Consider the following 57,671-nt stretch of genomic DNA (forward strand, 5'->3'; position numbering starts at 1 on the left):
ACGGTGTTGTATAACTCTTTGTCTTCCCCGGGACAGATGTCATCACGGGTGATATATACTTGAATACGACCTTCGGAATCTTGTAATTCCATAAAAGAAGCCTTGCCCATGATACGGCGACTCATAATACGTCCCGCAATTTGTACCGGTCTGCGGTCTGCGTCGTCTTTAAACGATGCTTTAATTTCATTTGAATAAGCATTCGTTACATACTCTGCGGCTGGATATGGTTCTACCCCGATACTCCGCAATTGTTCCATGCTATTGCGCCTTATGACTTCCTGTTCGCTCAGATCAATTAGATTCATTATGCTATTTTTTTGTAAAATACGGGACAAAAGTACAAAACTTTATGTTGAAAGTAGCTATAGGTAATACTAAAATTACTTATACGCAGTCATTTCGAATGTATTTTAGATGAATTTAAAGCATATTTCGTATCGCTTCAGGTAAGAAGAAGCGAATATCTTTTCCGTCTTCAAGTGCTTTGCGTATGAATGAAGACGAAATTTCTATTATCGGGGCTTGAACCAACTTAACATTGGGTAACTTTGAAGGTATTTTTACATCATAACCTTTCCTGGGATAGATTAGTAAATGGTATTTTGAAACCAATACTTCCGGATCTTTCCATTTGTCAATACTCAGCCAATTGTCTGCACCGATGATGAGGCTAAAATTGTGATCAGGATAAGCAGCACTTAGTGCATCTAATGTTTGAATGGTATAAGAGGGCTGAGGTAACTGAAATTCAAAATTACTTGCTTTGAATTTCGGATATCCGTCAATCGCTTTTTGGGTTAATTCATATCGAAACTCGTCGTCCATCAAATCGGTCTTTACTTTTAATGGATTATGAGGTGTAACAAGAAACCAGACTTCATCAAGTCCTTCGAATTCACATAAATAATTAGCCAATGCCAGATGTCCGATGTGAATTGGATTAAAAGAGCCGGGATATATTCCTGTTTGTTTCATTATCAGTTGTTAATGCTGAATAAAGATAGGACTTTTATTCAAAAAAGTACTAACTTTTTGAACAAAAAGTCCTATGATTTATATTAAAAAGTCCTATTATTTTTTTGCCTTTTTTCAATAATCTAAAAAGGCTTTGATAACCTGAAGCGTTTCTGTTTTTGCATTTTCAAGATTATCATTAATTATCACTTTATCGAACTTGGAAGCAAAACTCATTTCAAATGAGGCTTTAGTCAGTCTGTTTTCAATTACATCCATACTGTCTGTTCCTCTTCCTACAAGACGGTCGCGCAGAGCTTCAATACTTGGTGGCTGGATAAAAATGGAAAGAGCTTTATCTCCGTAATAATTTTTAATATTACACCCTCCAACCACATCTACATCAAATACTACATTGTTCCCTTCGTTTAAAATCCGCTCGACTTCACTTTTCAGAGTTCCATAAAACTTATCGGTGTAAACTTCTTCGTATTCAAGAAATTCACCTTCGTTTATTTTTGCTCTGAATTGCTCTGGTGTGAGAAAATAATATTCCACACCGTCTTTTTCATTTCCTCTCGGAGACCTGCTGGTTGCCGAAATGGAAAAATGAAGATTTAAATTCTGTGTTAATAGATAATTAATTATGGTTGATTTGCCCGAGCCTGATGGCGCAGAAAATATAACAAGTTTACCAGCCATATATTATAAAACGTTTAATACTTGTTCCTTAATTTGTTCCAGTTCATCTTTCATCTGTACAACAATCTGCTGCATTTCTGCATGGTTACTCTTTGATCCCAGAGTGTTTATTTCGCGGCCAATTTCCTGGGCTATAAATCCAAGTTTCTTTCCTTGTCCATGGCCATTGTTCATGGTGCTTATAAAATACTTCAAATGATTGTCCAGTCTGTTTTTTTCTTCGTTAACATCCAGCTTTTCAATGTAATATATCATTTCTTGCTCAAACCTGTTGTTGTCTATTTCAACTCCGTTTAATTTAGCAATACTCTCACTGATGCGAGTTTTTATTTTTTCAATACGCTCTGCATCGAATTCACCAATACGATCCAGTAAAGAAGCAATGTTTCCTATTTTTTGTTCAAATAATTTCTGAAGCATGGCTCCTTCTTGTAGCCGGAATTCCTTAAGATGCTTGATTGCTTCTTTAATTGTTTTCATCACTAACTCCCATTCGCTTTCATCAACTTCAGCAATGTCTGATTTGATTGCTTCAGGCAAACGTAATAAAGTTGTGAACCAATCAGCCGGAACCGGAATATTTAGTTTCTCAGAAACGTCCTTGATCTGATTATAGTAACTTTCAATTGCAGCAAGATTTATTTGTGTTGGAGTATCTTTACCAATATATTCAATGAAGATAGAGAAGTCCACTTTACCACGTTCCACTTCCTGAAGCAATAAACTTCGTACCGCCATTTCTTTGTCCTTATAAATTCCAGGAATACGAGTGGAAAGATCCAGCTGTTTGCTGTTAAGTGCTTTCACTTCTACAGTTACTTTTTTGGAAGGAAGTTCGGCTGTAACTTTGCCAAACCCAGTCATAGATTGTATCATAGTTCTTAAACTTTGTGCAAAGTTACTTTTTATTTCTAACAATGATTGTTATACTGTATAAAAATGTAATTTTGCACTTTAAAACTAGTAATTATGTCATATATTTTAAATATCGAGACTTCGACTTCCGTTTGTTCAACAGCCTTGTGTCAAGACGGTAATGTTATATTTGCCAACAAATCAACCGAAGGTCCTTCTCATTCTGTTCTTTTAGGAACTTTTGTTGCAGAGGCTTTGGAGTTCATTAAAAATAATGAATTAAAATTAGATGCTGTAGCTGTAAGTAGTGGGCCCGGATCTTATACCGGTTTACGTATTGGTGTATCTATGGGGAAAGGCCTTTGTTTTGGCTATGGAATACCTTTAATAGCGGTTCCCACACTTAAAATAATCGCATCAAAAGCCATTTCATTAAATAATAAAGCGAATGAAACTCTGTATTGTGCGATGTTGGATGCCCGGCGTATGGAGGTATATGCATCCATATTTGATAGGGAATTGACTACTTGTCGTGAGACTGCTGCTGATATTATAACACCAGAAACTTACGAAGAATTTTTGAATAAGGGTCCTGTCTGCTTTTTTGGAAATGGAGCCGAAAAGTGTAAGACTGTAATTACACATCCCAATGCTATGTTTATGGATCAGATTTATCCATTGGCTGAAGATATGGCTTTATTGGCTGAAGATGCTTTTACTAAAGGAGAATTTAAGGATGTTGCCTATTTTGAGCCTTTTTATTTGAAAGATTTTGTTGCCACTGTAGCACGAAATAAGGTTTTTTAATTAATTCCTACATATAAAAAAAGCGGCCCGAAAGCCGCTTTTTTTATATGTAGGAATTAAGATATTAACCTAAGAATCCCAAAAGAATACCTGCAGCAACTGCAGAGCCGATTACACCGGCTACATTTGGTCCCATTGCGTGCATCAACAAATAGTTAGTGGGGTCATACTCCAATCCAACAGTTTGTGAAATACGTGCAGAATCAGGAACTGCCGATACACCAGAATTTCCAATGAGTGGATTAATTTTATTACCTTGTTTAAGAAATAAATTAAAAAATTTCACAAAGAGGATTCCTGCGCAAGTTGCTATAACAAACGACAAAGCCCCTAAACCAAAAATTTTGATAGAGTTTACTGTGAGAAATTGTGTTGCCTGTGTTGAAGCACCAACAGTAATCCCTAATAAAATAGTTATTGTGTCGATAAGTGGTCCTCTTGCGGTTTCTGCCAAACGACGTGTTACACCGCTTTCTTTTAATAAATTTCCGAAGAATAACATGCCAAGTAATGGTAAACCTGAAGGAACAAGAAAGCAGGTTAGTAGTAGACCAACAATAGGGAAAATAATTTTCTCTGTTGATGATACTACTCTTGGTGGTTTCATTCGTATCAATCGCTCTTTTTGAGTAGTTAAAAGTCTCATAAAAGGAGGTTGAATAATAGGAACTAATGCCATATACGAGTATGCTGATACCGCAATTGCACCCATTAAATTAGGGGCTAACTTAGATGAAAGGAAGATCGCAGTAGGACCATCAGCACCACCGATGATTCCAATTGCTCCTGCTTGATTAGGCTCAAAACCCATTTGTAATGCAATTGTATAAGCTCCAAAAATACCGAATTGAGCAGCTGCACCAATGAGCATTAGTTTCGGATTGGAAATTAGCGCAGAGAAATCTGTCATAGCACCAATACCTAGAAAAATTAATGGAGGATACCATCCTTGCATTACACCTTGATAAAGAATGTTTAAGACAGATCCTTCCTCATAGATTCCAACTTGAAGACCAGCATCTTTAAATGGAATATTGCCAATTAAAATTCCAAAACCAATTGGAATTAACAGCATAGGCTCGAATTCATATTTGATTGCCAGGAAAATAAACAACAGTCCAATCAAAATCATAATGAGATGACCGGGTGTTGCATTGTAAATACCTGTATATGAGAGAAACGTTTGGAGATTCTCTCCTAAAAATGATATAAAACTTTCTTGCATAACGTTACCCAATTACAACGATATCCGCGCCTTCCAGAACAGAATCACCTTTGTTTACTTTTACTTCTAAAATTTTACCATCTCTGTCTGCATTGATGTTATTTTCCATTTTCATGGCTTCAAGGACTGCTATCTTTTGTCCACGTTTAACAGTGTCACCCACCTTACAATCCAGACTTAAAATAACACCTGGCAGGGGTGATTTCACTGCTCCGGCAGAACTACTAGTAACGGGACGCGATACTAGTGGGGCCCCATTTGCTGCAGTTGGTGCTTGAGCAGGTCTTTTTAATGTCACCATTTGTTTTTTTGCAGGTTTGTCCATCTGCACTTTGTAAGGAGTCCCATTTACCTCTACTTCAGCAAAATTGTCTTCGACATTGTTAACGGTAACATTGTAAACATTCCCGTTTATTGTATATTTAAACTGTTTCATTGTTTATATTTCTTTTTATTGAAATTATTTTCTTGGAATTTCACGCAGGCCGTAGAGTTTCGAACTCCATGGAGAGTAGTTTCTGGTAACTTTATGTATAGTTAAAACAGTGTTTTCAAGATCATGTACATCTTCTGTTACTTCATATAGTGCCGTCGCAATAGCTGCAAAAACTTCACCAGCCTCTTCTCCTGCTAGATCATCATTTTCAGCATTAATGGCTCCTGTTTTTGCCTTTTTTGCATTTCGTTTAGAAGCAGCGATGGATATTTTTCCCACTTGTTTGAATATGAGATATAATAATAATAATCCCATAAAAGTAACAGCCATTGCACTTACTGTCATTCCAATTCCAAAGGAATCATTTTGTTTGAAATTATCAATTTTCTCATTTGAATCAAGTGTAAGATTGTTTGTGCTGGGAGTTACTTTGGTAAGTTGCGCCCATTCTTTTTCACCATCTATCAAACGACCATAACTTGTGTCTGCAATTTGACCTGCTGGAACTGTAACTTCATCAATTAATGTTTTACCATCTGCATCAACAATGGCAATATAGTTATCCATATATGGATCAAGAACAAAGTTTACGTGAAATGTTCCTCTTCCAGGATTATTGTCAGCAAAAAAGAGAGTGTGTTGTCTTGGACGTATTTTTGTAAGAACATCACCTTTGGGAATCATATATTTTGTAAGATTGTTCTTGTCGTTAGTAATATAACAACCTTTCAAATCTACAGTCCCTGCAGAACTGTTAAACAGCTCAATCCAACCACTATGTTTTCCATAATCGTCAACATAATTATCTTCGTTGACAACTAATATTTCATTTATTCTTATGGATGTGGCACGTTGAGCATTAATTCCTAAAGAGAATAATGTTGCAAACAAAACCAGTATCCCTATTTTCTTTTTTATCATATTCATCTCCTTTTTTATGAATTATAAAGGTAGATTATCATGTTTCTTTGCAGGGTTTGTCAACTTCTTAGTCTGAAGCTGCTGCAAAGCACGGATAATCCGGAAACGGGTGTTACGAGGCTCGATAACATCATCAATATAGCCATATTGAGCTGCATTGTACGGATTTGCAAATGCTTTTTTATATTCCTCTTCTTTTTCAATCTGAGCTTTAGCGGGATCTTCTGCTGATGCAACTTCTTTCGCAAAGATAACTTCAACAGCACCACTTGGTCCCATTACTGCAATTTCAGCAGTTGGCCAAGCATAGTTCATGTCACCACGAAGATGTTTTGAACTCATCACGCAATAGGCTCCACCATACGATTTTCTTAAAGTTACAGTAACCTTAGGAACTGTGGCCTCTCCATAAGCATAAAGAAGTTTAGCTCCGTGAAGAATTACACCATTGTATTCCTGGCCTGTACCTGGTAAGAATCCCGGTACGTCAACCAACGTAACCAAAGGAATATTAAATGCATCACAGAAGCGAACGAAACGGGCTGCTTTACGTGAAGCGTTGCTATCAAGACAACCAGCCATTATTTTAGGTTGATTTGCAATTACACCAACAGACTGACCGTTGAAGCGGGCAAAACCAACAATAATGTTCTGAGCATAGTCCTTATGAACCTCAAGGAATTCGCCATTATCAATGATTGTACCAATCACTTCATACATGTCGTAAGGTTTATTAGGTTCATCAGGAATGATATCATTCAGTGCATCATCCAAACGATCGATAGGGTCGTTGCACTCCATAAGTGGGGCTTCTTCCAAGTTGTTTTGCGGCATATAGCTGATAAGTTGGCGAATCAATTTTAATCCGTCTTCTTCGTTATCAACTGCAAAGTGAGCAACACCAGATTTTGTAGTGTGAACACTAGCTCCACCCAATTGTTCTTGTGTAACATCTTCTCCAGTTACAGACTTAACAACCTTAGGACCTGTGAGGAACATATAGCTGGTACCTCTGGTCATGATATTAAAGTCGGTCAATGCAGGAGAATAAACGGCTCCACCTGCGCATGGACCAAAAATTCCAGAAATCTGAGGAACAACGCCAGAAGCCAAAATATTACGCTGGAAAATTTCTGCATAACCTGCCAAGGCGTTTACACCCTCTTGAATACGAGCACCTCCAGAGTCATTCAATCCAATTACCGGTGCACCCATTTTCATTGCCTGGTCCATCACTTTACAGATTTTCATGGCCAATGATTCAGAAAGTGCTCCTCCAAATACAGTAAAATCCTGTGCATATATATATACAAGACGTCCATCTATTGTTCCATATCCGGTAACAACACCATCTCCCAGAAATTTGGTGGCATCAATACCGAAATTGGTACAACGGTGCTGAACGAACATGTCGAATTCTTCAAAACTACCTTCGTCAAGCAACATGGCAATTCTTTCACGGGCAGTATATTTACCTTTTTTGTGCTGAGATTCAATTCTCTTTTCTCCACCTCCGATACGAGCTTTTTCACGTAATTGAATCAGCTCTTTTACTTTTTCAAGTTGGTTACTCATGTTTTTATATTTTGATATTAGAATAAAGTAATAATTTATTTTTCAGGATGTTCGCAAAGTTCTGTGAGCACACTGCAAGTTGACTTTGGATGAAGAAATGCAATGTTCAGTCCTTCGGCACCACCTCTTGGAGCTTTGTCGATCAATTTAACACCTTTAGCTTCCACTTCGGCCAATGCTTCAGCAACTGAAGGAACGGCAAATGCAATGTGATGAATACCTTCGCCTTTCTTTTCAATAAATTTAGCAACTGCACTTTCTTCGCTTGTTGGTTCGAGTAATTCAATTTTAGTCTGGCCAACCATAAAAAAAGCTGTTTTTACTTTTTGATCTGCAACTTCTTCGATGTTATAGCATTTCAAACCTAAAACTTGTTCGTAATAAGGCAAAGCCTCTTCAATACTTTTTACAGCAATACCTAAATGTTCAATATGCGTAATTTCCATGATATAATAATATATTAAATGATTTTTTTATTGCTGCAAATGTACATTCTTTTTACACAATGGTGAAATATTTCTTTAATTTTATCTAATGAGATATCAATTCTGGCAGCATAGAAAAGAATAATTGGGATTTTCAGAATTCAGCAATTATTCTTAGATTAAGTTGGCGACCTGTGAGATAATTCGGAACGGCGTATTGCTGGTTGTAAATGTCGGTCACCCAATAATATGAACTGACATTTTTTATGTTTAAAATATTAAACACATCCACCCCTATCCATATGTTTTTAAGTTTACTCATAACTCCACGCTGCATAATATTTTCTGTTGTTCCGGCTATTTGATAAGATAATCCCAGGTCTACTCTTTTATAAGGCGACATACGGAAAAAACCATCTTCGTATCCTTTTCTGGGAGCTGTTATGGGTAATCCTCCGGAAAGCACTCCTTTAAGATTTAATTTAACCTTTTTATAACCAGGAAAATAGTCTTGAAAAAATAGGGAAACATTATACCCCTGACTATTTGGCATTGGAACTGTTACCTTGTCTCTGATTGTTTGTTCTGCTTTCATGATTGAAAAGCTCAGCCATGAGTCGGTTCCGGGAACAAATTCGCCAAAAAACTTAACGTCCATCCCTAACGCATAGCCATTGGCGCAGTTTTCACCGTAATATCTTATCTTTACATTGTCTACGGTATAAGGATTAAGTTTATCCATCATTTTGTAGTAAATTTCAGTTGATATTTTGAAGTTTCGTTCGGCTGCGCGGAATGTGTAATCTCCCCCTAATATAAAATGAACTGATTGCTGAGATTTCAGAGCATCATTTAAAACTACAACATTATTGGACTGCTCATCTTGTTTGGTAACACGCATTTCTTTGTAAAAAGGAGACTGATAGTAAATGCCGGAGGCAAAACGGAATGTAAGATCCTGATTGAAGTTAGGAATAAAGCCGATTGAAGCACGCGGGCTGAAAATGAATTCTTTATTGAAACTCCAATAACTTCCCCGGATACCAGCTACCAATGTAAATAATCCATGCTTGGTCCTGAATTTGAAATTGTCTTGCAGGTAACCGGAAGTCCGGCTGCTTTCCAGCTTATTGTTAGAATACAGATTTGTAATAAGACTTACCTCCGATCCTGTGTAAGGTAAAGAATATCCAGCTGAATCACGTTTTTCCCACTCATTAATTCGGTCTTTTATCTTCTCGAGTTGAACATTAACTCCCCACTTCAAGGTGTTGTTTTTTAATTTGCTTTCACCATAATGCCCAATAGTGATGATGTTGGAGTTGAGTCTGTTTCTTGCATGTTCGTGATAGGTTCCAACCTCCAAAGCAGAAGATGCGTCGTCGTCCGTATTGTTCTCTTCACCTAAATCATTCAACCAGTATTCGCCTGAAATATCATACGTTTCTTCTTCTTTGCTTGAAAACGCGGAGGCTTGAAGACCTAACTCCGTTTGCTCGGTCAGCCTTTTTTTTATTACCATTGCACCAAAGAGAGTTTCAAACTTATCCTGTTCACGTCCATCAAAATAAACCTTAAATTTTTTAATCATAGACGTTGTTCCAAAAGAAGTTTCGCGTGTAAAAGGTGTGAATTTGTAATTATTTATTGAGACGTTTCCTAAGAAATTGACATCCAACGTTGGAGTGATCTGATAAGTTATATACGATTGTAAGTCAACAAAAGTAGGATTGAACTCAGCGTCTGTATCCATTGTATTCAATAGCGATTGGTTTGTTTTGTAACGGATACCGGTGATTTGAGTTAATTTGCCGATGCTGCTTCCAACATAAGCGCTTGCACCAAGAAAGCTCAGAGCAGCTGAACCTTCCAGTGATTTAGGCTTTTTGTAATTGATATCCAAAACCGAGCTCATCTTATCTCCGTAACGTGCCTCAAACCCTCCGGCTGAAAAATTGACAGACTCGGTGAGTTCAGGATTGATAAAGCTTAGTCCCTCCTGTTGGCCGGACCGGATCAGCAAGGGTCTGAACACTTCAATTCCATTAACATATACGATGTTTTCATCATAGCTTCCTCCTCTGACCGAATATTGCGAGCTAAGTTCATTGCTTGATGAAACTCCGGCATACGTAACCACCAAAGATTCGATACTTCCCCCGGCAGGGTCGGGGAGGAGCCTTATCCGGTTTGCATCCAACGTTTCCATGGTGGTGGTTTGTTTGCGGATTGCGGTTATTGTTACATCTCCCAAGTTGAGTGATGTACTGTTCATTTGCACATTAAGCCGCATGTCACGGTCGGCTTTGGGTATTATGCGTTCGGCCTTGTTGTATCCCAGACACGAATAAACAAGAGTGAGCGAATCTCCGGCAGCCACATGTAAAGCATAAAAGCCTTTGTCGTTGCTCATTGATCCGTTCAGAGAATTTTTTACACGGATGTTTACAAGTTCAATAGGATTACCATCCGCGTCGCGTACGTACCCGGAAATTTTGATCCGCTCTTGAGCCAGCGTGGTTGCGGAAATGATAATATATAGCAGTGCTGCAATCGCACGTATTTTCATATTCTGTATCTTACTAGTAATACTTAACGAGAAAAAAAGAAGAAGCGTATACCCGGAGTGATAAAAATATTATTAATTTTGTCGAAATTCAAACAATTTATCATCTAAATAGAGAATAATGGAGAGCTTTGCAGAACTGATTAAAAAAAGAAGAAGTATCAGAAAGTTTACAAACCAGCTACTTAGCCCCGAACAAGTTGAATCGTTATTAAAAGCAGCATTAATGGCGCCATCTTCAAAACGAAGTAATGCGTGGCAGTTTGTACTCGTAGAAAATAAAGAGATGTTGCAGAAGCTGGCATCTTGTAAGAAGAACGGCTCTTCTTTTCTTGAAACATCTGCACTTGCCATTGTTGTGTTGGCTAACCCAATGGAAAGTGATGTATGGGTTGAAGATGCATCGGTTGCCTCTATTTATATCCAACTTCAGGCCGAAGATTTGGGCTTAGGCAGTTGTTGGTGCCAGATTAGAAATCGTGAAACAGCCGGAGAGACTGATTCTGCTCAATATGTAAGAGACTTGCTGGATATACCATACCAGATGGAAGTACTTTCTATTATCGGAGTTGGTTATAAAGACCAAGACAGGAAGCCATTTGATGAAACACATTTGCAGTGGGAAAAGATTCACATAGATAAATTTGTTTTTCCATCCGAATCAGAATCCTCTGAGTCATGAAAGTGGTGTTTATCGGATCTGGAAACCTTGCTACCCACCTTTCTCTGGCAATGAAAGGGGCTGGGATTGAAGTCGTCCAGGTTTACAGTCAGACAGAATCCCATGCAAGTTTGCTAGCCAATAAACTTTCATGCAGTTTTACTACCGAACCAGAGTCCATTGTAATCGATGCTGATATTTATATATTTTCAGTCAAAGATTCTGCCTTACTTGATTTGATTCATAAAATTCCCCAAAATAAAGGTCTTTGGCTTCATACTGCGGGAAGTGTTCCGATGGGTGTGTTTGAAGGATATAATGACAGGTATGGGGTATTATATCCTTTGCAGACGTTCAGTAAAAACAGAGATATAGATTTTAGTATTGTGCCGGTGTTTATTGAATCAAATTCTGCCGGCGACGAAGCATATTTGTTATCTTTTGCAGGTAAGCTTACAAGACAGGTAATCTCTCTTTCTTCGGAAAAGAGAAAACATTTGCATCTTGCAGCTGTATGGGCTTGTAATTTTACGAATCACATGTATTTGATGGCATCTAAAATATTGCAGGAACAAAGTTTGTCCGAGGCATTTCTTTTGCCCCTTATTGATGAAACAGCAGCCAAGGTGCATCAGCTTTCTGCCCGCGAGGCGCAAACCGGACCGGCAATCAGATATGATGAAAATATTATTGAAAAACATATAGAGCTTCTTTCCGACCCGAATATGAAAGAGCTTTACCGGTTAATCAGCCGGAATATACATAAAGAATCCAGCAATGAGTAGTATAAATTATGATTTAAGAAAAATCAGAGGGTTTATCTTTGATGTGGATGGAGTTCTTTCTAAAGACGTCATACCTCTGCATCCCAACGGAGATCCGATGCGTACTGTTAATATTAAAGACGGGTATGCCTTACAGCTTGCTGTAAAGAAAGGATATCAGGTCGCAATCATAACCGGAGGGTATACCGATTCTGTGAAAATGCGTTTTGAACGTTTGGGGGTTAAGTATATCTATATGAGGAGCTCCGTTAAGATGAAAGATTATACTGATTTTATGAATCGTACCGGTTTAAAACCTGAAGAGGTCCTGTATGCAGGAGATGATATTCCTGATTATGAAGTAATGAAGCTGGTTGGCTTGCCTGTAGCGCCAGCGGATGCAGCTTCCGAAATAAAGGATATTTCGCTTTACATCTCATCCAAAAACGGTGGAGAGGGAATTGCACGTGATGTGATAGAGCAAACGATGAAAACACAGGGAACATGGCTGACGGGAGAAGCGTTCGGTTGGTAATTCCTGGAAAATATTAAAATATAATTGAAAAACACAGAAACCTATGTTGTCCAATCTAGATAAGTATAGAATAATCTTAGCATCCAATTCTCCCAGAAGAAAAGAATTGTTGGCCGGCTTGGATATCTCTTTCGAAGTTAAAGTAAATGGAGATGTTGATGAATCATATCCCGAAGCATTGTCCCCCGAAGAGATACCTATGTATGTCGCACAGAAAAAGGCAGATGCCTATGCCCCTTTTTTGCAAGAAGACGAATTGCTTATTACCGCAGATACGGTAGTCTGGACTTTTGAAGAGATTCTTGGAAAACCATCTGACCGCGAAGACGCAATTAAGATGCTGATGAAATTATCCAACCGTGTTCATGAAGTAATAACAGGTGTTTGTATTGTTACAAAGAACAAAAGTACTAATTTTTCTGTCTCGTCTGCCGTGAGTTTCGGTTATCTGGAGCTGTCTGATATTGAATATTACGTAGATAAATATAAACCTTATGATAAAGCCGGATCCTATGGAATACAAGAGTGGATCGGATATATCGGAGCAGAAGCGATTAATGGGTCGTTTTTTAATGTAATGGGATTGCCTGTTCAGAGGCTCTACCGCGAACTAAAAGCCTTTTAAGTTCGCGGCAGAACAGCTGATTTATTTAAAGATATCATCAATACCTCCGGATTCTTCGGGGGTATTATTTTCTTGTTCTGAAACAGGTTTACCACATGGATTACTGTATTTCTCCGGAACTTCAAAAACTTCACTTTCCAGATAACCCAAGGATTTGTCGGCATATACTTTCTGCATAAACAGACCATAAATCGGTAAAGCCATGCTGGCTCCCTGTCCTTCGTTCAACCGATCGAAGTGAATGGATCTGTCTTCACCACCAACCCAACATCCGGCAACCAGGCTAGGGGTAAATCCCATATACCAACCGTCGGAATTGTTTTGAGTAGTTCCGGTTTTACCACCCATCTGAGCTGTAATGTTGTATCTGTATCTGATACGGCTGGCAGTACCACCGTCTACAACACTCCGTAGCATATATAACATTTTGTACGAGGCCTCCTCTGTAAGGACTTCACTCATTGTTGGTGTGAAGCTTGCAATTGTATTGCCGAACTGATCCTCAATACGGGTAACGTAGACCGGATCAACCCGAATCCCTTTGTTGGCAAACGTAGTATATCCGGTAACCATTTCGCCTACCGAAACGTCTGGCGTTCCTAAACACACCGATATTACCGGATCTATGTAATTCTTTAATCCAAAGGAATGAAGTAAACGTACAAATGTATATGGAGAAAGCTGCCCCATCAGATAGGCTGTTACCCAGTTGGAGGAATTTTGCAACCCCCACTTAATTGTAACAGTTTCACCAACGCGCTTTGCTCCGGCATTTCTTGGAACCCATAGGTTTCCGTTTTCATCCCGAAGTTGTTGCTGCACATGCAACATTTCATCGCAAGGTGTAAAGCCGTCAATCATGGCAAGAGAATACAGGAACGGTTTCATGGTAGAACCAATCTGACGCCGACCACCATTTACCATATCATATTGGAAATCGTTATAGTCGATGCCGCCTACATATGCTTTGACATGTCCGCTATGCGGGTCCATAGCCATAAAGGCACTGCGAAGGAATGATTTGTGATAACGTATGGAATCCCAGGGAGACATGATCGTATCGACTGGGCCATTCCAGCTAAATACCCGCATTTCTTCAGGCTTTTTAAATTCCGCTTTAATCTCTTCCATGCTTAAACCATTTGCTTTCAATGTACGATACCTATCGGTTTGTTGCATAGCACGTGTAAGAATGGTATCAACCTGTCCCAATCGTAAATCTCTGGAAAAAGGAGCATAATCTCTTTTTGCTTTTTCCTGGAAGAACATGGGTTGTAATGTACCGCCTACATGTTCTCTTACGGCATCTTCTGCATACTTTTGCATGCGGGAATCTATTGTGGTATAGATTCGTAGTCCGTCGTCATATAGGTTATAGTAGTCTCCATTGGCTTTTTTATTCTTATTACACCATCCATAAAGAGGATTGGTTTCCCAAGCTAACGAGTCTTCCGAGAATTTTTGCGACTGCCAGCTGGCATAGTTACTCCTTTTAGGTTTTTTTGCTGTAAGGGTCATGCGAAGATATTCCCTAAAGTAGGCTGCAAGTCCTTCTTTGTGGTCCATTGGTGTAAATTTTACCTTTAGAGGTAACGACGACAGCGAATCTCGTTCCTGTTTGGTAATATAATCGGCTTTATACATTTGATCCAAAACAACATTTCGCCGGCCTTTGGTGCGTTCGTTATGACGAATCGGGTTATAGTACGAAGGATTTTTACACATACCCACAAGCGTGGCAGCTTCTTCAATCTTTAATGCTTTTGGCGTGGTACTAAAATAAACCCTGGCAGCCGATTGGATACCCACTGCATTATATAGGAAATCGAACTTATTCAGATACATATTGATGATCTCCTCTTTTGTATAGAATCGCTCCAGTTGTACGGCGATTACCCACTCAATAGGCTTTTGAAACAAACGTTCAACCACGTTGTCTGCACTAGGTGAAAAAAGTTGTTTTGCCAACTGTTGTGTGATGGTACTTCCACCACCTCCGCTTTTTTGCATCAGGATTCCTCGTTTTACAATGGCACGGAAAAGTCCTGCTACGTCGATTCCGGAGTGGTCTGTAAACCGCTTGTCTTCTGTTGCGATAAGGGCTTTGACCAGTTCGGGCGAGAGGTCTTTGTAGTTTACAAATAAACGGTTGTCCTTACTGTGGGCATAGCTACCCAATGTTTTTCCATCGGTGGAAATTATTTGAGAAGCATATTTGTCAATTGGATTTTCCAATTGTTCAACAGGAGGCATGTAGCCTACCGAACCATTGGCTATGGCAATAAAAAGCAATACTGCTACACAAGCTGCTGCAGCGTAGAATACCCAAAAACCAATAATGATCTTTTTACGAGCGTTTGATGTCATCTTTTTTACCTTCTTTCATTATAAAACCGCAAAGGTAACTATTTCCTGTTATAATTATTGTTAATCCAATAAACATAATCTTTAAACTAAAAAACAATGATAAAAAAAGGCTGCCGACTATATCGTCTCTGATTTTTTCCATACTTTTGTGACATAAGCAGTGATATAGCATATGAAAAGTAAAAGTTTAGTTTCGATCGATCAATGTACCAAGGAGGACATTCTTCGTATTCTGGATAATGCCAGAAAGTTTGAAGATAATCCAAATCGGAATTTGTTGGAAGGCAAAGTAGCGGCAACGCTCTTTTTTGAACCGTCCACCCGCACCCGTTTGAGTTTTGAAACCGCAATCAACCGTTTAGGCGGTAAAGTGATTGGTTTTCAGGATGCTTCAACTACCAGTTCTTCCAAGGGAGAAACCTTAAAGGATACCATCCTTATGGTTAGTAACTATGCAGATCTGATTGTAATGAGGCATCATCTTGAAGGAGCAGCGAAATATGCATCCGAAATTACAGATATTCCAATCATCAATGCCGGAGATGGAGCCAATCAACATCCCTCTCAAACCATGTTGGATTTATATTCCATACAGAAGACTCAAGGCAAACTTACCGATCTTACCATTACCATGGTGGGGGATCTTAAATACGGACGTACGGTACATTCTTTAATCAGCGGGATGTCGCATTTTAATCCTACTTTTCATTTTGTAGCACCAGACGAATTGCGAATGCCCGACGAGTATAAGTTGTTTTGCGACAAGCACAACATAAAGTATTATGAACACACCGCTTTCTCGGAAGAGGTTATCAACGAGACAGATATCTTGTATATGACACGTGTCCAACGCGAACGGTTTACAGACCTCGAAGAGTATCAGAGAGTGAAGAATGTATATATCCTGAAAAGTCAGATGCTGGAGAATAGCAAAGATAATTTGCGTGTTTTGCATCCGCTGCCACGGGTAAATGAAATTGCGTATGATGTAGACGATAGTCCTAAAGCCTATTACATACAGCAGGCACGAAATGGACTTTTTGCCCGTCAGGCCATTATTTGCGAAGTGTTAGGAATTACTATTTAAAAGCAGTACAGTTATGTCAGCAGAAAAGAAAAAAGAGTTGCAGGTTGCCGCTTTGGAGAACGGTACCGCCATTGATCATATTCCCCCCCGTCAGCTATTTAAGGTAGCTGACATGTTAAGTTTGAAGGAACTTGAAAACACAATTACAATCGGGAACAATTTCCATAGTAAAAAGATGGGAAGCAAAGGTATTATCAAAATTGCCGATAAGTTTTTTGAAGAAGATGTGATTAACCGCATCGCCCTGATAGCTCCTAATGTAATTCTGAATATCATCCGCGATTACGAGGTTGTTGAGAAGAAAACTGTTGAACTCCCTGATGAACTGGTTGGGCTGGTTAAATGTAACAATCCCAAATGCATTACGAACAACGAACCGATGCCAACCCGCTTTGATGTGATAGATAAGGAGTCGGGAACCGTAAAATGCCGTTACTGCGAACGAAAAATAAATAAAGAAGATATTATTATTTTATGAAGCAAGACTGGAAGCCGGGTACAATGATCTATCCGGTACCTGCCGTAATGGTGAGTTGTGGCAGCGAACCTTCCGAGTACAATATTATAACTGTCAGCTGGGTCGGTACTATATGTACCAATCCGGCTATGTGTTATATATCCATACGGCCCGGACGGCATTCGTATCCGATTCTAAAAAAGAATATGGAATTTGTAATCAATCTTACTACCCGAGAAATGGCTTATGCAACCGATTGGTGCGGTGTAAGTTCCGGTAAAGATTATAACAAATTTAATGAAATGAATCTTACTCCCGGCAAGTCAAAGTTAGTCAGTGCACCTATAATTGAAGAGTCTCCTCTTTGTATTGAATGCCGGGTGAAAGAGGTATTAGCACTTGGAAGCCACGATATGTTTATTGCCGATGTGGTAAATGTACAGGCAGACGATGCCTACCTCGATCCAGAAACAGGGGCTTTCGATATGCAAAGAGCCGATTTGTTGGCGTATTCTCATGGAAAGTATTATGGATTAGGAGAGCTGATCGGTAAATTCGGCTGGTCGGTTAAAAAGAAAAAATAAATATTGAAATGAAGAAATTAGGTATACTTACAGTATTGTTGATTATTGCATTTACTGGAGGAGCTCAGACACAGAAAAACGAAACAGAAGGTTTTTCGTTTGGAGCGAAACTCGGGTTCAGCTCAACACTTCCTATTATCAACTCGTTGACAATAGAAGGGGTAGAGGCGCAAAATGTGAATCTTCAATACAAAGTAGGTTACCTTGCTGCACTGTTTTGCCGTATAAATATCGACCGTTTTTTTATTATGCCGGGTGTGGAATGGAACCACGCAGACGGAAGTATCAACTATTCGTTGCCTGATGGTATAGATCAAACGTATCTTAAAAGTACATATGCAGTCTCTTCAGAAGGATTCAATGTGGAGACAAATACAATTGAAGTGCCGGTGCTTTTAGGGTTCAATATGGTAAAATCTTATCCTTATTGTCTCAGTTTTCAGGCCGGACCCAAATTAAGGTACAGGGTTACGGAAGATTTTTCACCTGTAGGTAATCCGGAAACTTTTAAGCTGTCGGGCGAAAGCAAACCATATGGTGTTAATGCCGTAACCGGAGTGTCGGTAAGTATTTGGCGGATGTTCTTTGATTTTTATTATGAATTCGGTATCAATCAATCCAAAACAGATTTCTCTTATCAAACCACTCTTTTACCCTACGAAAGTAACTTCAGTTTGAAGAACAGAACCAATAAAATGAGTTTTTCCCTCGGAATATTGTTTTAATTCCCCGTTTTATTGAGGAAATATTCCACAGTGTTACACATGTTTTCCCCAGTTATTTTATAGACACTCTATTTTGTAAATCACTGAATATGAGTTGTTTGATTTAAAACAGGACTCCTGGTCCTGTTTTGGCACGGTATTTTCATATACTTTGTTGTGTAAGAAGTTACACACACAACGATTTTCCTGAAAATAAAGGAGAATGGGTAAAATAGTCAAAACGCTCAAAGGTAGAAAGGTGTGTCCGTGAGGATGCGCCTTTTTAATTTTTAGAAATTGAGCTTTGGCAATTTAAGAACAAAACGGATCAGAGAGACAAATACTTTTCCGTATTTATCCAGCTTAATCTGCCCAACTCCGATTATTTCACTAAACTCATCCAGTGTAACGGGCTTCTTTTCAACCATATCCTGGAGCGATTGATCGCTGAAAATAATGTATGCAGGCATACTTTCCCTTTCGGCCAACTGTTTACGAAGTTGTCTGAGTGAGTCAAGTAAGGATTCTTCTATAGAATCTGAATCGATGGGACGAATCGGACTCGCTTTAAATTTCTTTTTAGTCTCACGTGTTCCTCGTGAACCTTTGTCGGAATAATTATCCGTGTTTTCATCTTCGTTCCAGGTAGCCAGTTGGGCTTTTAGTTCGCCGTAAAGAACCTTGCTTCCCAGTGGAGTAACCTTAAGCGTACGTCCGGCTGCATAATCCACTTCAGCGTAGCCTAACTGCAGCATCTGATAAACATATTCTTTCCACTCTTTGTATGAAAGATCCCGACCTGCACCGTAAGTCTTCAGCTGATCATACCCATGTTGCCTGATCTCCTGGCGGAACGATCCCCGCAAGATGTCAATCAGCATCTGTATGCCAACCCGCTCACCCGTACGTACCACTGCACTTAGGGCTTTCTGTACCAGTATTGTACCGTCGAACCGTTGAGGAGGATTCTTACACACATCACAATTACCACAATCGTGTTCTGCCTCTTCACCAAAGTAACTAAGCAATATCCGCCTACGGCATACATCGGTTTCGCAGTACCGCTTCATACGTTCCAGCTTTTCGGAGGTGATATCGCTTTGTCCGCTTTCTTCCACAAAACGACGGAGCAAGACCAAATCGCCCAAAGAATAAAACAACAAGGTATCGCTGGGTAAACCATCCCGTCCGGCACGCCCTATTTCCTGATAATAGTTTTCAATGCTTCCGGGCATGTTATAGTGTATTACCCAACGAACGTTACTTTTATCGATCCCCATACCAAAGGCAACAGTAGCACAAACCACATCGAACCGGTCGTTTATGTAGTCATCCTGGGCCTTTTCACGTCGGGCAGGTGCTAATCCCGCATGGTAGGCAATAGCCTTTATACCATAGGAGTTTAGCGCTTCCGCCAATTCTTCCGTGTCACTTCGCTTCATGCAATATACAATCCCGCTTTGTTGTTTCCGGGCATTGATAAAATGAACGATGGAGGCAATTTTTTCTTTTTTGGAGAATCCTCTTTTAACGGTAAGCGATAGATTTGGTCTGTCGAACGACGAGATAAAGGTTTGCGGATCATTCAGTTTCAATTGATTGAGTATATCCAGCCGCGTAATCTTATCAGCGGTGGCCGTCAGTGCAACGATAGGAACCTTTGGAAAACGCTCTTTCAGAACGGCCAGTTGGGTGTACTCCGGACGGAAATCATGTCCCCATTGCGAGATACAGTGAGCCTCGTCGATGGCAATCAAAGAAATATCCATACGTGGAAGCAACCAATCCACTTCCCCCATCAATCCCTCGGGTGAAATATACAGAAGCTTCACCTTCCCCTGCATGCAAAGTTGTTTGATGCGTTGTCGTTCGGCATCGGGCATACTGCTGTTAAGTGCAGCAGCAGGTATTCCGTTAGATAACAAGCCTTCCACCTGGTCTTTCATCAAGGCAATCAGAGGAGAGATTACAACAGCCGTACCCGGCAGGTAAATAGCCGGCAACTGAAAGCAGATGGATTTACCTCCACCGGTCGGCATCAGCACCAGTGAATCTTTTTTATCCAGTATTCTTTTGATAATATCCGCCTGTAAGGGGCGAAAGGAAGTATATCCAAAAAACTTTTTTAATAACGCCTCAATCTCCTTCATCGTTTCAGTTTGGTCTCTCAATCATGATTTAGATAGCAAAGATAGTTAATGTCTGGCATATTTGTTGTACCTTTGCACCCAATATTTACATAACGAGCCGCGAGGCTCACCCAATCATTACATGACATTTGAAGATTTAAACTTAATAGAGCCTATTAGAAAGGCCTTACAACAAGAAGGATACACCACCCCGACACCCATACAGGCAGAAGCCATTCCCATAGTAACAGACGGATACGATTTATTGGGGTGTGCACAGACGGGCACAGGTAAAACGGCCGCATTTTCCATTCCCATCATACAGAAACTATACAATCAGCAGCAGAAAGAGCGTAGCAGAGGTATTAAAGCGCTTATTCTTACGCCAACGCGTGAGCTGGCTATTCAGATTGACGAGAGTTTCGAAGCATACGGACGTTATGCCAACCTTCGCCATGCAGTTATTTTTGGAGGAGTGGGACAGAAGCCTCAAACCGATGTGTTGCAACGTGGGGTGGATATACTTATTGCCACACCCGGACGTCTGCTTGACCTGATCAATCAAGGATATGTAAGTCTGAAAAGTCTTGATTTCTTTGTGCTGGATGAAGCCGACCGGATGTTGGACATGGGATTTATACACGATATCAAACGTATTCTGCCCTTGTTGCCCAAAAAGCGTCAGTCGCTGTTCTTTTCGGCAACGATGCCTCCCGAAATTGAAAAACTGGCAAGTACGATTCTTTACAAGCCCGAAAAGGTTGAGGTGACTCCTGTATCTTCTACAGTTGATACGATCGACCAGTACATATACTATGTGGAAAAGAAGGATAAGATTTCTCTTCTTACCTCTTTGCTGGCAAACAAGTCGTTGGAATCGGTACTTGTTTTTGCAAGAACCAAGCACGGAGCCGACAAGATTGCCAAATCACTTGTAAAATCTGAGATCGTTGCAGAGGCTATTCATGGAAATAAAAGTCAGAATGCCCGTCAGCGTGCCCTTTCAAATTTTAAAGATGGATCAACACGGGTTTTGATTGCAACCGATATTGCAGCCCGAGGGATAGACGTAGACAACCTTTCGCACGTAATAAACTACGAATTGCCCAATGTGCCGGAAACTTATGTACACCGGATCGGCCGTACAGGCAGAGCCGGACGAAGTGGTGTTGCCTATTCGTTTTGCGATGCAGAGGAGATGCCATTGTTGAAAGACATTCATAAACTGATCGGAAAACAGATCCCGGCTGCGGGAGGCAATCCATTTGAAACAGCTCAGGTAAAGCAAGCTGTTGCCGAGAAGAACAAGGCAATCAAAGAAGAGTCAAAACGCCGGAATATGTTTGGTAGCAAGCGCGACGGCAGTTACTGGAGAAATAAGAAGAGGGCAGAAGGAAGTAACGCTAACACTGCTCCCAAAAAGAAATAATACATTCTATTTGTATATTAATGAGGCTTTCAAATTTATTGAAAGCCTCTTTTTTTGATTCGTAAATGAGTATTATTTTCCTGTTTTATCGTTTGTATAGTATACCTACTAACAGATTCATACTAACATGAACAGACGTAATTTTATACATGCTTGCGGTATTTCCATCGCTTCATCATGCTTGCTAAATCAGCAATTGCTTGCAACCGAAGCACCTCTGTCATCAAAATGTAAACCTATCATCGGATCGTGGTTTGAATTTAATCACCACAATCCGGCCGAGGGTAAATACTGGGATCCGGCCTTAAGAAGTTTCACATCAGCACAGTGGCGCGAAAAAATCAGAGAGATACGCGAAGCAGGTATGGAATATCTGGTGCTGCTCTCGGTAGCCGATAAAGGGAAAACCTTTTACCCGTCGCAGTTACAACCCCGTCACGATTTTGAATGTCCGGATCCGTTAGAGGCCGTATTGTCGGCTGCCGACGAGTTTGGGGTCAAGTTCTTTGTAAGTAACGACTTTTGGGGAGATTCGGGCGATATGTATAAACTGATGACGAGCAAGGAGGTGGTAAGCATCAGAGAGAAGGGGATGGAAGAGGTTGCCCGGAAATACGGTCACCACCCAAGCTTTTACGGATGGTATTACCCAAATGAGACCGGATTGTCTGAAAACATTGATGAGACCACCATCCACTATGTAAACTCCTGCTCACGTAAAGCCCGGGAGTTGATGCCCCGCTGTGTTAACCTGATAGCCCCCTATGGCACCAAGTTTGTAAAAGCCGATGCAAATTTTGCCCGCCAACTCGAACGCCTGGATATCGATATCATAGCCTACCAAGATGAAGTAGGCGTTTTGAAAACAGATGCAGGATCGGCCGGCCGGTATTTCGAAGCGCTGCAGAAAGTGCATGCCAGCGTTGGCCGGGCCAGATTATGGGCCGATGTAGAAGTGTTTCAATTTGAAGGTCCTGTTTACAAGAGTGCCTTGCTTCCGGCTTCCTTCCAAAGGATACGTACACAGTTGGAAGACGTCTCTCCGTACGTCGAGAATATCCTGATTTATCAATACATCGGAATGATGAATAAACCCGGAACCACCGCTTTTGCAGGTCACCCCACATCGACCGAACTATATACCGGCTATATCGACTGGCTGAATAAAAACAAATAGATTAAAGGGCCGGAGGGGGAGTGGTTTCAATATACTCCGGCTCCTCCTCTTCAATAAACAAGCTGTCTGAATTCAGGAAATCGATGGAATCGTTTTCGGCTGGTCTTACCGACATACATTCATACTGTTTATTAATGGTTTGTGTAGGCTTGGGGAACTTGGCCCGATATTTTTCCAGGTTATTATCAGCCAATACCTTTTCCATAAACAGACCGAATATAGGAAGGGCTGTCTTGCTGCCTTCACCCAATTTGCCGGTACGGAAATGGATACTGCGATGTTCGCCACCTACCCAGGCACCACCTACCAGATTCGGACTCACACCCACAAACCAGGCATCCGAGTGGTTGGACGATGTACCAGTTTTTCCTCCAAACTCTGTATTCTGGCGGAAAATATCGTAGGTCCACAAATTCTGAGAAGTAGCATTGTATTCTGTAAGTCCGGCACGCAGCAACTGAGTCATCAGGAAAGCAGTCTCGTAGCTGATGGCTTGTTTATCCACCTGCTTGTGTTGATACAAAAGATTGCCGTCGTGGTCTTCTATGCGGGTTACCAATACCGGATCGTGTGTTTTGCCATCATTTACAACCGTACAATACGAGTTTACCAACTCCAGCAGTGAAACATCAGACGATCCTAAACCTACGGAAGGAATGTTGTTGAGAGGCGTTTTAATTCCCATGGCATGGGCAGTCTTGATAACCTCTTCCACCCCCACTTCCTGAGTCAGCTTTACGGCGATGGTATTGATAGAGCGAGCAAAAGCCGCTTTTAAGGAAAGATTTTCACCCGTATATTCGCCGTTGGCATTACGCGGAACCCATTTCACCATTTCACCTTTATCCATCACATCCCAGCTAATATAATTATCCGGACGTGTATCACAGGGAGACATACCCTTTTCGATGGCTGTAGTATATACAAAAAGTTTGAAAGTAGAACCTGGCTGACGTTTTGAAAGCACCTTGTCGTATTTCCAGGTTTCAAAGTTAATGTCGCCCACCCAAGCCTTTACGAATCCTGTCTGAGGTTCCATGGCTACAAAGCCTGTGTGCATGAAACGCTCCATGTAACGGATCGAATCCATAGCACTGAAGGTGGTGTCTTTTACTCCTGTCTTGTAATCGAATACTTTGAGGCGACGAGGTTCATTCATATAGTAATTTACCGAATCGGCCTGATTGTTGTATTTCTGAACCAGGTATTTGTACAGTTGGGTCTTTTTAGCAATGTCCTCTACAAAGCCAACAATTTCCTGGTGATTCTCGTCTCTCCAGGGGTTTTCTTTACCCCAGTGGTTGTTAAAGTTCTGCTGAACAACACGCATTTGCTTATCTACCGCCTCTTCGGCATATTTCTGCATACGTGTATCCAGCGTAGTATAAATCTTTAATCCGTCCGAATAAAGATCTATCTCGTTGTCTTTGCACCATTTTTCCAGCGAACGAGCAACCGCTTCCCTGAAATAAAGAGCCTCTCCATCGTAATTGCTTTCAACATTATAATTCAGCTTGACGGGTATCTGTTTGATCGAATCAAGTTGGGCCGCAGTAATGATACCCTGACTCTTCATATTCTCGAGCACCACATTGCGGCGTTTCAGACTGTTTTTTGGATTTACGCGGGGATTGTAAGTAGTTGTAGCCTTAAGCAAACCTACCAGCGTGGCCGATTGTTCGATTGTAAGATCCTTGGGAGAAATTTTAAAGTATGTTTTACAAGCCGTTTTTATCCCATAAGCGTTACTACCAAAATCTACCGTATTAAGGTACATGGTAAGAATTTCTTTCTTGTCGTAAAACATTTCAATCTTTACAGCTGTAATCCATTCTTTGGATTTGGCAATAAGCAACCGCAGTCCGGGTATCTGTCCCAATACCCCTCTCGAATACTGCGAACGAACCTTGAACATGTTTTTTACCAACTGCTGCGTAATGGTACTTGCACCACGTGCACGTCCCTGTGTCATGTCCTTAACCGCTGCAAACAACCCCTGGAAGTCAATCCCGAAGTGTTCGTAAAAGCGCTCATCTTCAGTAGCTATAAGCGTTTTTATCAGGATGGGAGAGATTTCTTCATATTCCACCGGTGTACGGTTTTCGCGGAAATACTTACCGATCGCTTTCCCGTCGGCACTATAAATAACGGAAGCTACGCTCTGATTGGGGTTGCTGATACTTGAAAGACTGGGTGATTTACCGAATAGCCATAAGAAATTAATATCTACCATTACCAGATAGATAAAGAACAACACGATAAACGCTGCGCCCGAAAGTAATATTTTTTTGTACCAGGGAGATTGTTGGAAGATGGTTTTGCCCTTCACATAACCTGCTTTACAGCGGGTTAAAACGAATTGGAAGATGCTTTTACCACGAGAAACCCATTCACTGCTTTTGGAGTTAATCATGTATTTGTAATACTAATGTAAATAAATTCTGACTAATAATTAAAATCCCTGTTGTCAACGACACATCTAATTCGGGTGCAAAATTACGACAATAGTTTGATATTGAATGCGGGAAGTAGAAAATTCTTTTGTCCCTTTTAATAAAAAAACAGAGACCTCCCGCCGGGAAGGTCTCTATTCTTCAATTTTAAACTTAAATACTTGAATTATAGCTTCTTTAATCCTTTTACAGATGCGTTGTCTGTTGCCTCAACAATGCTGATGGCATATCCACCGCCCGGTGCAGCCTTAAGCTGTAAAACTGATTTGCTGGTTACCACTCCTTTGCGGATGGTATAGGCCTGGGGATTGGTTTCGTAGTGTGCATCTTTAGCATCGCTGTAAATAGTGGCTATGTACTTTTTACCAGCATCCAGAAAATCAAGCTTTAACGTTGAGGCATGTCCGTTCTCGTCGCTGGTATTACCCACAAACCAGGAGGATGAACCCTTTGCCTTGCGGGCTACAGTGATGTAATCGCCCGGCTCTGCCTCCAGATACTTGCTTTCGTCCCAGTCGATTGCCACATCCTTAATAAACTGGAAGGCATCCAGATATTGGTTGTAATGTTCGGGCAGATCGGCAGCCATTTGCAGCGGACTATACATGGTTACGTAAAGAGCAAGCTGGCGGGCAAGAGTAGAATGCACGAACGAATTATTGTCCGGATTGATTTTATTTACCTGCGTAACAAAAATACCGGGAGTGTAATCCATCGGACCACCCATTAAACGGGTGAATGGCAGAATAGTTGTATGGTCTGCGTTGTTACCACCAAATGCCTCATATTCGGTACCACGGGCCGATTCGTTTCCAATCAGGTTAGGGTAGGTGCGGCAAAGTCCTGTCGGGCGGACCGCTTCGTGCGCATTTACCATAATTTTATATTCGGCCGCTTTAGTTACTGCATACAGGTAATGGTTAACCAACCACTGACCGTAGTGATATTCACCCCGGGGAATCATATCTCCTACATAACCACTTTTTACTGAATTATATCCGTTGTCTACCATAAATTGGTATGCTTTATCCATATGACGTTCGTAATTCCGTACCGAACCCGATGTTTCGTGGTGCATCATCAGTTTCACCCCTTTGGAAGCTGCATAGCGGTTCAGTTCCTTTACATCAAAATCAGGATAAGGAGTTACAAAATCGAAAACATAATCCTTGGTCTTTCCAAACCAGTCTTCCCAACCTTCGTTCCAACCCTCTACCAATACGGCATCGAATCCGTGAAGGGCAGCAAAATCAATATATTCCTTCACTTTTGTATTATTGGCAGCATGCTTACCATTGGGCTTGGTTTTAGAGTAATCGGTCACACCCAATTTAACAGAAGGTAAATCCGTATAGGCCCAGGTGCTCTTACCCGTAATCATTTCCCACCAAACGCCGATATACTTTACCGGTTTGATCCACGATGTATCTTCGTACTTGGTTGGTTCGTTGAGATTAAGAATCATTTTGGATGCCAGTATCTCACGTGCGTCGTCACTTACGATTACAGTACGCCAGGGCGACTGACAGGGAGTCTGCATATATCCTTTATCTCCGATAGCATCAGGAGTTAACCACGATTCAAAAATAAAATTCTTATCATCCAGATTCAAGTGCATACATGAATAATCAATCAATGCCGCTTCATGAATGTTGATGTACAGGCCCTCTTTGCTTTTCATCATCAGCGAAGTCTGTACTCCGGTGGGAGAAAACGGTGTCTGCGATGAATTTGGAGTGATTGCCTCATCCATCAATCCCCTGATTTCCGATAAATTGGAAGTCATCGTACTATACTCCTGGGTATCATAATCGCCCGGAAGCCAGAATGCCTTATGGTCGCCTGTCATGGCAAACTGCGTTTTTTCCTCCTTGATTGTAAAATAGTTCAGGTTTTCTTGTTGAGGGAACTCATAACGAAAACCAATCCCGTCGTTAAACACCCTGAAGCGGATCAAAATATGTCTGCTTGTTGAAGGTTGGGTGAGGGTGACTGCCAGTTCGTTGTAGTTGTTGCGGATGGTTTTTACTTCACCCCAAACAGGATTCCAGCTTTCATCGAACGATGCCGTTTCTGTTTTTGTAAGTTCAAACCCGTCCGTAAGATTCTTGCCATCTTTAAGTTCAAGACCAAGCTTACTCTCTTTAACGACTGCCTGGTTTTTGTAGTCCAGTCGATAAACAGGTACTCCGTTCTTGAGCTCTACGTTTAGTACCATCGCTCCGTTGGGAGATTTGACGGTCTCAGCACTCAGCAAACCTGCCGAGAACAATAAAACTGTAGCTAATAAAATTTGTTTCATGGTGATAATTTAAAATCTTTATGGTGCAAATGAAACACTAAAACACCAGATACAAACCAGTTGCAGGCCGAATGATAGCAAGTTTGTCATGCAAACGATTTCGGAAACAGGCAAAAACAGGTTATCAGTCGTATATTATCCCCAAATAAAACCGTTTTAAACGAAAACAGTCGAGTAGGCCTGAGCATTTCAGCTCAAGCCTCTCACAGAACCGTGCGTGACAGTCTCCCATCACACGGCTCTTCTTATTCAGTCTGATAAGATTACCATTTCTTGTTAGCTGTTGGAGTTACTCCCCACTGCCAGTGGTAAAAGAGTTTAGACTCTTTCCGGGAGATGTTTCCCAGCCAGTAGTAAGCCCGATAGGGTTTCCCCTTGAAGCGCTTGAACTTGGCTGTAACCCATCTGGCAAGATGTCTGTTTACTTCATCTAACAGGATTTTGAGTCGGGTAGGATAAAATTTACCATAATAAGTAATCCATCCCCGAAGCACCGGATTGATGCTTTTCGCCAGGGTTTCCAGCGATAGAAACAGTTGTTTCCTTGTTTTCCAGCTGCGCATCTTTTCACGGATGCGGTTGCAGGCCTTGTTGCTGATTGCCGGCAGAAAGCCTGTAAAGTTGATGCCATTTCTGCCTTTTGCCTTCCGTGGTCGGAAGGTGTAGCCAAGGAAATCGAAAGAGATTGTATCAAACTCTCCCTTTCTGCGGCTGTCTTTACAGTACACAATCTTTGTTTTGTCATCGTTCAACATCAGTTTACATTGAGCAAACCGTTGTTGAACAGCTACTTTCAGTGCTTCGGCCTGGGATTGGGTGGCGCAGTGACAGATGGTGTCGTCTGCATACCTTTCGAAGGGAATGTGCGGATAATACCTGCTCATCCACTTGTCGAAGGCGTAATGCAGGAACAAATTGGCCAGCACAGGTCCGATTACGGACCCTTGCGGGACCCCTTTGTCCCGGTCGATTTTACTTCCATCCTGCAGTTCGTAGGGAACTTTGAGCCACCGTTCGATGTAAAGCAGCACCCATACACAATCGGTGTGAAGTCTGACTGCTTTAATCAACAGTTCGTGGTCAATAGAATCGAAGAACTTGCTGATGTCCATATCCAATACCCAGTTGTACTTCCAGCACCGCTCGCGTGTTTTGGCGATGGCATCGTGTGCAGAGCGGTTGGGCCTGTAGGCATAAGAATCCTCGTGGAAACAGGGTTCAATCTGTGGCTCCAGCATCATCACTGCTGCCATCTGAGCAATCCTGTCTCCTACCGTAGGTATACCTAACGGACGTTTGTCTCCATTGGGTTTAGGTATTTCTACCAGTTTGACCGATGGAGGGAAGTAGCTTCCCGAACTCATGCGGTTCCAGATTTTGTAGAGATTGTCTTTGAGATTTTTCTCAAACTGCTCAATCGATACGCCGTCAATACCCGCACTTCCATGGTTTGCCTTGACTCGTTTGAAGGCATCCATGATTAAAAATTTAGAAATCTCATGCGACTTTGCGTCTTTCATTTGCATCCTCCTGTTTTAATAGTTGTACATTTACTACGCTTGAATAAGCTGTTCCCTTGGCTCCATTTCCATTACAGAAACTTCGTCGCTACTACGGAACAGTCCGCCCCTGCCTCCGGTCCTCGGTACGCTGGTTCTTGCAGGGCTTCTGCTTGAACTTCTCCCTTCACATCCCGGCGCAGGTTCCTGCGTTCCGTGAAAAAGCCTCTGTACAAGTCATGCTATCTTTGCACCGGATGCCACCCGGACCGTAAACAGGTTCCTTCCGGATTTATCCCGGGTCTGACAGAAAAGACCCGGTTCTGACATCGTCTGAACAGTTTTCGATGCTTCATCAATAATTCCCTTGCGGTCATCTCTTGTACAGTTACCTGACGATTTACATCGCCTTTTGGTGTATCGCTCACCACCTTGTCTCTTAAACAAAGCAGCATACACTGGTTTGCAACCATCTCCTGCAAGACGGTTACGAGGGGCCTGCCCTCATCTCTTTCACAGTTACAAACATTGCCGCCTGCAATGTTTTCACAGCACACTCTGTCATCTGTCATAATCTGATTTTTATGCCTTTTGTAAGTTAATTTAGATTCCGGCATATAAGTTGGAACATAGTATACAACTAATTGTTTCATCGTTATAAACAATTTTCTTCTGTTATATGAATTATTCGTTTGTCATATGTTGAATGCAAGTTATCCATATGTCTACTTTGCGTTTGACATGTGGCAAACGCAAAGTAGACATATGGCAAACGAATAGTTCTTCGTATTGCTTTGGATAAAAGCCTTAAATGAAAATGATACTACTGTATTGACCAGACTTTACTTTAACCGTTATACTGAAATCCTGGACACCTTCCTATAATCCATACTAGAATAGTTTACAGCAGACAGGTTTTGATTTATCTTTCTACTCCCTCAACCAGCTTGTTTTTCTAATCAGACATATTTATAGTTCTTTTTTTTGTAATTGTTGAATTTAACTGATAGATTTGCAGAAATTAAATACTATCTGTAGGTGAAAAATTATAGACTGGCTTTTTTCTTTTTTTTATTTCTCCTTGCTATTGTACATATTGCAGTAGGATTTGTTCAATCCGAACCTCCCACAGAGATAGATTTGAAAGGGAAAATAGGAGTAGCCGGTGCTAAAAGTTTGGATGATCCGATTCCAATTGATGCTTCTACCGATGGTCAATCGATATTTATTAATTTCCTTACCGCATTAGGAGATGTTACTATAAGCATTTACAATGTAAATGGTGATCTGGTTTATCAATCCAACGAACAGATAACTTCGGTACAGCAGTTGCTGGTCAGTATAGCAAATTTGTCTTCCGGGAGCTATACCTTGGTATTCACCAATGCTGGCGGGGGATATGTGTACGGAACATTTACTAATGCGAATCAGTATTTGACATTGATTCATTTGTTTTAAACAATTAGATAAATGAATGCGATGGCTATTTTCCCCATCGTATGTATAAGAAGTCCAGATGTTGATCTGACCTTCATCGCTCTTTGAATATTTGTTTTCTCATTCAACCAGTTGAAGAAAGACTCTATGGGTTGTCTGACTTTAGAAACAGCCGTCGAAAATAAGTCTCTGTGGGCTTTCTCTCTTTGAGTAATTACGGGCTCTTCAGCCTTAATAGCTTTTACGGGAGTTAGCATATCCAGACCTATTTCCCTGTGTTTTTCTCCCCAAAAAGAGAAATCGGAGTAGATTTTATCGGCAAAGATACTTCTATTGGTCAGGCTGTCTGCTGCTTCTGTTTTAAGTACCGTCAAATCGTTCTCTGCCGCAGATGAAAGTATCAACATCTCAGGGAATGGAATAGTTCCTTTCCTTCTGAAAGCTAACGTGTGGAGTTTCAAACCAAAGTAGTACATATTTTTGGTAGAGCAGTAGCCTTTTGTTGCAATTTCTGTAGCCACTTTTCCTGTTTTATTCTTTCCTTTGCAGGTAACAATTGGCATGGAATCGATCAGTGATGTCATATTGTCGCAATCTTCTGGTTTAAAGGATGTAATGAGATGCTTTACGAGTTCATTAATTGCCTCACTTAACAGGTTCAATCGATAATTGAACGTCTGATAAGAAGGTAGACAAGGAAACCAAGAAAGCAAATATTCTTTAGTGAATGTATGTATCTCTTTGATACTGAAGTAGCGTTGATAAGCTCCACAGAACAGGTATACAGTAAGCAGTTCCTGGTCGGTGAAGATAGGAGTTGCATTATTACTGAATCTCTGACAACAAAATTTCAGTGAAGACTCATAGATATCGCAGATATACATATATATTTTTATAAGCTTAAGTTCTTTCTCCTTGGGAATCATAATTAGAAAAATGAGTGGTTTTATTCTTCTAAGATACTGATTTCCAGGGAGATTAAGAAATATTTTAATGTAATAATAAACTGTATAACAACATTTTAACTAAATGAATCAGCAAGTGATTTCAACTACTGATTCGCATTACTAAATAATATTGCAGTTTATCTAATTACTATTAATGCGAATCAGTATTTGACATTGATTCATTTGTTTTAAACAATTAGATAAATGAATGCGATGGCTATTTTCCCCATCGTATGTATAAGAAGTCCAGATGTTGATCTGACCTTCATCGCTCTTTGAATATTTGTTTTCTCATTCAACCAGTTGAAGAAAGACTCTATGGGTTGTCTGACTTTAGAAACAGCCGTCGAAAATAAGTCTCTGTGGGCTTTCTCTCTTTGAGTAATTACGGGCTCTTCAGCCTTAATAGCTTTTACGGGAGTTAGCATATCCAGACCTATTTCCCTGTGTTTTTCTCCCCAAAAAGAGAAATCGGAGTAGATTTTATCGGCAAAGATACTTCTATTGGTCAGGCTGTCTGCTGCTTCTGTTTTAAGTACCGTCAAATCGTTCTCTGCCGCAGATGAAAGTATCAACATCTCAGGGAATGGAATAGTTCCTTTCCTTCTGAAAGCTAACGTGTGGAGTTTCAAACCAAAGTAGTACATATTTTTGGTAGAGCAGTAGCCTTTTGTTGCAATTTCTGTAGCCACTTTTCCTGTTTTATTCTTTCCTTTGCAGGTAACAATTGGCATGGAATCGATCAGTGATGTCATATTGTCGCAATCTTCTGGTTTAAAGGATGTAATGAGATGCTTTACGAGTTCATTAATTGCCTCACTTAACAGGTTCAATCGATAATTGAACGTCTGATAAGAAGGTAGACAAGGAAACCAAGAAAGCAAATATTCTTTAGTGAATGTATGTATCTCTTTGATACTGAAGTAGCGTTGATAAGCTCCACAGAACAGGTATACAGTAAGCAGTTCCTGGTCGGTGAAGATAGGAGTTGCATTATTACTGAATCTCTGACAACAAAATTTCAGTGAAGACTCATAGATATCGCAGATATACATATATATTTTTATAAGCTTAAGTTCTTTCTCCTTGGGAATCATAATTAGAAAAATGAGTGGTTTTATTCTTCTAAGATACTGATTTCCAGGGAGATTAAGAAATATTTTAATGTAATAATAAACTGTATAACAACATTTTAACTAAATGAATCAGCAAGTGATTTCAACTACTGATTCGCATTATTACTTATTTCACTTAATTGAATTAACACTATGCTACCTTTATCTGCCACTTTTCGTCTTCTGGGATTGTCTCTTGTCGTTTTATTGTTTGTGGGGTGTTTTTCTTGTAATAACAAAGCTCGATTGAAACGACAATTTGTATTGGCAGATTCACTTATGTTAATCCGTCCGGATAGTGCATTGAAGATTCTTGAAGGGATGACGGAGAGTGATTTGAATTCTGAAGAAGAGAAGATTGACTACTATTTGCTTTTGGTGGAAGCCAAAGATAAAAATTATATAAAACACAAGTCCGACTCATTGATAAACTATGTTTATAATGCTTATAAGAATCGCGAAGATAATGCTATGAAAGCCAAAGTGTTGTTTTTTAAAGGTCGGGTTTATCATGATATGGAAAAGTTTGAAGACGCCGCATTATACTACAAAAAAGCAGAAACTGTAGCGAAAAAAACGAAGTCATACAGATTACTCGGATTGGTCTATAATGAATTGGGAGGGGTGAGCATGTGGCTGAGTATGTATGATAAGGCATTCGACTATTATGTGGATTCCTATAACATGATGTTGATGGTTAACGATACGGCTACGACTCCCTATGCGATTCGTAATCTGGGCCGTATGAGGCTATTTCAGCATAGATACGATGAATCATTAACATATTATCAACGAGCATTCGATATGGCGCAAATGTATAAGAAACCCCGTATACAGTCTGACGTACTATATGAAATCGCTCTTTTGTACGATCAAATACAAAAGAAGGACAGTGTGTTATATTATATGCGTAAATCTATTACTTATAATCCGGATATTGTTAGTACTGATGAAACTTCGCTTGCGATTGCAGATATTTACCGAAAGGCTGGTAAAACAGATTCTGCTCTTGTATATATCGACAAATGTATTCGTAGTGAGAATATTTTTTCGAAAACGTCTGCTTACAGGTACTTGTCAGAGATAAGCGAGTCTCAACATAATCCCACCAAAGCACTCGAATATTATAAGGTTTACTCAACGCTGAAGGATTCGATTTTGACTCGCTCAAGTGCAGAAGATCTTACAGAAATCATCGCTAAATATGATAATGAAAGACTTCAAAATGAGAAGACCGAGATCCTTTTGGAGAAAACCCGTACCATGAGGAATTTGTATCTGGTGCTGTTGATAAGTGTATTACTGGGAGCCGCAACCTTAACCGCATTTTACATATATAGAAAAAAGAAGGAGCATCAGCTTAAAATTTTAAGGGCGAAGACTTCCGTGTATTTGAAGCAAATTGAAGCAAATCAGATCCAGATCAAGGAAAATGAAAAATGGGTGGCAGAAAAAGAGAAACTGATCAGGGATACCAACTTAAAGCTTGAAGAGAAGGAAGTTCAATTGTATAAACTCAAGCAGAAAGAGGATGAAACTTCCCGTCTTAAAATTGAGAATCAAAAACTTGAACGGATACGTGAGGAACTGAACCGGGAAATTGATTTACTCGCAAAGCGGAAAGAAAAAATAACGGTTATAAATGCCGGTATCGAATCGCAATATAGCCTTATCGACCGTTTGAGATCCTGGAAGCCGGGTGATTCAATTATGTCGGAAACAGAACAAAATCAGCTGCCCGATCTTATGGACAAAGAATGCAATGATTTTGCAACAAAACTGCGTATACGTTATCCTGCTCTCAAATCGCATGATATCCTGATCTGCTGTCTGATAAAACTTCGTATATCCAACGAATATATCGCATCTCTTACTTGTTGCAAATACGAATCGGTACTGACAAAACGATTCAGGATTAAACAACGTATGAATGAAAAGGAGGAGAACCTGGAATCAATTATCAATCACATCTCGTAAATAAAAGTTTTTTGACTATTTTAGACCTTTGTTTGAATGATATAAAATAACATAGCGTATGATTATAAGAAAAACCCGGTTGGAGGAACTGGATATTTTGATGGCTATTTACAACAGAGCCAGGCAATTTATGCAAGAAACCGGAAATGGAAATCAATGGATTAATGGCTATCCTTCGCGTGAAGTGATACTTGCGGATATCGAAAACGGATACAGCTATGTTTGTCTGGATGCGGAAAACGAGATAGTAGCCACCTTTTATTTCAGGATTGGTGAAGATCCTACGTATGCAAGGATAGACGATGGGAAATGGTTGAACGATGAACCATATGGCGTTGTGCATCGATTGGCAGGATCGGGGAAAGTTAAGGATGTTGGATCCTATTGTTTGCAGTGGTGTTTTGAACAGATCCCGAACATCCGGGTAGACACCCATCATGACAATGTGGTGATGCAGCATATATTAAAGAAAAACGGATTTCTCCCTTGCGGCATCATTTACGTTTCAAACGGTACAGCCCGCATTGCTTTTCAAAAGATTGGAAATAAAAAACCCGTATCAGACATTTAAGACTGATACGGGTTTTTTATATTCACCTCAAAATTCGGCTTACAGATGCTTGGCTAAATCTGAAGGAAGATAGAAGGTGTTGTTTTTATCTACATATACCACTACCGAATTAAGTTTGATTGTTTCGGTACCTTTTTTACCTGTTTGAATAAGATTGGTAAAAGGTTTGATGGTAAGTTGTTTTTTCTTGCTTTTTACTACAAGGGTAGGAGTCCCGTTCTTTTCGGTGGAAGGAACTATCTCGTATTTGTAACCTTTAAACACATCCGTGTGTTTTGCAAAGGTTTGGTTGGACATCTCGTCCAATTCACCCTTAATTTCAAATAATGCACACATGTAATGGTTTAAGTCTACATTGGTAAGAACCCCCATCGGAACATCTCCTTCGGGATGATAGGCTGCTAAAAACACCTCTTCGCCGGTATGTCCGCCCGTTGTAAATCCGAAACAGGTTTTTGAAGTAAGAAGCTTGGCTATGAATCCGGATAATGATCCACTGTACAATGATTCCAATTCAGGACCTTTTGCGCGCTCTTCCAACGGTATCGGACTGTTTTTGTATCCTTTGTTGTTGTAAAGCATTTTCAGTTCGTCGTCGTTTAGCTCGAATCCGGCATACGTACGGAAGATATTTTGTACTTCAGAGGCTGGTCTGCTGTTCAGCATCGCTTGAAAACCTTCGGATGTAAGTTTGTATTGAGCAAATTGTCCGAATAACTGATCTTTTGTAAGCTTGCTGTAATTGCTGCATCTTGAAGAACCCAGGCTGATACCGCTGTTGCCATGATCGGGAACAATGATTACGGCCGTCTCTCCGTTGGCTTTTGCAAATTCAAGAGCAGCACCACAGGCACGGTCGAAAGCCAGGTAATCTGAAGCCATTCCCATTGGATCATTGGCATGGGCAGCCCAGTCTATTTTACTTCCTTCTACCATTAAAAAGAATCCCTTTTCGTTTTGAGACAACTTGCTGATAGCGGTACGGGTCATCTCTTCCAGACTCGGGGTGGCTGTTGTATCACGATCTATATCATAAGGCATTTCCTTTTCAGAAAATAAAGACCACATTTTTTCGCCTTTAAACTCGCGCATACCCTTCAGGTTGTCTTTAAAAACACTGTAGCCGTTGTTGCGCAGATACGATTCACTCTCGGCCGGCAATAACGAAGTTCCGCCACCGATAACAACCGTCAGATCGTTGTGTGCCATCTGGGGGGCAATCCATTCATATTTTCCTCTATTGTAACTGTGCGCAGAACAGTCGGCCGGTGTGGCATGCGGAAATTCGCAGGTAAAAACCAGTCCGGTAGATTTGCCATACTTCATTTTAGCAGCTTCAAGCACGGTAACTAATGGCTGATAAGCACGGGTGGAATCGATGGGCAAGATGTCGTTGGCTGCATCCTGAACCGGATGTGTGGATACGTATCCTGCAATACTTGGAATTCCCGTCATGTAGCATGAAGTTGTAGGAGCCGAGTCGCCGATAGGGGCGTTCGACGAGAAGGTGCGTACGGTACCGCACATGTAAGGATCAATTGCCAGATTGGGCATGTCGGGGTTGTTATACCATTGTAACCAACGCGCGATCGACACCGTTGAAAGGGATGTCCCATCCGGAATTAATAATATAATATTCTTGACAGGTTTGACATTTTCAATGTCAGCCGCTTTTAAAGGACCTATCAGAATGGCCAGTAACAGCAAAAAGCTCATCGATTTCTTCATATGATTCTTAATTAGTTTTTTTAATATGGTCTGATTGAGAAAACAAATAAACAACACAATTGTTTCGAATGTGTTATTTACCTGTTTTATATTTATTACAATTGGTTTTTCATTTAAAGCTGAATAATGTTTTCTTCAAACAATGTTAGTTTTTCAACCGCATTATTCGTTACAAGGTAACTATTCTCAACTCCAACGGCACCAGTACCCGGAATAACAAACTTGGGCTCGAGTGCAAAAGTCATGTTTTCTTCCAATAATTCTTTAGAACGGGGGGTAAGTACCGGTAATTCATTGATCTGAAGACCTATGCCATGACCAACAAATTTAGCCTGTTGCTTGGTTCCCATAAAATAATCGGCTAACCCTTCTCTTTCGGCCATTTGGAAAGCCAGATTGTATAAGTCGGCACATGGAGTGCCGGGTCTGGCCATATTTTCTATCTCATGCTGAATGGCAAGAGAAACCTGATGCGCTTTATAAGCCAGTTCCGGAAGTTTGCCGATGGCATATACACGTGTCATATCCGTTAGGTAAGCCGAATAGTTGCCGGCCATATCAACCATAACGGAAGTTCCTTCTTTCAGGATTGTGCCGTTGGCACCCAATGGACAAGACGGATCCATACCTTGTCCTCCCAAAGCAAAATCGAAAGGAGAGGGGGCTTCGGCATTATCGCCGGCAAGAATACTTCCCATGTGTATATCCATATTGGCTCCAAAAGCCCTGAATATACCGATGGATCCCTGGCGACGCATTTTGTTCTCTATCTCGTATTGAAATTCAAGATCGGTGATTCCCGGTCGGTAACAAGAGGGTATTTCTGCATAAGTGGCGGCATGACCTTTAGCTGATATCCGGAACTGACTTATTTCCCAAGGGGTTTTTACCATCCGGACATTGCGCATCAGCGTAGTGGCATTGCCTGTCTCTTTCGGATTAAAAAGTTGTTGCAGACGGATGTAGTCGTTATAACTTAATTCGTCGGCTTCCAGCAGCAGTTTATTAGGTTGATTTATACCTTTTTCGGCAAGTAGGGCCGGAATTTGTTCAGGTTTACGAATGTATTCTACATTGCTTCCTGTAATTCCGTTGGGCCTTTTTACAAAAAAGCAGGGTTCACCCTGACTGGGAAGATAGAAATAACCACTAAAAATCTGACCGGTTGTATAAAAAAGATTTACATCAACAGACAGCAGACAACCGTCTGCATTCACCATCTGCATCGCTTGCTGGATGCGTTGCCATTTTAATTGTAAATCGGCACGTAGCTCTTTTGATACCATTATTTATAATCTCATTACATTTTGGGCATCAAAGGTATTAAATTTAACCTCTAATTCGATTTTAAGGATGTTTTTTTGTGTTTTAATAACGAAAATTAGCAAGGAGACTACATTATGATAGTTGTAACAATAAGTATATAGTCTCCTCGCCTGTATTACGGTTTCATGCCAAGTGCTTTTATGTATCCTTGGTTTTTAATGCAATGTGCAAACTTTATATTTTCAAGTAATTCAAGCATCGCTTTCTTAACAAGCTCCTGATCGGGTCTTGCAGCACGAATTTCGTTGAAGTTGTTGCGGGGTTTTTGCGTGTATTCCACAATCAGATCCCAGTTGGCGGGTTTCTTTATATGTACCATACAACTTGTTTTCTCCATTTTTTTGTAGGGCCAGAAGTGCCATCCCATATTATTCCGTTCCATAAGTCTGCGAAATCCTCCAACCCATTCGTCGGTGTTTTCGCCCGTCTCACCCATATACAACGGAAGATTTACCTTGTTCCGGAAATCAATGAAATCTTGTAAATTAGACTGCAGAGTGTCACACCAGTACCGGTGACAGGTATATAACATATTGCTGTCTATCGCTTTCTCGTCGAACATACTGAAATTGCTGTTCCATTGTGCTCCACCCAACAGAATAATGTGGTTGGGATCTACACTCCGGATGGCTTCTACACCTCTTTTATAGACCGGAACCAATAACTTGTTTATTTCCTCCTTATTGGTAAAATAGGTGGCGATGGGTTCGTTTAAGAGATCGTATCCCAAAACAGTCGGTTCGTTTTTGTATCTGTCGGCAATCTTTTTCCATATTTCACTGAATAACTGCTTACTGGTTTCACTTTCAAACAGCCAGGGGTAGCCGTAGCTGTCATCTATGTTATCGCCTGTTTGTCCGCCTGGGGCATCATGCATATCCAGAATAACATAAAGACCTTCGGTCTTGCACCATTTTATGACACTGTCCACACGGGCAAATCCATCCTGATTACTTTTCAGACCCATATAGTCTTCGTCGGTAAATAATTTGTAATGGAAGGGTAAACGGATGGAGTTCATGCCTGTTTGCTTGATGTAGGCTATGTCTTCGCGTGTAATGTAATTATCTTTAAATGTTTTCCAGAACTGGTCTGTAAAATCGGGACCAACCATTTCCCTGAAAGCCTGGTCAATCAGCCGGTATGAGCTTACATCTTTAAATAAAAACATATATCCTTCCGGATTCAGCCAGTTTCCAAGATTAATTCCCTGTATGAGAAATGATTCTCCGTTGGGGGTAACAATATCTTGTCCTTTAACCTTTAAAAAGGGTTTCCCATTGTTTTTAGATTTCAAAGAAGAGGCCTGGATGGTACAAAGAACTGCAAATAACAAGAATAAAAATAACACACATTTTTTCATAATCGAATGGATTTAAGAATTTTAACGTGAGCAAAGTTAGTCGTTTTTTTATTGCCTGCAATTCTTCGGATCTGATTTGTAGGATGATTTTAATTGTGGTTTAATTAGAATGAATGTGTAAAAACTTAAAAAATAATGTACATTTGCAAAATTGAATTCGCAGAGAGCGACTAATTACAAGGCTACTAAAATGTTTTTAGACTAGTATTAATATAATAGTAAATCCTGTTTAATAGTTAATTATGATTTACCAGGAAGATAGACCTATCGCATTGAGTGTAAAGGAAAATTTTGATTCAATTTATGTCAATAATTTTTCGAGGCTATTCCTGTTTGCCAAAGAATACGTATTATTTGATGAAGAGGCCGAGAATATTGTTCAGGATATTTTCTTGATGCTTTGGGAGAAAAGAGAAGCTTTGCGTGTTGACGTAAGCCTTACTGCTTATCTTTTTACACTGGTTAAGAATAAATGTATTGATTTTCTACGTCATCAAATGGTGGAGCAGATGTACTCCGAAAATGTAAAACACGAGTACAACGAGGAGCTGAATGTGAAACTGTTTGCATTGGAATCTTTTGATCATAATTTTAGTTCTGAAGAGGATATTGAAACTTTACTTAGAAATGCCATCGATAAACTACCCGAAAGATGTCGTCTGATTTTTATTAAAAGTCGTATTGAGGGTAAAAAGTATAAAGAAATCGCCGAAGAACTCAATCTGTCGGTAAACACCGTTGAAGGTCAGATTTCCATAGCATTAAAGAAATTACGTGAAGAATTAAAGGATTATTTACCTCTGCTGCTTTTTTTATACATTTGTTAAAGTATGTAAAATTTAAGAATTGCCTTGGTGGTAAATCTACCTCCGATCGCTCTTACTGTAAATGCCCCAAAAAAGAATGCACGATCTATTTATAAGATATTTTAATGGAGAGTTGTCTCCGCAAGAAAGACAGGAACTCTTTCGTAAACTTCAGCAATCGCCCGAGGATAAGAAAGCCTTTGCCGAAATGCAGAATGTTTGGGCATTGTCTTCTTTATCTAAACCTGCTGATAAGCAATTGGCCAACCGGAAGCTTGCCCAATTTAGAAAAGAGGAGAAAAAGCGATTTTTTATTCATTATATTAGACCAATGTTCGGGTACGCAGCGACGGTGGTTGTGGCTGTTGCTGCAACCTGGACAATTCTAACGCAGTTTGTTACTCCCATGAACCGGGATGCGTTGGCAGGTTACGAAGAATTTGCCACACCTGCCGGACAACGGGCCAAAGTAACATTGTATGATGGAACAGTCGTTTGGTTGAATGCAAGTTCTACGTTGCGGTATCCCAACCGATTTGCCGACGATGTAAGAAAGGTGGAGCTGGATGGCGAGGCTTTTTTTGAAGTTCAAAGAAACGAAGAGCTTCCGTTCGTGGTGTCGACCGAGAAAATGGATATCCGGGTATTAGGAACCAAATTCAATGTTTTTGCCTATAAGGGAAAACCCGAATTTTCGACTACCTTGGTGGAAGGATCGGTAAAAGTGTCTGATAAGAAAGATGATTCTCATACCATGATACTGAGCCCGTCTGAAACAGTAGAGCTGAAGGATGACAAATTGGTGAAAACTAAATACTCGATAAACGATTTGTTATTGTGGCGATCGGGTATTTATGCCTTCGACGATGTTCCTTTTGTGGATATGGTGAAGAAATTGGAACTTTATTATGATATAACCATCTATGTACATAACGATAAACTGAAACGAAATAAGTTTACAGCCAAATTCAGACAAAGAGATGGTATCGAAAGTGTTTTAAAAACACTTCAAAAGGCATATCCATTTTCATTTGTAAAAGACGATGATAAAAATACAATTACCATAAAATAAGTAATTTAAAACAGATAAGATTTAAAACAGATAGAAACCATATTATGTGTAACCTTTAAAATAGAATCAGCCTATGACATAGAAGGTCGTAAAAAAAATGCCGGCAGATGTTCCCGCATCCACCGACATAATGCTAACACAAAAATTATAAATTCAAGTATTAACACGTAAACAGTACAAAGTTATGGAAAAAGATCCTTTGTCCAATCTTTTATTATTTCAAAATTATCATTTAAAGAAATTTTTGAATGTTATGAGAATTACCTCTTTTCTTCTTTTCCTATGTGTATTTGCTTCGTTTGCAACGAACACAAGTTCGCAGAACGCTAAAGTGAATATTTCGGGAAGTAACATGACGGTCGGAAATTTTATCGACCAAGTTGAAAAACAGACAGAATACCTGTTTGTTTATAGTAAAAGTGAAGTGAATGTAGAAGAGGCTATTGCTGTTAAAAACGGCAATAAATCGGTAGCTCAATGCTTGGCCGAAGCCTTTGCGGGTACTGATGTAAAGTACGCCTTCGAAAACGACTACATTGTGTTGACTAAAAATGCTTCTCCTGCGATTGCCCAGCAAGGCAAAGTGGTTACGGGTACAATTACCGATTCCAAAGGCGAAGCCATTATTGGAGCCAATGTGCTTGTAAAAGGTTCATCATTGGGTACTACTACCGATTTTGACGGTAAATATTCATTGGAAGTACCTGCAGGAGCTGTATTACAAGTTTCATATATCGGTTACCTTTCAAAAGAGGTTGCTGTAGGCAACCAGTCTAATATAAACATCGTGCTTACTGAAGATACACAAACACTCGACGAAGTGGTTGTGGTTGGTTATGGTACTCAACGTAAATCGGATGTAACAGGTTCAATATCTGTTGCGAATGCGGACGATATTCTGAAAACCTCTTCATTTAATGCATTGGCTGGTTTGAAGGGTAAGGCATCTGGTGTGAACATCTTTACAAACTCAGGACAGCCTGGTGGTGCTACCCGTGTAATGATTCGTGGTATCGGTACCATCAACTCTTCATCAAATCCTTTGTATGTGGTTGACGGTGTTGTAATGGAAGATTTCCAATTCCTTAACCCTAATGACATCGAACGTATCGAGGTGTTGAAGGATGCTTCGGCTACGGCTATTTATGGTGCCCGCGGAGCAAACGGTGTTCTTATGGTTACTACAAAACGTGGTATTGCAGGTGAAGGTGTAAAGGTAAGCTACAATGGATATGTAAGTCTTTCGCAAGCTGCCAGCAAAATGGATGTAATGAATGCAGCCGAATTTATGGAAGCAATGAATGTAAGTTACGAAAATGATCGTAAATGGTATGGAAGTACTAAAACACTTACATTGAAAGATACCGAACTTTTCAATGCAGACGGAAGTCCTAAATATGATACAGACTGGCAGGATGAGGCAACTCGCACAGCTTTGTCTCACAATCATCAGCTAAGCATTCAACAAGGTGGAAAGAATTCGTCAGTCGGCGCATTCTTAAACTACACAGACCAGCAGGGAGTTATGTTGAATACATTTATGAAACGTATCAACGCTAAACTTACTTACGATGCAAAACCATTAAGCTGGTTGTCAACCGGTGTAAATGTCTTGGTTAACCATACCTGGCAAAATGATACCGACGAAGGTGGCGGCGGACAGGTTGCACGTCGTACTATGATTGAAATGCCGGCTATTTTCCCGGTTAAATATCCGAATGGAAAATGGTCTAACTCATTCTCTACTTCCGATTTTAGCTTCGAAGCGATGGCTAACCCGGTTCATGCTTTGGAAACAATGGAACGTATGCGTTACAGAACACAGATTTTTGGTAATGCGGCGCTGACTTTCCACCTGTTACCTGGATTGGATCTTAGAACACAGATCGGGGTAGATGCTCACCTTCGTAAATGGAGAGAATATTCACCAACGGATTTGATCAATATTTCATCTCCCAACGGATATGCGTTTATGAGTGATACCCAGCAGCTTTACTGGCAGGAAGAAACTTACCTTTCTTATAATAAGGTATTTGGAAAACACCGTGTAAATGCTGTAGCCGGTTTGTCATGGCAGGAAAGAACGTATAACTATATGTCTGTTGCCGCTTCAGGATTCTCTGATAACTTTTACGGATATAATAACTTGGGTGCAGCAAAGACTCCGGAACCTCCAACGTCAAATTATAACAGATGGGCTATGAACTCTTACTTCTTAAGAGGTGCTTATACGTATAATGATCGTTACATGGCTACAGTTACTGCCCGTATGGACGGTTCATCTAAATTTGGAGCTAACAACAAATATGCATTCTTCCCATCCTTAGGTTTGGGTTGGTTGGCTTCTAACGAAGGTTTTATGGAGGATATGACTGCTATCGATCAGCTAAAGTTCCATACCAGTTATGGTGTAACGGGTAACAGCGAAATCGATCCTTACAAATCATTGGCAACAATTTCTTCAGGTACTGCTTTGATTGATGGTGGCCGTCAGGCAACATCGTATGTGGCTCGTCTGGCTAATCCGGATCTTGAGTGGGAAAAGACAAATCAATTCGACTTTGGTTTTAACTTGAATATGTTTAAAAACCGTTTGAATTTTGATGTGTCTTATTACTACAAGCTTACAACCGACTTGTTGTTGGACAGCCCGGTTCCTCATAGTACTGGTTTCTCTTCAATTATCGACAATATCGGCGAGGTGGAAAACTTTGGTGTGGACTTTATGTTGAACAGTGTAAACGTTCAGACGAAAGATTTCTCATGGAATACAACATTGAATGTGAACTATAACCGTAATAAAATTAAACAACTGGGTGAGAATAACGAAGATATTCTTCCTGGTCCGGGTTGGGTGTCTGGTAGCCAGACAATCTTACGTGTAGGCGAATCGTTAAGCTCATTCTGGGGTTACGAACGTCTGGGTGTTTGGACAGTTGAGGAAAGAGCACAGGCTGAAGCTGCAGGTGCAAGAGTAGGTCAGGCTAAACGCTCGAAAGAAAAGAAAATCTTAGGTAAAGGTATTCCAGATTTTACAGGTAGCTTGATTAATACATTCAACTATAAGAATTTTGATTTGACTGTAGATTTGCAATTCGTAGCTGGTGTTGATATTTTACAACAGTTCTATCACTCGGCAGAAGACCGTTTCGGTTATACAAGCGGTTTGGCTTCAATCTTGCATGAAGGCTACAACGGTTCTAACCCTAACACCATGGTTCAGGCAGTCCGTAACGCTAATTTGTCTGGTCAGAGTTCAGAACTTGACTCACATTGGGTAGCCGACGGATCATACATCCGTGGTAACCTGATTCAGTTGGGCTATACATTTGATGCCAAAGCATTACAATCATTACGTTTAGGTGCACTTCGCGTGTACGCCAGCGTAAACAATGCTTTTGTCCTTGATTCAAAAGACTTCCAGGGATATGATCCTGAAGGTACTTCTCAAGGTTCTAACCAATGGGGACAGAATATGTTCTTCTATCAGTATCCGAAGCCAAGAACTTATACACTTGGTGTGAATGTTACATTTTAATAACCTTCGAATCGTATGGAAATGAAAAAGATATTTTTTGGATTAATGTGTGTGGGTTTACTGAATGTGTCTACCTCTTGTAGCGACTTTCTTGAAGAAAAACCCAAAAGTGAAATGAGTACCGGACAGAACTTTTCTGCTCCTTCTCACGCTTACAATGCCGTTAACGCTTTGTACCGTAAAGGTGCTCCTGAATTTTACGGAAATGGTGGTGTTTATATGCCTTCTACTGTAACTTTAGGTGGATATTTGTCCGGTTTTTTTGATAATGAATATAAAGGACAAGAGGTTGTTGCCGACTATAGTCAGAAATTGTCTATAACATCAAAGAACATCGCCGGAACGATGGATGGCGTTTGGGATGGTTGCTATGGTGCAATTTCACGTGCAAATACGGCTATCAAGTATATTGATAAGACTCCGGATTTACAGCAATCTGAAATTACAACTTTATTAGGCGAGGCTAAATTCTTCCGTGCTTTCAACTATTTTTATTTGGTTAAATTCTTCGGCGATGTACCTTTGATTACAGAACCGTATGAATCGTCTGAAAATATGTATGTTACACGAACCGCTTCTGCAGAAGTTTATGCGCTGATTGTAAAAGACCTGAAGGATGCTGTTGCCAGTCTTCCCAACGAAGCATTTACAAACAATAAACATCGTATTACCAAAAATACAGCCGAAACGCTTTTGGCAGATGTTTATTTAAATATGAGCGGTTTCCCACTTCAATCTAATCAATACGCTGCTGCAGCAACTGCTGCACGTAACGTAATCAATAGCGGTAAACACAAATTGATTGAGAATGGTGCTACTCCTGAAACAAGTGCTTACAATGTAATGCGTACAGAAGATAACAATATCGAGTATGTTTACACGTATGAGTCGGATGCTAGTATTTCAACGAATGCCCGTCCGCAGATTTCAATGCCTAACGTAGCTGCTACATGGGGTATTTTCAAGTATTCAATTACGAATAACGCTTATCGTCCGGTTAAACAGTATTTGAATGTGTACGACCGCGAGAAGGATTTACGTATCCAGGAGCGCCAGTTCTTCCATACTACTTATACATATGAAAAGGATGGCCAGACTATTACGAAAGTATTCCCTGAAAACGCATCTCCGGCACCTTGGTTGTGGTACGACGAATCGTCAATGCTTTCTACAGGTAAATGTGGAAAGGACCTGGCTGTTTATCGTTATGCTGAAGTATTATTGATTGCGGCAGAAGCCATTGCTCAATCGGAAGGTGTTACTGCCGAGGCTGTGAAATACCTGACTGATGTTCGTGCAAGAGCTTATACTACTACAAGCCGTTCTGCTATAGAAGCTTCTCTTACCGGTTTATCTAAAGAGGCATTTGTTCAGCAGGTATGGATTGAACGTATGCGTGAACTTCCATTGGAAATGCGTATCTGGTCTGATATTCAACGTACACGTATGTATCCTAAAACTTCGGATAGTGCACCTGGTACTGTAACCTTCGTTAATGTGGTTGGAGCAGTAAACCCATGGGGACAAACTTTCCAAACAAAGCATCTGTTATGGCCAATCTCTGATAATGAAATGCAACGTAATCCTTCGTTGGTTCAGAATCCCGGTTATGAAAATGATTAAGATTTAATAAAGAAAAGGTCCGGGTAGATAACCCGGGCCTTTTTTTATTGTTTTTTGACAGTTTCCGGGTATTATAGCCTCTGTATATTCACCTCTTTTTAGTTACTTTGTAAATTATTGCAACCAATATTAATTCTTATGATGAAGAGTAAAAATGCTTGTGCAGTGGTTCTTGCGATGGCTTTAAGCTGGATCGGGAAACCTGCAGTAGCTTCAGTGACTGAAGCCGTATTTGACCCCGTCGAGTATGTTAATCCGTTGATCGGAACGCAATCGACATTCCAATTATCTACAGGGAATACCTATCCTGCAATTGCCCGTCCCTGGGGTATGAACTTCTGGATGCCTCAGACAGGCAAAATGGGTGATGGATGGGCCTATGTTTATACCGAAAACAAGATTCGTGGCTTTAAGCAGACACATCAGCCAAGTCCATGGATCAATGATTACGGTCAGTTTGCCATCATGCCTGTGGTAGGTGCTCCTGCTTTTGATCAGGATAAACGGGCCAGTTGGTTTTCTCATAAATCGGAAGTAGCTAAACCGTACTATTACAAAGTATATTTGGCTGAACATGATGTAGTGACTGAAATTACTCCTACAGAACGTGCCGCTATGTTTCGGTTTACATTTCCACAAAGCGATAGTTCGTATGTGGTGATTGATGCTCTTGATAAGGGTTCATATGTTAAGATTTTACCAAACGAAAATAAAATTATCGGCTATACAACCAAAAACAGTGGAGGTGTTCCTGCCAACTTTAAAAATTACTTTGTTATAACATTCGATAAACCGTTTACATACGAATATACATTTGCAGACGGTGCTTTGAAAAATGATAAAGAACAAAAATCAAACCACGTAGGTGCGGTTATTGGTTTTAAAACAAAAAAGGGTGAAGTGGTACATGCAAAAGTTGCTTCCTCATTTATTAGTTTTGATCAGGCGGATCTTAACCTTAAAGAGTTAGGAAGTAACAGTTTTGATGCCGTAGCTGCTCAGGGAAAAGCCGAGTGGAATAAAGTTTTGAGTAAAATAGAAGTAGAAGGTGGAACATTAGATCAATATCGTACCTTTTATTCCTGTATGTATCGTTCGCTTCTTTTCCCACGTAAGTTTCACGAAATTGATGCTGCCGGAAAGGTTATGCACTATAGCCCTTACAACGGCGAGGTACTGCCTGGCTATATGTATACTGATACGGGATTTTGGGATACATTCCGTTGTCTGTTCCCCTTCCTTAACATGATGTTCCCCTCTGTAAATAAAGAGATGCAGGAAGGTCTGATCAATACGTATAAAGAAAGTGGATTTTTCCCCGAATGGGCGAGCCCGGGTCACCGCGGTTGTATGGTTGGAAACAACTCTGCGTCTATTTTGGTTGATGCTTACATGAAAGGGGTGAAGGTAGACGACCTGGAAACTCTTTACAGCGGACTTATCCACGGTACAGAAAATGTTCACCCAAAGGTTTCTTCAACAGGTAGACTTGGTCACGAGTATTACAACAAGCTTGGTTATGTGCCGTACGATGTGAAGATTAATGAAAATGCTGCTCGTACGCTGGAATATGCTTATAATGACTGGTGTATTTATAAATTGGCTAAAGATCTGAAACGTCCCAAAAAGGAAGTTGATTTATATGCCAAACGTGCAATGAATTATAAGAATCTCTACGATAAGGAAACCAAACTTATGCGCGGTAAAAATGCCGATGGTAAATTTATGTCTCCTTTCTCTCCTTTGAAATGGGGGGATGCTTTTACCGAAGGTAACAGCTGGCATTATACTTGGTCTGTATTCCATGATCCACAGGGATTGATCGACTTGATGGGTGGTAAAAAAGACTTTGTTCAGATGCTTGATTCTGTATTTGCCGTACCTCCTGTTTTCGACGATAGCTATTATGGTGGAGTAATTCATGAGATCCGGGAGATGCAGATTATGAACATGGGTAACTATGCGCATGGAAATCAGCCTATTCAGCATATGATTTATATGTATAACTATGCTGGAGAACCATGGAAAGCCCAGTATTGGTTGCGTGAAGTGATGAACAGAATGTATACTTGTAATCCGGATGGGTATTGTGGTGACGAAGATAATGGTCAGACTTCTGCCTGGTATGTGTTTTCTGCATTGGGATTTTATCCGGTATGTCCTGGTACGGACGAATATGTGATGGGGGCTCCATTGTTTAAAAAAGCGACTATTACTTTTGAAAATGGAAATAAAATGGTGATTAATGCTCCTGAAAACAATGCGAAGACTCGTTACATAGAATCGATGACTCTGAACGGTAAAAACTATACTAAAAATTACCTGAAACATGCTGATTTGCAAAATGGAGGAGAAATAAATATCCGTATGAGTGAAACTCCAAATAAACAAAGAGGTATTCAGACTTCAGATTTTCCATATTCATTCTCTGTAAATGAGAAAAAATAAATAGATAATGAAATTATTCAGTAGTAAGGTTATGTCAGGCATCTTTGTATGCCTGACATTCTTTTCTTTCTCCTGTTCAGTTAAGGAGAAAGCCGAGGTTAAGGATTATGTATCTTATGTGGATCCGTATATCGGATCCGGAGCGCACGGCCATGTATTTGTAGGTGCCAATGTTCCTTTTGGAGCTGTTCAGGTTGGTCCGCAGAATATTCATAAGGGCTGGGACTGGTGTTCGGGGTACCATTATTCGGATAGTGTGATTATTGGATTCTCTCACACACACTTAAGTGGGACCGGGTGTGCCGATTTAGGCGATATTTTATTGATGCCTTATACGGGAACTGTAAGAACGGCCCGTGGTGAGCAAGATAATATTGAAGGGAGTTGTTCTTCTTATTACAAGCACGAGAATGAAATTGTTACACCTGGTTTCTATTCCTTGTTGATGGATAATGGAGTGAAAGCAGAGCTTACCGCAACCGAACGTGTGGCCATGCACCGCTATACTTTTCCTAAAGAAGAAGCACATATTCTTATTAATCTGAAGGAAGGAAATGGCGACAATGCGTATGATACTTACCTGAAGCAGTTGGACGAATTTACAATCGAAGGATATCGTTTTTCCAAAGGATGGAGCCCGCAACACAAGGTTTTCTTTACCTTAAAGTGCGACCAGCCTATGAAGGTTTTGCAACTTTTTAACGATGATGAACCTGCGGCTGAGGGCACTTTGACTGGTCCTGCAGTAAAGGGCGTGATTTCATTCGAAAAGAATCCGGAATCTGTATTGATTAAGGTTGCCATTTCTTCAGTTAGTTGTGCCAATGCTAAAGCAAATATGGAATCAGAATTGGCTCACTGGGATTTCGATCAGGTAAAACTAAATGCCAAAACAGTTTGGAACGAAGCGTTGTCTTGTATCGATGTCGATACAAAAGACGAACGTGCGAAGAAAATATTTTATACCTCTTTGTATCATACATTTATTGCTCCAACTTTATACTGTGACGTGAATGGAGATTTCCGCGGACATAATGATTCGGTTTATACCAATGTTAGCTGGAAGAATTATTCTACTTTCTCACTTTGGGATACATATCGTACGTTGAATCCATTATTTACAGTTATCAAGCCTGATATGGTAGGGGATATGATTAATTCATATCTTGGTATTTATGATCAACAGGGTAAACTTCCTATCTGGCCTTTGGTTGGAGGTGAAACGGAGTGTATGCCTGGTTACAGTGCAATCCCGGTTATTGCCGATGCTTATTTGAAAGGATTATCCGGCTTTGATGCAGAGAGGGCGATGAATGCCATGCTTGTGTCTTCTACATACCCCAAGCAGAAAGGAGTTCCTTATGTAATGGAACTAGGCTATATTCCCTGCGATAAGTTACATGAAGCAACTTCGGTGGCTATGGAATATGCTGTGGGAGACTGGGGTATTGCACAGATGGCCAAAAAGATGGGTAAGGATTCTGTATACAACGAATATCTGAAAAGAGGAAAATACTATACACAATACTTTGATAAGGATATAAATTACATCCGTCCGAAAAATTCTGCCGGGAAATGGACTGCTCCTTATGATCCTTTTTTGTCTGTTCATGGAACAGGTGATTTTTGTGAGGGTACCGGCTGGCAGTATACTTTTTTTGTTCCGCAACACCCTGAAGGTCTCATTGAGTTGTTTGGCGGCGACGAACCTTTTATATCCAAATTAGACTCTCTGTTTGTTGCAGAAGGCGATATGGGTGAAGGCTATTCGGCCGATATAACCGGACTGATTGGTCAGTATGCTCATGGAAATGAGCCTAGTCACCATGTCGCATATTTATATCCGTATGCCGGCGAGCAGTGGAAAACAGCTAAAATGGTTAGATATATTCAAAATGAATTCTATACGGATGCTCCGGATGGTATTATAGGAAACGAAGATTGCGGACAGATGTCGGCCTGGCATATCATGTCGGCATTAGGATTCTATCAGGTAAATCCTTCTAATGGTGTATTTGTATTTGGTAGTCCGTTGTTCGACAAAGCCTCGGTTACACTACTCGGTGGAAAACGTTTCGAAGTGGTAACAGAAAACAATTCGAAAGAAAATATCTATATTCAATCGGTAACTTTGAACGGCAAACCATATGAAAAATCCTATATTCTTTATCAGGATATAATGAATGGTGGTACACTCAAATTTGTAATGGGTAACCAGCCTAACAAAGAATTTGGTAAAGATGTAGCAAACCGTCCGGTTACAGCTATCTAATTTTATTTAACTCAAACGCATAACAGTATGAATAGTAATTTCGTAAAAAAAGGTTGGAATTTGCTGCTGGCAACGATACTGCTAACGGGATGTCAGACTAACGGAATTGGTAATTACTCGGAAGAGTTATCCAAAGAGCCGGTCGACTTTGTAAATCCCTATATGGGAAATATAAGTCACCTGCTGGTGCCTACCTATCCAACGGTACATTTACCTAACAGTATGTTGCGTGTGTACCCGGAACGGGGTGATTTTACAGGCGACCGTTTATATGGCTTACCTCTTATCGTTACCAGTCACCGGGGTAATTCTGCATTTAACCTGAGTCCTTTTCAAGGGAATCCGGAAGAAATGAAACAGGTTATCAGCTATAGTTACGATCAGGAAAAGATTGATCCTTATCGTTATCGTGTATTCTTGGATGAAGTGAACATGGATGTGGATTTTGCCCCGTCATTTCAATCTGCCTTGTATTCAATCACTTTTGGAAACAAAGCTCCAAATTACCTTATCTTCAATACGCGTAATGGAGAGTTGATTGCTGAGGGTAATAGTGTGAGTGGTTTTCAATACGTAGATCAGAAGACGAGGATTTACATATATGCTGAAACAAACCGTTTCCCGGAAAAGACAGGTACGCTTATAGCTGATAGTTTAACGTTCGGTCAGACAAAGGCCGTTGGACGCAATGCTGCTTTAGTATTGGCTTACGGTGAAAAAGAGCAAAATATAGGTCTTCGATATGGTATTTCATTTATAAGTACTGAGCAGGCTAAAAAGAACCTTCAAAGAGAAATTACTGCTTACGATGTAGATGTGGTAGCTAAAGCTGGTCGCAATGAATGGAACAAATCATTGAGCAAGATCAAAGTGTCCGGTGGAACAGACGATGAAAAAACGATTTTTTATACGTCTTTGTACCGTACCTATGAACGAATGATTTGCATTTCAGAAGATGGAAAGTATTACAGTGCTACAGATGGTCAGATTCATGAGGATGGAGGGATGCCTTTCTATACTGATGATTGGATTTGGGATACATACCGGGCCACACATCCATTACGTGTGCTGATTGAACCCCAGAAAGAACTGGCCATGGTGTCCTCTTATATACGGATGGCACAGCAGTCTCCCGAAGGATGGATGCCTACTTTTCCTGAAGTAACCGGCGATAGTCACCGTATGAATGGAAACCATGCGGTTGCCGTAATTTGGGATGCATATTGTAAAGGTCTGACCGGTTTTGATTTATTAGCTGCTTATGAGGCATGCAAGAGCGCTATAATGGAGGAGACACTTGCTCCATGGGTTCGTGCTAAAGCGAGTGAATTGGATGATTTCTATAAAAAGGAGGGATATTTTCCTGCTTTGCATCCGGGTGAGCCTGAGACTAGCAAATCTGTACATCCTTTTGAAAATCGCCAGGTTATTGCTGTTACCCTGGGTGCAAGCTACGACGACTGGTGTCTGTCACAAATTGCCAAAGCATTAGGAAAGACGGACGATTACAATTATTTTCTGAAAAGATCCTATAACTATCGGAATGTGTTTAATAAAGAAACATCCTTTTTCCATCCTAAAGATAAAAATGGGAAGTTTATTATGCCTTTCGATTATGTATTTTCGGGCGGTCAGGGTGCACGCGCGTATTATGGCGAAAATAATGCATGGGTATATCGTTGGGATGTACAGCATAATGTTGGCGACTTGGTAACTTTGATGGGGGGACAAGAGAATTTCGTTCAGAATCTGGATCAGATGTTTAATGAACCTCTTGGCAAAAGTAAATTTGAGTTTTACCGTGTTTTGCCTGATCATACCGGAAATGTAGGTCAATTCTCTATGGCTAATGAACCTAGTCTTCATATTCCTTATCTGTATAACTATGCCGGACAGCCTTGGAAAACTCAAAAGCGAATCCGTAAATTGATTCAGGAATGGTTCCGGAACGACCTGATGGGAGTGCCAGGAGATGAAGATGGTGGTGGTATGTCGGCATTTGTAGCCTTTTCGCAGATGGGATTCTATCCAGTTACCCCGGGTTCTCCTACCTATAATATTGGAAGTCCGGTTTTCACGAATGTAATTTTGGATTTAGGTAATGGGCATACTTTCGAGATAAAGGCGGAAAATTGTTCGGATGATAATAAGTATATTCAGTCGGCCATGCTGAATGGGAAACCATTAAATCAACCTTGGTTCAATCATAAAGATATTGCCAATGGTGGTGTATTGGAATTAAAAATGGGAGATAAAGCAAATAAAGAATGGGGTGCTAAATTACCACCTCCTTCTGCCGAAAAGATAAACTAACATTTATATTCCTTTCATTTTATCCCCCGTATCTAATAGATATGGGGGATTTTGTTGTTCGCCCAGCACGAACGTATTCTAACGGGTGTAAGTCCCCAACGCGCCCTAACAGCGGGAAGCGTCCAGCCAACGACAAGGGTGTTCATCGCGAGGTGTAATCTGAAGGAAGTCTTCGGCAAAGATCTGGCCTGACGAACAGAAACTTGATACCAAGGCTCACGAGTGTGGATTAGTTTGCAATACAAAACAAAGTCCGATAGCTGTTCGGAACACTTGGAGTAAATCAAGCAGGTATAAGATTGAAAGAATACGTCCATAACTGGGGAGATCTCACGGGCGAGGTCATCCGAGCAGTAACAACGAACCGTGAGAAGTCAGCAGAGGTCATAGTAACCGGGAAGGGAAAAAAAACATCGACAACCTGGTGAAGGACTGAACTTTAATTAAACTGGAATTATTACATTATTACCAAATGGAAGAAACAATGCAGCAAACAACAGAATCTGTTGGCTGCCATCAGATGAATAGGACGGAATCCGAAGGGTATGATGGAGCGCAGACTTTAATGAGGATAATAGGTGAGAACCTAGTGGAAGTGCAGACAGGCACAACCAATTTGTTGGAACTTATCCTGAGTCCCGAAAACTTAAATCGATCTTATCGGCAAGTAATAGGGAATGACGGATCCGGAGGTGTCGATAAGATGGGAACGAGCGAACTGTTGCCATACCTGAACCTCCACAAAGACGAATTGATAGAGCAACTACAAAAGGGTAAGTACCGGCCCAATCCGGTCCGTCGTGTCGATATCCCCAAGGACAACGGCAAGGCACGTCAACTCGGTATCCCTACGGTTGTTGACCGGTTCATCCAACAGGCTATAAGCCAAGTGTTGATACCGATATACGAACGAGAGTTCAATGATAACAGTTTTGGCTTCCGCCCAAACCGCAGCGCCCACGATGCGCTGAAGCGGGTACAGGAGTATGCTGACAATGGGTATCATTACTGCATAAACCTAGACTTGGAGCGATTCTTCGATACAGTAAACCATAGCAAGCTTATAGAGGTGTTGTCACGTACAATCAAGGATGGACGGGTAATTTCACTTATCCATCACTATCTCAAAGCGGGCGTAATGGTTGCTCATAAGTATGAATCAACCGAGGAGGGGGTTCCTCAAGGGGGTCCGTTAAGCCCGATTCTAAGCAATATCTTGCTGAATGAGCTTGATAAAGAGTTATCTCGCCGAGGTCATCCATTTGTCCGCTACGCAGACGACTGTCTGATTTTGGTTAAAAGCAAGCGTGCCACAGAGCGAGTACGAGACAGTATATCCACCTATTTAGAGAAGAAACTCTTCCTTAAAGTGAATATGGAAAAGACCATCATTAGAGATGTTCGAGGCATGAAATACCTTGGCTACTCATTCTACTGAAGGTCCAAAGGCAAGTGCGGTCTACGCACCCACCGTACAAGTCAAGATAAGTTCAAACGCACGCTCAAACAAATAACCAAACGAAACAATGGAAAAGGTTATGCATGGCTAAAGCAACGATTGTCACAATACGTACGAGGCTGGCTAACTTACTACAGTTTAGCAGACATGAACCAATTTATCCAAAAGACGGATGGTTGGTATCGTCGCAGGCTAAGGACGTATATATGGAAGAGTTGGAAGAAAATCAGCACCAAATCACATAATCTCCAGAAATGTGGTATAAACAAACATCAGGCTTGGCAATGGGCTAATACCCGTAAAGGATACTGGCACATAGCCAACAGCTGGGTGCTGCATCGGGCAATTACAGATGAGAGTCTTGACCGAGCAGGTTATCCACAAATAATGAGATTATATCGCCGTCTGCATCGTAATTAAAGAACCGCCGTATGCCGAACGGCATGTACGGTGGTGGGAGAGGTCGGAAAACAAAAGAAGGAAGAAAACTACTTTTGTTTTCCTCCTACTCGATTGTAATATAAATTATTTATTTACTTTTGTTTTCTCTTAAATACTTATGTTTGCTCACTTATGGATATCCATCGAACAAAGGCTTATGTGCGTTTGCATAGCAGAAAAAACCAAAAAGGGAAGATTCTGCCAGTATATACTAATAAAGATGTACACGTATGTGCTAATTGCAGCGTAGTTTATGAAGGATTGTTTTGTAATAACTGTGGCCAAAGTTGCCACACAGAGAAGTTTACCTATAAATCTGTTATCAAGAATTTTTTTGGAGGATTGACCAATATCGATCAAGGTTTCTTCTTTTCTATCAAAGAGCTTTTTATCAGGCCGGGATATATGGTGAGGGATTACATTGGAGGCAGGCGTGTACTTTATTTTCGTCCGCTTCAGATGTTGTTTGTGTTGGGAGCCATCTATATGTTAATGGTGCAAGCGATTGATCCGGCATCACTTAAGGAAGCTCCGGTATCGGTGGCAAAAGAATTGGAACTGGAGTGGGGAGGTAGGAATTTATTTAAATGGGTTACAGATTCTCCGTTTATCCAATCGGTTTATGGTGTTATAAAAACACTTTTTTCCAGCAATAAAGCGCTTGAAATTGTATGTACACTTCCTTTTTTAGCATTGGCTACACAGTGGGCTTTCCGTAAAAGGGTAAATAAAGTTCATTACAATTTGGTTGAGCTTTTTTTTGTTAGAACGTATGCTGCATCCCAATTGTTAATTGTTTCTATGATTATGCTCCCATTTACTGGTGATGCAAGTAAAGGAACTCCCTGGTGGCTTGATTTTATTTTTTCAGTTTGGATATACAGCCAGCTATTTAATACTAAATTGTCGACTACCGTAAAGCGTACCGTTTTGATGTATTTATATGCAGGTGTACTGATAGTTGCTTTTGTGGTTTTGGCTTTGGCTTTTGTGGTTGTATTAGCTTGGACTTTAGATTTATATAAAGTGAATTAGTTTTAATTTTAATTTAGACTACTATGCAACGACGTAATTTTTTTAAATCCATTGCCGCAACAGGATTGGGCGCAGCTTTAAGTCCTGTTATTAAATCGGCTCCGGTTTATACTGCCGATTCAGTCAAGCCCAAAACAAACATTGCAGAGGCAATGGCTGTTCCCAGAACCACCTTATCGATGCCCGGAAAATATCCTGGCAGGGTTGTAAAGGTAAATAATGCAAATGCTGTGGTGGATGGTAAGCCTTCTGAAGAGGCTGCTTACGAGATGCTGAAGCGTTGCATGTTGGAACTTACAGGAGAACATGACCTTTCCAAAGCCTGGCTTCAATTTGTAGGACCGGAAGATGTGATTGGTATTAAGGTTAATCCTGTTGCCGGTAAATTATTAACTACCTCGCATGCTGTTACGCGTTCGATTGTAAAGCAATTGGAAGAGGCGGGTATAAACAGATCTAATATCACTAGTGTCCGGTTAAAACTACCAGATATTCAACTGGTTAGAACTATTCGGACTGGTTAAATTGTAATTTGTATTTATAAATAGCTCATTTATAGGCATTTTCTCAAACAAAGTCAAGCTGAAAATCTGCAATAAAGTGTAGAGCGGCGGCTCTAATTTCATTTTCTTTTTGACTATTGAGACAAGCAGATACATACAGATTGCTATCCATATTTGGGTGTACACTGCGTTTCTGCTGGTGCCATAAAAAGCTTTTATCCGAAGATGCTGTTTTATCCATTTGAAAAACAGTTCAATCTTCCATCGTTCTTTGTATAACTGAGCAATTGTAAAGGCTGGTAACTCTAAGTTATTCGTCAAGAAAACATAAATCTTGCCGGTTTCGGCATCTTGATATTTTATCCTCCTCAAATAGTCTGGATAATCTTTCTTGATGTAAAAGCCTGTCAGTTTTATAGATTGATCGTATTTGAGTCCGGTGGTCTTGTCCACCT

46 protein-coding genes and 1 pseudogene (2 of these 47 running past the window's edge) are annotated in these 57,671 nt (G+C 40.5%); 24 read left to right on the top strand and 23 right to left on the bottom strand.

Annotated features, from left to right (window positions below):
* The 4 genes from lysS to F5613_RS08565 form a co-directional block, all read right to left on the bottom strand.
* A protein-coding gene (gene lysS / locus F5613_RS08550; protein WP_179399421.1) for a lysine--tRNA ligase crosses the window boundary here: on the bottom strand, positions 1-308 show its 5' portion. 1,423 nt of this gene lie to the left of the window's left edge; the window shows 308 of its 1,731 coding nt (coding positions 1-308); it begins with the start codon at positions 306-308; its stop codon lies off the left edge, out of view.
* 115 nt (positions 309-423) lie between these two features.
* Positions 424-978 carry a nicotinate (nicotinamide) nucleotide adenylyltransferase gene (nadD, locus tag F5613_RS08555; protein ID WP_218858901.1) on the bottom strand — a complete coding sequence of 185 codons (555 nt, stop codon included), beginning with the start codon at positions 976-978 and terminating at the stop codon, positions 424-426.
* A 114-nt stretch (positions 979-1,092) separates the two neighbouring features.
* Complete coding sequence (gene gmk / locus F5613_RS08560; RefSeq protein ID WP_068185582.1) at positions 1,093-1,659, bottom strand: guanylate kinase; 567 nt, start codon at positions 1,657-1,659, stop codon at positions 1,093-1,095.
* A gap of 3 nt (positions 1,660-1,662) precedes the next feature.
* Positions 1,663-2,535, bottom strand: coding sequence for a YicC/YloC family endoribonuclease (locus F5613_RS08565; protein WP_068185579.1), 873 nt, complete (start codon positions 2,533-2,535; stop codon positions 1,663-1,665).
* Between the two features lie 93 nt (positions 2,536-2,628).
* Here F5613_RS08565 and tsaB point away from each other — a divergent pair, with 93 nt between their 5' ends.
* Positions 2,629-3,321, top strand: a complete 693-nt coding sequence (gene tsaB / locus F5613_RS08570) for a tRNA (adenosine(37)-N6)-threonylcarbamoyltransferase complex dimerization subunit type 1 TsaB (RefSeq protein WP_179399422.1) — start codon at positions 2,629-2,631, stop codon at positions 3,319-3,321.
* A 64-nt stretch (positions 3,322-3,385) separates the two neighbouring features.
* On the opposite strand, the gene F5613_RS08575 is transcribed toward tsaB, so the two are convergent.
* The 6 genes from F5613_RS08575 to F5613_RS08600 all read right to left on the bottom strand — a co-directional run bounded on the left by F5613_RS08575 (position 3,386) and on the right by F5613_RS08600 (position 10,472).
* On the bottom strand, positions 3,386-4,546 hold the full coding sequence (locus F5613_RS08575; protein ID WP_179399423.1) for a sodium ion-translocating decarboxylase subunit beta: 1,161 nt from the start codon (positions 4,544-4,546) through the stop codon (positions 3,386-3,388).
* A gap of 4 nt (positions 4,547-4,550) precedes the next feature.
* The gene (locus F5613_RS08580; protein ID WP_179399424.1) at positions 4,551-4,982 is read right to left on the bottom strand and encodes a biotin/lipoyl-containing protein; all 432 of its coding nucleotides are present in this window, start codon (positions 4,980-4,982) and stop codon (positions 4,551-4,553) included.
* Positions 4,983-5,006: 24 nt separating this feature from the next.
* Positions 5,007-5,903 (bottom strand): OadG family transporter subunit, encoded by an 897-nt coding sequence (locus F5613_RS08585; RefSeq protein ID WP_179399425.1) that lies wholly within the window; start codon positions 5,901-5,903, stop codon positions 5,007-5,009.
* Between the two features lie 21 nt (positions 5,904-5,924).
* A complete protein-coding gene (locus F5613_RS08590; RefSeq protein WP_079682039.1) occupies positions 5,925-7,478 on the bottom strand; it encodes an acyl-CoA carboxylase subunit beta in 1,554 nt (517 codons plus the stop codon).
* A 35-nt stretch (positions 7,479-7,513) separates the two neighbouring features.
* Positions 7,514-7,924 (bottom strand): methylmalonyl-CoA epimerase, encoded by a 411-nt coding sequence (mce, locus tag F5613_RS08595; RefSeq protein WP_068185566.1) that lies wholly within the window; start codon positions 7,922-7,924, stop codon positions 7,514-7,516.
* Between the two features lie 133 nt (positions 7,925-8,057).
* Positions 8,058-10,472 carry a TonB-dependent receptor gene (locus F5613_RS08600; RefSeq protein ID WP_179399426.1) on the bottom strand — a complete coding sequence of 805 codons (2,415 nt, stop codon included), beginning with the start codon at positions 10,470-10,472 and terminating at the stop codon, positions 8,058-8,060.
* 118 nt (positions 10,473-10,590) lie between these two features.
* Here F5613_RS08600 and F5613_RS08605 point away from each other — a divergent pair, with 118 nt between their 5' ends.
* Genes F5613_RS08605 through F5613_RS08620 form a run of 4 tightly spaced genes read left to right on the top strand, consistent with a single transcriptional unit; the run spans position 10,591 to position 13,054 of the window.
* Complete coding sequence (locus tag F5613_RS08605) at positions 10,591-11,151, top strand: nitroreductase family protein (protein WP_179399427.1); 561 nt, start codon at positions 10,591-10,593, stop codon at positions 11,149-11,151.
* Positions 11,148-11,915, top strand: a complete 768-nt coding sequence (locus F5613_RS08610; RefSeq protein WP_179399428.1) for a Rossmann-like and DUF2520 domain-containing protein — start codon at positions 11,148-11,150, stop codon at positions 11,913-11,915. Before F5613_RS08605 ends, F5613_RS08610 begins: the two co-directional genes overlap by 4 nt.
* Positions 11,908-12,429, top strand: coding sequence for a KdsC family phosphatase (locus F5613_RS08615; protein WP_179399429.1), 522 nt, complete (start codon positions 11,908-11,910; stop codon positions 12,427-12,429). The genes F5613_RS08610 and F5613_RS08615 overlap by 8 nt, the downstream gene beginning before the upstream one ends.
* A gap of 43 nt (positions 12,430-12,472) precedes the next feature.
* Complete coding sequence (locus F5613_RS08620) at positions 12,473-13,054, top strand: Maf-like protein (RefSeq protein WP_179399430.1); 582 nt, start codon at positions 12,473-12,475, stop codon at positions 13,052-13,054.
* Positions 13,055-13,075: 21 nt separating this feature from the next.
* On the opposite strand, the gene F5613_RS08625 is transcribed toward F5613_RS08620, so the two are convergent.
* Positions 13,076-15,421 (bottom strand): transglycosylase domain-containing protein, encoded by a 2,346-nt coding sequence (locus F5613_RS08625; protein WP_079682045.1) that lies wholly within the window; start codon positions 15,419-15,421, stop codon positions 13,076-13,078.
* Positions 15,422-15,593: 172 nt separating this feature from the next.
* Here F5613_RS08625 and pyrB point away from each other — a divergent pair, with 172 nt between their 5' ends.
* From pyrB to F5613_RS08645, 4 genes are read left to right on the top strand one after another with little or no spacing between them, the layout of a single operon-like run.
* On the top strand, positions 15,594-16,508 hold the full coding sequence (pyrB, locus tag F5613_RS08630) for an aspartate carbamoyltransferase (RefSeq protein ID WP_079682046.1): 915 nt from the start codon (positions 15,594-15,596) through the stop codon (positions 16,506-16,508).
* Between the two features lie 13 nt (positions 16,509-16,521).
* Positions 16,522-16,986 (top strand): aspartate carbamoyltransferase regulatory subunit, encoded by a 465-nt coding sequence (gene pyrI, locus F5613_RS08635; RefSeq protein ID WP_068185533.1) that lies wholly within the window; start codon positions 16,522-16,524, stop codon positions 16,984-16,986.
* The gene (locus F5613_RS08640; protein ID WP_079682047.1) at positions 16,983-17,549 is read left to right on the top strand and encodes a flavin reductase family protein; all 567 of its coding nucleotides are present in this window, start codon (positions 16,983-16,985) and stop codon (positions 17,547-17,549) included. The genes pyrI and F5613_RS08640 overlap by 4 nt, the downstream gene beginning before the upstream one ends.
* Positions 17,550-17,557: 8 nt before the next feature.
* Positions 17,558-18,274, top strand: a complete 717-nt coding sequence (locus F5613_RS08645) for a porin family protein (RefSeq protein ID WP_079682048.1) — start codon at positions 17,558-17,560, stop codon at positions 18,272-18,274.
* 269 nt (positions 18,275-18,543) lie between these two features.
* On the opposite strand, the gene recQ is transcribed toward F5613_RS08645, so the two are convergent.
* Positions 18,544-20,403 (bottom strand): DNA helicase RecQ, encoded by a 1,860-nt coding sequence (gene recQ, locus F5613_RS08650; protein WP_179399431.1) that lies wholly within the window; start codon positions 20,401-20,403, stop codon positions 18,544-18,546.
* A 121-nt stretch (positions 20,404-20,524) separates the two neighbouring features.
* On the opposite strand from recQ, the gene F5613_RS08655 reads away from it, so the two are divergent.
* A complete protein-coding gene (locus tag F5613_RS08655) occupies positions 20,525-21,811 on the top strand; it encodes a DEAD/DEAH box helicase (protein WP_179399432.1) in 1,287 nt (428 codons plus the stop codon).
* Positions 21,812-21,938: 127 nt separating this feature from the next.
* Positions 21,939-22,988 (top strand): DUF4434 domain-containing protein, encoded by a 1,050-nt coding sequence (locus F5613_RS08660; RefSeq protein WP_179399433.1) that lies wholly within the window; start codon positions 21,939-21,941, stop codon positions 22,986-22,988.
* Between the two features lies 1 nt (position 22,989).
* Here the strand turns inward: F5613_RS08660 and F5613_RS08665 are convergent, their stop codons facing one another.
* From F5613_RS08665 to F5613_RS08680, 4 genes are all read right to left on the bottom strand, one after another.
* Entirely contained in the window at positions 22,990-25,401 is a 2,412-nt protein-coding gene (locus tag F5613_RS08665; RefSeq protein WP_179399434.1) for a transglycosylase domain-containing protein, read from the bottom strand.
* Between the two features lie 206 nt (positions 25,402-25,607).
* Complete coding sequence (locus F5613_RS08670) at positions 25,608-27,752, bottom strand: glycoside hydrolase family 97 protein (protein WP_371689998.1); 2,145 nt, start codon at positions 27,750-27,752, stop codon at positions 25,608-25,610.
* A gap of 254 nt (positions 27,753-28,006) precedes the next feature.
* Positions 28,007-29,263: a group II intron reverse transcriptase/maturase gene (ltrA, locus tag F5613_RS08675; protein WP_179399435.1), complete on the bottom strand. Its 1,257-nt coding sequence runs from the start codon at positions 29,261-29,263 to the stop codon at positions 28,007-28,009.
* 221 nt (positions 29,264-29,484) lie between these two features.
* Positions 29,485-29,895 (bottom strand): hypothetical protein, encoded by a 411-nt coding sequence (locus tag F5613_RS08680; protein ID WP_179399436.1) that lies wholly within the window; start codon positions 29,893-29,895, stop codon positions 29,485-29,487.
* Between the two features lie 385 nt (positions 29,896-30,280).
* On the opposite strand from F5613_RS08680, the gene F5613_RS08685 reads away from it, so the two are divergent.
* The gene (locus F5613_RS08685; protein ID WP_179399437.1) at positions 30,281-30,700 is read left to right on the top strand and encodes a DUF3244 domain-containing protein; all 420 of its coding nucleotides are present in this window, start codon (positions 30,281-30,283) and stop codon (positions 30,698-30,700) included.
* Here the strand turns inward: F5613_RS08685 and F5613_RS08690 are convergent.
* Together F5613_RS08690 and F5613_RS08695 are read right to left on the bottom strand one after the other, a co-directional pair.
* On the bottom strand, positions 30,697-31,605 hold the full coding sequence (locus F5613_RS08690; RefSeq protein ID WP_246303365.1) for a transposase: 909 nt from the start codon (positions 31,603-31,605) through the stop codon (positions 30,697-30,699). The genes F5613_RS08685 and F5613_RS08690 overlap by 4 nt on opposite strands.
* 209 nt (positions 31,606-31,814) lie before the next feature.
* A complete protein-coding gene (locus F5613_RS08695; protein ID WP_246303365.1) occupies positions 31,815-32,723 on the bottom strand; it encodes a transposase in 909 nt (302 codons plus the stop codon).
* Between the two features lie 264 nt (positions 32,724-32,987).
* Here F5613_RS08695 and F5613_RS08700 point away from each other — a divergent pair, with 264 nt between their 5' ends.
* Both F5613_RS08700 and F5613_RS08705 read left to right on the top strand, forming a co-directional pair.
* Positions 32,988-34,718, top strand: coding sequence for a tetratricopeptide repeat protein (locus F5613_RS08700; RefSeq protein ID WP_179399438.1), 1,731 nt, complete (start codon positions 32,988-32,990; stop codon positions 34,716-34,718).
* A gap of 58 nt (positions 34,719-34,776) precedes the next feature.
* On the top strand, positions 34,777-35,289 hold the full coding sequence (locus F5613_RS08705) for a GNAT family N-acetyltransferase (RefSeq protein ID WP_179399439.1): 513 nt from the start codon (positions 34,777-34,779) through the stop codon (positions 35,287-35,289).
* Positions 35,290-35,328: 39 nt separating this feature from the next.
* Here the strand turns inward: F5613_RS08705 and F5613_RS08710 are convergent, their stop codons facing one another.
* From F5613_RS08710 to F5613_RS08720, 3 genes are all read right to left on the bottom strand, one after another.
* Positions 35,329-37,017, bottom strand: a complete 1,689-nt coding sequence (locus tag F5613_RS08710) for an alkaline phosphatase (protein ID WP_179399440.1) — start codon at positions 37,015-37,017, stop codon at positions 35,329-35,331.
* A gap of 113 nt (positions 37,018-37,130) precedes the next feature.
* The gene (locus tag F5613_RS08715) at positions 37,131-38,303 is read right to left on the bottom strand and encodes a M24 family metallopeptidase (protein WP_179399441.1); all 1,173 of its coding nucleotides are present in this window, start codon (positions 38,301-38,303) and stop codon (positions 37,131-37,133) included.
* Between the two features lie 155 nt (positions 38,304-38,458).
* Complete coding sequence (locus tag F5613_RS08720) at positions 38,459-39,706, bottom strand: glycoside hydrolase family 5 protein (RefSeq protein ID WP_179399442.1); 1,248 nt, start codon at positions 39,704-39,706, stop codon at positions 38,459-38,461.
* 242 nt (positions 39,707-39,948) lie between these two features.
* Between F5613_RS08720 and F5613_RS08725 the strand changes: the two genes are divergently transcribed.
* From F5613_RS08725 to F5613_RS08755, 7 genes are all read left to right on the top strand, one after another.
* A complete protein-coding gene (locus F5613_RS08725) occupies positions 39,949-40,533 on the top strand; it encodes an RNA polymerase sigma-70 factor (RefSeq protein ID WP_179399443.1) in 585 nt (194 codons plus the stop codon).
* Positions 40,534-40,609: 76 nt separating this feature from the next.
* Entirely contained in the window at positions 40,610-41,584 is a 975-nt protein-coding gene (locus F5613_RS08730; RefSeq protein WP_068187245.1) for a FecR domain-containing protein, read from the top strand.
* 253 nt (positions 41,585-41,837) lie between these two features.
* Positions 41,838-45,122, top strand: coding sequence for a TonB-dependent receptor (locus tag F5613_RS08735; RefSeq protein WP_179399444.1), 3,285 nt, complete (start codon positions 41,838-41,840; stop codon positions 45,120-45,122).
* Positions 45,123-45,143: 21 nt separating this feature from the next.
* Positions 45,144-46,745, top strand: a complete 1,602-nt coding sequence (locus F5613_RS08740) for a RagB/SusD family nutrient uptake outer membrane protein (protein ID WP_179399445.1) — start codon at positions 45,144-45,146, stop codon at positions 46,743-46,745.
* A gap of 177 nt (positions 46,746-46,922) precedes the next feature.
* Positions 46,923-49,193 carry a GH92 family glycosyl hydrolase gene (locus F5613_RS08745; protein WP_394353459.1) on the top strand — a complete coding sequence of 757 codons (2,271 nt, stop codon included), beginning with the start codon at positions 46,923-46,925 and terminating at the stop codon, positions 49,191-49,193.
* Positions 49,194-49,200: 7 nt separating this feature from the next.
* Positions 49,201-51,465: a GH92 family glycosyl hydrolase gene (locus tag F5613_RS08750; protein WP_179399446.1), complete on the top strand. Its 2,265-nt coding sequence runs from the start codon at positions 49,201-49,203 to the stop codon at positions 51,463-51,465.
* Between the two features lie 27 nt (positions 51,466-51,492).
* A complete protein-coding gene (locus F5613_RS08755) occupies positions 51,493-53,778 on the top strand; it encodes a GH92 family glycosyl hydrolase (protein WP_079684568.1) in 2,286 nt (761 codons plus the stop codon).
* Between the two features lie 32 nt (positions 53,779-53,810).
* Here F5613_RS08755 and F5613_RS08760 read toward each other — a convergent pair whose 3' ends face one another.
* A complete protein-coding gene (locus F5613_RS08760; protein WP_179399447.1) occupies positions 53,811-54,095 on the bottom strand; it encodes a hypothetical protein in 285 nt (94 codons plus the stop codon).
* 155 nt (positions 54,096-54,250) lie between these two features.
* Between F5613_RS08760 and ltrA (F5613_RS08765) the strand changes: the two are divergent.
* The 3 genes and pseudogenes from ltrA (F5613_RS08765) to F5613_RS08775 all read left to right on the top strand — a co-directional run bounded on the left by ltrA (F5613_RS08765) (position 54,251) and on the right by F5613_RS08775 (position 57,237).
* A pseudogene (gene ltrA, locus F5613_RS08765) lies at positions 54,251-55,657 on the top strand (group II intron reverse transcriptase/maturase).
* 153 nt (positions 55,658-55,810) lie between these two features.
* Positions 55,811-56,713: a DUF3667 domain-containing protein gene (locus F5613_RS08770; RefSeq protein WP_179399448.1), complete on the top strand. Its 903-nt coding sequence runs from the start codon at positions 55,811-55,813 to the stop codon at positions 56,711-56,713.
* A gap of 23 nt (positions 56,714-56,736) precedes the next feature.
* Positions 56,737-57,237 carry a hypothetical protein gene (locus F5613_RS08775; protein ID WP_179399449.1) on the top strand — a complete coding sequence of 167 codons (501 nt, stop codon included), beginning with the start codon at positions 56,737-56,739 and terminating at the stop codon, positions 57,235-57,237.
* Here F5613_RS08775 and F5613_RS08780 read toward each other — a convergent pair.
* Positions 57,196-57,671 carry the end of an IS4 family transposase gene (locus tag F5613_RS08780; RefSeq protein ID WP_179398827.1) on the bottom strand. The gene runs 694 nt beyond the window's last position, so 476 of the gene's 1,170 nt are visible here — the last part of the coding sequence; its start codon lies off the right edge, out of view — the gene reads right to left on this strand; its stop codon occupies positions 57,196-57,198. The two genes, F5613_RS08775 and F5613_RS08780, sit on opposite strands and share 42 nt — an antisense overlap.

Origin of the sequence: Macellibacteroides fermentans (genome assembly GCF_013409575.1) — a bacterium.
Lineage (GTDB): Bacteria > Bacteroidota > Bacteroidia > Bacteroidales > Tannerellaceae > Macellibacteroides > Macellibacteroides fermentans.

What these genes read in the sequence shown, in the direction of transcription:
- mce (WP_068185566.1), bottom strand. Translation starts at nt 7,924, where the DNA reads ATGGAAATTACGCATATTGAACATTTAGGTATTGCTGTAAAAAGTATT.
- F5613_RS08715 (WP_179399441.1), bottom strand. Translation starts at nt 38,303, where the DNA reads ATGGTATCAAAAGAGCTACGTGCCGATTTACAATTAAAATGGCAACGC.
- F5613_RS08625 (WP_079682045.1), bottom strand. Translation starts at nt 15,421, where the DNA reads ATGACATCAAACGCTCGTAAAAAGATCATTATTGGTTTTTGGGTATTC.
- F5613_RS08620 (WP_179399430.1), top strand. Translation starts at nt 12,473, where the DNA reads ATGTTGTCCAATCTAGATAAGTATAGAATAATCTTAGCATCCAATTCT.
- F5613_RS08730 (WP_068187245.1), top strand. Translation starts at nt 40,610, where the DNA reads ATGCACGATCTATTTATAAGATATTTTAATGGAGAGTTGTCTCCGCAA.
- F5613_RS08565 (WP_068185579.1), bottom strand. Translation starts at nt 2,535, where the DNA reads ATGATACAATCTATGACTGGGTTTGGCAAAGTTACAGCCGAACTTCCT.
- F5613_RS08705 (WP_179399439.1), top strand. Translation starts at nt 34,777, where the DNA reads ATGATTATAAGAAAAACCCGGTTGGAGGAACTGGATATTTTGATGGCT.
- F5613_RS08615 (WP_179399429.1), top strand. Translation starts at nt 11,908, where the DNA reads ATGAGTAGTATAAATTATGATTTAAGAAAAATCAGAGGGTTTATCTTT.
- F5613_RS08725 (WP_179399443.1), top strand. Translation starts at nt 39,949, where the DNA reads ATGATTTACCAGGAAGATAGACCTATCGCATTGAGTGTAAAGGAAAAT.
- F5613_RS08775 (WP_179399449.1), top strand. Translation starts at nt 56,737, where the DNA reads ATGCAACGACGTAATTTTTTTAAATCCATTGCCGCAACAGGATTGGGC.
- F5613_RS08770 (WP_179399448.1), top strand. Translation starts at nt 55,811, where the DNA reads ATGGATATCCATCGAACAAAGGCTTATGTGCGTTTGCATAGCAGAAAA.
- recQ (WP_179399431.1), bottom strand. Translation starts at nt 20,403, where the DNA reads ATGAAGGAGATTGAGGCGTTATTAAAAAAGTTTTTTGGATATACTTCC.
- F5613_RS08690 (WP_246303365.1), bottom strand. Translation starts at nt 31,605, where the DNA reads ATGATTCCCAAGGAGAAAGAACTTAAGCTTATAAAAATATATATGTAT.
- F5613_RS08640 (WP_079682047.1), top strand. Translation starts at nt 16,983, where the DNA reads ATGAAGCAAGACTGGAAGCCGGGTACAATGATCTATCCGGTACCTGCC.
- F5613_RS08600 (WP_179399426.1), bottom strand. Translation starts at nt 10,472, where the DNA reads ATGAAAATACGTGCGATTGCAGCACTGCTATATATTATCATTTCCGCA.
- tsaB (WP_179399422.1), top strand. Translation starts at nt 2,629, where the DNA reads ATGTCATATATTTTAAATATCGAGACTTCGACTTCCGTTTGTTCAACA.
- F5613_RS08710 (WP_179399440.1), bottom strand. Translation starts at nt 37,017, where the DNA reads ATGAAGAAATCGATGAGCTTTTTGCTGTTACTGGCCATTCTGATAGGT.
- gmk (WP_068185582.1), bottom strand. Translation starts at nt 1,659, where the DNA reads ATGGCTGGTAAACTTGTTATATTTTCTGCGCCATCAGGCTCGGGCAAA.
- F5613_RS08680 (WP_179399436.1), bottom strand. Translation starts at nt 29,895, where the DNA reads ATGAAACAATTAGTTGTATACTATGTTCCAACTTATATGCCGGAATCT.
- F5613_RS08695 (WP_246303365.1), bottom strand. Translation starts at nt 32,723, where the DNA reads ATGATTCCCAAGGAGAAAGAACTTAAGCTTATAAAAATATATATGTAT.
- F5613_RS08755 (WP_079684568.1), top strand. Translation starts at nt 51,493, where the DNA reads ATGAATAGTAATTTCGTAAAAAAAGGTTGGAATTTGCTGCTGGCAACG.
- ltrA (WP_179399435.1), bottom strand. Translation starts at nt 29,263, where the DNA reads ATGAAAGACGCAAAGTCGCATGAGATTTCTAAATTTTTAATCATGGAT.
- F5613_RS08745 (WP_394353459.1), top strand. Translation starts at nt 46,923, where the DNA reads ATGGCTTTAAGCTGGATCGGGAAACCTGCAGTAGCTTCAGTGACTGAA.
- F5613_RS08585 (WP_179399425.1), bottom strand. Translation starts at nt 5,903, where the DNA reads ATGATAAAAAAGAAAATAGGGATACTGGTTTTGTTTGCAACATTATTC.
- F5613_RS08610 (WP_179399428.1), top strand. Translation starts at nt 11,148, where the DNA reads ATGAAAGTGGTGTTTATCGGATCTGGAAACCTTGCTACCCACCTTTCT.
- F5613_RS08605 (WP_179399427.1), top strand. Translation starts at nt 10,591, where the DNA reads ATGGAGAGCTTTGCAGAACTGATTAAAAAAAGAAGAAGTATCAGAAAG.
- F5613_RS08645 (WP_079682048.1), top strand. Translation starts at nt 17,558, where the DNA reads ATGAAGAAATTAGGTATACTTACAGTATTGTTGATTATTGCATTTACT.
- F5613_RS08760 (WP_179399447.1), bottom strand. Translation starts at nt 54,095, where the DNA reads ATGGACGTATTCTTTCAATCTTATACCTGCTTGATTTACTCCAAGTGT.
- pyrB (WP_079682046.1), top strand. Translation starts at nt 15,594, where the DNA reads ATGAAAAGTAAAAGTTTAGTTTCGATCGATCAATGTACCAAGGAGGAC.
- F5613_RS08735 (WP_179399444.1), top strand. Translation starts at nt 41,838, where the DNA reads ATGAGAATTACCTCTTTTCTTCTTTTCCTATGTGTATTTGCTTCGTTT.
- F5613_RS08740 (WP_179399445.1), top strand. Translation starts at nt 45,144, where the DNA reads ATGAAAAAGATATTTTTTGGATTAATGTGTGTGGGTTTACTGAATGTG.
- F5613_RS08580 (WP_179399424.1), bottom strand. Translation starts at nt 4,982, where the DNA reads ATGAAACAGTTTAAATATACAATAAACGGGAATGTTTACAATGTTACC.
- F5613_RS08590 (WP_079682039.1), bottom strand. Translation starts at nt 7,478, where the DNA reads ATGAGTAACCAACTTGAAAAAGTAAAAGAGCTGATTCAATTACGTGAA.
- pyrI (WP_068185533.1), top strand. Translation starts at nt 16,522, where the DNA reads ATGTCAGCAGAAAAGAAAAAAGAGTTGCAGGTTGCCGCTTTGGAGAAC.
- F5613_RS08750 (WP_179399446.1), top strand. Translation starts at nt 49,201, where the DNA reads ATGAAATTATTCAGTAGTAAGGTTATGTCAGGCATCTTTGTATGCCTG.
- nadD (WP_218858901.1), bottom strand. Translation starts at nt 978, where the DNA reads ATGAAACAAACAGGAATATATCCCGGCTCTTTTAATCCAATTCACATC.
- F5613_RS08720 (WP_179399442.1), bottom strand. Translation starts at nt 39,706, where the DNA reads ATGAAAAAATGTGTGTTATTTTTATTCTTGTTATTTGCAGTTCTTTGT.
- F5613_RS08655 (WP_179399432.1), top strand. Translation starts at nt 20,525, where the DNA reads ATGACATTTGAAGATTTAAACTTAATAGAGCCTATTAGAAAGGCCTTA.
- F5613_RS08660 (WP_179399433.1), top strand. Translation starts at nt 21,939, where the DNA reads ATGAACAGACGTAATTTTATACATGCTTGCGGTATTTCCATCGCTTCA.
- F5613_RS08665 (WP_179399434.1), bottom strand. Translation starts at nt 25,401, where the DNA reads ATGATTAACTCCAAAAGCAGTGAATGGGTTTCTCGTGGTAAAAGCATC.
- F5613_RS08575 (WP_179399423.1), bottom strand. Translation starts at nt 4,546, where the DNA reads ATGCAAGAAAGTTTTATATCATTTTTAGGAGAGAATCTCCAAACGTTT.